This is a genomic window from Micromonospora coxensis, assembly GCF_900090295.1.
In the GTDB taxonomy this organism is placed as follows: domain Bacteria; phylum Actinomycetota; class Actinomycetes; order Mycobacteriales; family Micromonosporaceae; genus Micromonospora; species Micromonospora coxensis.
Window position 1 is genome coordinate 6,296,181 of the sequence record NZ_LT607753.1, and the last position, 57,671, is coordinate 6,353,851.

Sequence of the window (57,671 nt, forward strand, 5' to 3'; positions counted from 1 at the left end):
TGTCGAACCTGACCGGCGCGCTCGCCGACCCGCAGGAGCTGACCCGCCCCGACTACTGGGTGCGGCACGTCCGCGAGGCCGTCCGCTTCGCCGACGGCATCACCGCCCTGCGCGCCGCCGGTGTCGACACGTTCCTGGAGATCGGCCCGCAGAGCGTCCTGACCGCGATGACCGCCGACGTGCTGCCCGGTGCCGGTGTGCTGACCGTGGCCGCCCAGCGTAAGGACCGCACCGAGGTGCAGGCGCTGCTGGCCGCCCTGGCCGAGTTGCACGTCACCGGGGTGCCGGTGACCTGGCAGTCGTGGTTCGCCGACACCGGCGCGCAGCGGGTGGACCTGCCGACGTACGCCTTCCAGCACCAGCGGTACTGGCCCGAGCCGGCCGCCCGCACGCCGGACACCACCGTCGACGGTGGGGACGGCGAGTTCTGGGCCGCGGTGGAGAGCGGCGACCTGAGCACCCTGGCCGGGCAGCTCGGCGAGGACGCCGTGCACGCCCTCACCCCGGCCCTGCCCGCGCTCACCACCTGGCGCCGCGCCCGCACCCGCGACACCACCCTCGACGGCTGGTCGTACCGGATCGGATGGGAACCGGTCCGGCCGGCCCCCGCCTCCGGGCTGACCGGCCGATGGCTGGTGGTCACCGTGGGCGGCGGCGCCGACGCGGGCGTCGCGAAGACCCTCACCGAGGCCGGCGCCCAGGTCGACACCCTCACCGTCCAGCCCACCGTCGGCCGCCCGGAGCTGGGCGAGCGGCTGCGCCGCACCGGCGCCGAGGGCTGGGCGGGCGTGCTCTGCGTCCTGCCCCGCCAGGACCGGCCGCTGCCGCACGCCCCGGGCGTCCCGGCCGGCACGGCGGTGCTGCTCACCCTCACCCAGGCGCTCACCGACACCGGCCTGCCCGGCCGGGTGTGGGCGCTCAGCCGGGCCGCCCAGCCGGTCACCTCCGACGAGCGCACCGGCGACGTCTGGGCCGCGACGGCCTGGGGCCTGGGCCGCGCCGTCGCCCTCGAACAGCCGGACCGCTGGGGCGGCCTGGTCGACCTGCCGGCCCGCGCCGACCGGAGCACCCGCGCCGCGCTCGTCGCCGTCCTCGCCGACGGCACCCTGGACCAGGTGGCCGTCCGCCGCAGCGGCGTCTACGGCCGCCGCCTGCTGACCGCCGCCCCGCCGGCCGGGGCGGGTTGGCGGCCGTCGGGCACGGTGCTGGTCACCGGGGGCACCGGCGCGTTGGGTGGGCACGTGGCCCGGTGGCTGCTGGCCAACGGGGCGGCCGAGGTGGTGCTGGTCTCCCGGCGTGGCCCGGACGCCCCGGGCGCGGCGGAGCTGGTGGAGGAGCTGGGGGCCTCCGCGCGGGTCGTCGGCTGCGACGTCACCGACGCCGAGGCGGTCGCCGCGCTGGTCGCCGGCCTGCCGGCGCTCACCGCCGTCGTGCACACCGCCGGCGCCGCCGGCGGCACCACCCCGGCGTACGAGACGACCGACGCCGAACTGTCGGAGACGATGGCCGGCAAGGTGCTCGGCGCCGTCCACCTCGACGCCGCCTGTCAGGACCGCGCTCTCGACGCCTTCGTCGTCTTCTCCTCCGTGGCCGGCGTCTGGGGTGGCGGCGGGCAGGCCGGCTACGCGGCCGGCAACGCGCTGCTCGACGCCCTCGTCGCCGCCCGCCGGGCCGCCGGCCTGCCCGCCACCGCCCTCGCCTACGGCCCGTGGGCCGAGGACGGCATGGCCGCCGGGGAGACCGCCGAGGGCCTGCGCCGCCGCGGCTTCACCCCGCTCGCGCCGGACGCCGCCGTCGTGGCGCTGGGCCGCTGGGTCAACGCCCCCGAGGCGGCCCCGATCGTCACCGACGTGGACTGGAGCCGGTTCGTCGCGGCGTTCACCGCGGCCCGGCCCAGCCACCTCTTCGACCGGGTCGCCCCGGCCGTCGCCGAAGCGCAGCCGCAGGCCGACGCCGCCACCGACGGGCTGCGCGCCCGACTCGCCGCCCTGCCGGCCACCGGTCAGGAGACCCTCCTGGTCGACCTGGTACGCGCCGAGGCGGCGGCGGTGCTCGGCCACCGCTCCACCGACCAGGTGCCGGCCGGCCGGGCGTTCCGGGAACTCGGCTTCGACTCCCTCGCCGCCGTGCAACTGCGCGACCGGCTGGGCCGCAGCACCGGACTGACCCTGCCGTCCACCGTGGTCTTCGACCACCCGTCGGCGGTGGAACTGGCCCGCTTCCTGCGTACCGGACTGGTGGCCGGCGCGACCGACGACGGCCCGGCGGTCGGCACGACCACGGTCCGGCCGCCGGTCGACGAGCCCATCGCCGTCGTCTCGATGGCCTGCCGCTTCCCCGGCGGGGTGTCCTCCCCGCAGGAGCTGTGGCAGCTGCTGGTCGACGGCGGGGACGCGATCACCCCGATGCCCACCGACCGGGGCTGGGACCTCGACGCCCTCTTCGACACCGACCCGGAGCGGGTCGGCACCAGCTACACCCGCAGCGGCGGCTTCCTCGACGCGGTGGCCGACTTCGACGCCGCGTTCTTCGGCATCAACCCCCGTGAGGCGCTGGCCATGGACCCGCAGCAGCGGCTGCTGCTGCACACCACCTGGGAGGCGTTCGAGCGGGCCGGCCTCGACCCGCAGCGGGTACGCGGCTCCGCCACCGGCGTGTTCATGGGCACCAACGGGCAGGACTACGCGACCCTGCTGCTGGGCGCCCGGTCCGAGGTGGAGGGCTACCAGGCGACCGGCAACAGCGCGTCGGTCGTCTCCGGCCGGCTGGCCTACTCGTTCGGGCTGCACGGGCCGGCGGTCACCGTCGACACCGCGTGCTCCTCGTCGCTGGTCGCGCTGCACCTGGCCGCCCAGGCCCTGCGCTCCGGGGAGTGCGACCTGGCGCTGGCCGGCGGTGTGACCGTGATGTCCACCCCGGGGGCGTTCCTGGAGTTCTCCCGGCAGCGCGGCCTCGCCGCCGACGGGCGGGTCAAGGCGTTCGGCGCGGACGCCGACGGCACCGGCTGGGGCGAGGGCGTCGGCGTCCTGGTGCTGCAACGACTCTCCGACGCCCGACGCGACGGCCGGCGGATCCTCGCCGTCGTCGCCGGCAGCGCGGTCAACCAGGACGGCGCGTCCAACGGGCTGACCGCCCCCAACGGGCCGGCCCAGCAGCGGGTCATCCGGCAGGCCCTGGCCAACGCCGGCCTGACCCCGGCCGACATCGACGCGATCGAGGCGCACGGCACCGGCACCACCCTCGGCGACCCGATCGAGGCGCAGGCGCTGATCGCCGCGTACGGGCCGGACCGCCCCGCCGACCGGCCGCTCTGGCTCGGCTCGGTCAAGTCGAACATCGGCCACACCCAGGCCGCGGCCGGCGTGGCCAGCCTGATCAAGATGATCCTCGCGCTGCGGCACCGGACGCTCCCGGCGACCCTGCACGCCGACGAGCCGTCCCCGCACGTCGACTGGGCGTCCGGCCCGCTGGCGCTGCTCACCCGGGCCCGACCGTGGGACGCCGACGGCCGGCCCCGCCGGGCCGGTGTCTCCTCGTTCGGCATCTCCGGCACCAACGCCCACGTGATCCTCGAACAGGCGCCGGCCGACGATCCCGCCGACCCGCCCGTACCCGCCGTCGCGGCGCTGCCGTGGCCGGTCTCCGCCGCCACGGCCGCCGGGCTGCGCGCCCAGGCGGACCGGCTGGCCCGCCGGCTCGCCGACCCGGCGGACACCGGTGACGAGCCCGCCGGGGCGGTGGCCTGGGTGCTGGCCGAGGGACGGGCACACCTGGCCCACCGGGCGACGGTCGTCGCCGCCGACCCGCAGACCCGGCTCGCGGCGCTGCGCGCCCTCGCCACCCGCGGCACGCACCCGGCGCTCGTACCGGCCCTGCCGGCTGTCGCGGGCGGCACCGCCGTCCTCTTCTCCGGTCAGGGCGCGCAGCGCGCCGGCATGGGCCGGGAGTTGTACGCCACCTTCCCGGTGTTCGCCGCCGCGTTGGACGAGGTGTGCGCGCACCTGGACCCGTTGCTGCCGCAGCCGCTCAAGCCGGTGCTCTTCACCGACGAGACCGGGCGGCTGGATCAGACCGTGTTCACCCAGGCCGGCCTGTTCGCGGTCGAGGTGGCGATGTTCCGCCTCGTCGAGTCGTTCGGTGTGGTGCCGGACTTCGTGGGTGGGCATTCGGTCGGGGAGATCACCGCCGCGCACGTGGCGGGGGTGCTGTCCCTGGCCGACGCGTGCGCGCTGGTCGCGGCGCGGGGCCGGTTGATGCAGGCGTTGCCGGCCGGTGGTGGGATGCTCGCGGTGGCCGCGTCCGAGGCGGACGTGCTGCCGACGCTCGACGGGCTGGCCGACGTCGGTGTCGCCGCCGTCAACGGGCCGACCTCGGTCGTGGTGGCGGGCCCCCTCGACGCGCTCGACGAGGTGGAGCGGGCCTGGCGGGACCGGGGCGCCCGGACCCGCCGGCTGACGGTCAGCCACGCGTTCCACAGCCCGCTGATGACGCCGATCCTCGACGAGTTCCGGGCGGTGCTGGAGCAGTTGACCTTCGCCACGCCGCTGGTGCCGATGGTGTCGAACCTGACCGGCGCGCTCGCCGACCCCGACGAGATCCGCACCCCCGGCTACTGGGTGCGGCACGTCCGCGAGGCCGTCCGGTACGCCGACGGGATCGCCGCCCTGCGCGCCGCCGGCGTCGACACGTACCTCGAGATCGGCCCCGCCGCCGTGCTCACCGCGATGAACGCCGACCTGCTCGGCGACGACGCCGTCGCCACCGCCACCCAGCAGGCCGGCGTGCCGGAGGTGACCGCCCTGCTCACCGCCCTGGCCACCCGGTACGCGGCCGGACGCGACCTCGACTGGGCGGCCCTGCTCACCCCGCTCGCCGGGCCCCGCCCCGCCCCGCGCGACCTGCCGGAACTGCCCACGTACGCGTTCCAGCCGCAGCGGTACTGGCCCACCCTGACCGCCCCGCTCACCGGCGGCGCGGACCGGGCCGACACCGAGTTCTGGCGCGCGGTCACCGACGGCGACCTCGACCGGCTCGGCCTCGACACCAGCCAGCCGCTCAGGGACCTGCTGCCGGAGCTGGAGTCGTGGCGACGCCGGCAGCACCAGGACGGCACCCTCAGCGGCTGGCGGTACCGGGTCACCTGGCGGCCCCAGCGGCTCACCGCCGCCGACCCGGGCAGCTGGCTGCTCGTCGCCCCGCAGCGGGCGGCCGCCACCACGGTCGCCGACGCGCTGCGCGCCGGCGGAGCCACGGTGCACCTGCTGACCGTGGACCCGGCGACCGCCGACCGGGACACCCTCGCCGCCGACCTCGACCGGGCCTGCGCCACGCACCGGCCGACCGGCCTGCTCTCCCTGCTCGCCCTGGACGAGGCGCCGCACCCGGGCCAGGACGCCCTGCCGTCCGGACTCGCGGCGAACCTGCTGCTCCTGCAGGCCCACACCGGCCGGGACAGCGCCACCCCGCTGCCGCTCTGGCTGGCCACCACCGGCGCCGTCGCCACCGACGACGAACCGGCCCTCCGGCCCTGGCAGGCCACCAGCTGGGGCCTCGGCCTGGCCGCCGCCCTGGAACACCCCCGCCACGTCGGCGGCCTCGTCGACCTGCCCGGCACGGTGACCGGGGACCTCGGCGTCGCGCTGGTCACCGCGCTGACCAACACCGAGGGCGAGGACCAGCTCGTCGTCCGTGCCACCGGGACGTACGCACGGCGGCTGGTGCGGGGCGTCGCACCGGCCGAGGGCGTCGGCTGGACCCCGCAGGGCGCCGTCCTGGTCACCGGCGGGACGGGTGCGCTCACCGCACACGCCACCGGCTGGCTCGACCGGGAGGGCGCGTCCGTGGTGCCGCTCGACCAACCGGCCGGCGGCAAGCTCACCGACCGGATGGAACAGCTCGCCGCCGACGGGCGGCCGGTCACCGCGCTGCTGCACGTGCCGGCGGACACCGGCACCGTACCGCTGGCGGAGCTGACCCTCGCCGGCCTCGCCGCCGACCTGCTCGCCACCCTCGGTGACATCCCCCGCTACGCCGACGAGTTGGAGACCCGGTCCCTTCCGGCGCTGCTGCTCTGCTCCTCCACCTCCGGGGTGTGGGGCTCCGGCGGGCGGTCCGGCCAGGCGGCCGGCGACGCCCTGCTCCAGGTCCTCGCCGCGAACCGCCGACAGGCCGGCCTGCCGGCCGCGTCGGTGGCGTTCGGCCCCTGGGCCGACGGCCTCGCCGACGCCGACCTGGACCAGCTCAGCCGGCGCGGGCTGCCCGGCATGGCCCCCGACCTGGCCACCGCCGCGCTGCGGCAGGCCGTCGTCGACGGCGCCCAGGTCGTGGTTGCCGACGTGCGGTGGGACCGGTTCGTGCCGGCGGTCGCCGCCGTCCGGGCCCGGCCGCTGTTCACCGAGATCCCCGAGGCGGCCGAGGCGTTGCGCACCCTGCACGACGCCGAACCGGCCGACGACGGGGCGGCGGACGCGCTGCGCGAACGGCTGCGGCCCCTGCCGGACGCCGAACGCGACGCCGTCCTGGTCGACCTCGTCACCACCCACGCCGCGGCGGTGCTCGGCCTCCCCGGCACCGGGGACCTCGGTCCGGCGCGCGCGTTCCGGGAGGTCGGCTTCGACTCGATGACCGCCGTGCAGCTGCGCAACCGGCTGCGGGCGGCCACCGGGGCCACCCTGCCGGCCAGCGTGGTCTTCGACTACCCGACCCCGCTGGCGCTGGCCCGCCACCTGCGCACCCTCGTGGTGTCCGACGGCGTCGCCACCGCCGGCCTGCTGTCCGAACTGGAGAAGCTCGACGGCCTCTTCGCCGCCAGCGCGCCCGACCCGCTCACCCGGCAGAAACTGCTGGTGCAGATGCAGGCGTTCCTGGCCCGGTGGGGCGACGACCGGCCCGCCGAAGCACCGGTGGCGCCGACCCTCGACGGGGCCAGCGACGCCGAGATATTCGCATTCATCCACCGGGAGCTCGGCGGTCCCGGCGGTGCTGTCGACGGCATTCTCTGAATCGGCCGTCCGACCATTGTCGGACGAGCCGGCGGGGCCGGTGGGTCAGGGCTGTCACGCCCGCCGCCACCGGCCCCGCCGGATCGCCGTACCGGACCGGAGCGGAGCGGCCCCGGCCCAGCCTGCGGCCGGTGGCGTCCATGCCCAGGTAGGGGCGGCCGTAGGGGCACCGTAGGGGTTGTGACCGCCGTCGGCCGACAATTACCTTCCTCCGGTAACCAAGACGCGGTGGGCGCTGCAGAGCTGTTGTCAATGGCAATTCATGGTCGGGTTCGACGGATTGTGGTGTCGCGGCCCGAGGCTGCTGTGGGCGGTATTGGGTCGCCTGGTTGTTCCGGCCCGAAAAGGTGGCGCTAATGGCGACTGAAGACACTCTCCGGGAATACCTGAAATGGGTGACCGCGGACCTCCACCAGACGAAGAGGAAACTCGGCGAGCTGGAGGCGGCGCACCGGGAGCCCATCGCCATCGTCGGCATCGGCTGCCGGTTCCCGGGCGGCGTACGGTCCCCCGAGGACCTGTGGCGGCTGGTCGCCACCGGCGGCGACGCCATCGCCGACTTCCCCGCCGACCGGGGCTGGGACCTGGAACGGCTGGTCCACCCGGACCCCGACCACCCCGGCACCTCGTACGTCGGGCAGGGCGGCTTCCTGGACTCCGCCACCGAGTTCGACGCCGGCTTCTTCGGCATCTCACCCCGCGAGGCGCTGGGCATGGACCCGCAGCAGCGGCTGCTGCTGGAGACCTCCTGGGAGGCGTTCGAACACGCCGGCATCGACCCCGCGACGCTCCGCGGCCACCAGGTCGGCGTCTTCGCCAGCACCACCGGCCAGGACTACGCGGCGCTGTTGCAGGCGCCACCGCCCGGCGTCGAGGGGTACGTCCTCACCGGCACCGCCGCCAGCGTCGTCTCCGGCCGGATCTCGTACGTGCTCGGCGTCGAGGGCCCCGCCGTCTCCGTCGACACCGCCTGCTCGTCGTCGCTGGTCGCCCTGCACCTGGCCTGCCACGCCCTGCGGCAGGGGGAGTGCACCCTGGCGCTGGCCGGTGGCGCCACCGTCATGTCCACCCCGGCCGCCTTCATCGGCTTCTCCCGGCAGCGCGGTCTCGCCGCCGACGGCCGGGTCAAGGCGTTCGCCGGGGCCGCCGACGGCACCGCCTGGGGCGAGGGCGTCGGCGTCCTGCTCGTCGAACGGCTCAGTGACGCCCGCCGCAACGGCCACCCCGTCCTCGCCGTGGTCCGCGGCAGCGCGGTCAACCAGGACGGCGCGTCAAACGGGCTCACCGCCCCCAACGGCCCCTCCCAGCAGCGGGTCGTGCTCCAGGCCCTCGCCAGCGCCCGGCTCTCCCCGGAGCAGGTCGACGCGGTCGAGGCGCACGGCACCGGCACCAGCCTCGGCGACCCGATCGAGGCGACCGCCCTGCTCGCCACGTACGGGCAGGGCCGCCCGGCGGATCGGCCGCTGCGGCTCGGCTCGGTCAAGTCGAACATCGGCCACACCCAGGCTGCGGCCGGCGTCGCCGGGGTGATCAAGATGGTGATGGCGCTGCGGCACCGGACGCTGCCGGCCACCCTGCACGTCGACGAGCCCACCCCGCACGTGGACTGGACGGCCGGCGCGGTGTCGCTGCTCACCGAGGCGCAGCCCTGGCCGGCGGGGGAGCAGCCCCGCCGCGCGGGCGTCTCCTCGTTCGGCATGAGCGGCACCAACGCCCACGTGATCATCGAGGAGGCCCCGGCGGAGACCCCGGACGCCACCACCGCCCCGGTGGCGTCCGGCTCCCCGGCCGTGGGCGCGACGACCGCCACGACCGGCGGCGGCGCGCAGACCGCCACGACCGGCGGCGGCGCGCAGACCGGCACGACCGGCGGCGGCGTGAAGGCCACCACGATCGGCGGCGCTCCGGGCGGCAGCGCGCCGAGCGGCGCGCAGGCCACGACCGGCGGTGTGCCGGACGGCGGCGGCGCGCAGGCCGACGCCCCGGCCCCGGTGACGGCCGCCGGACTGGCGCCCGTGCTGCTCTCCGCCCGCGACGCCGCCGGGCTCACCGCCCAGGCCGCCCGCTGGGCCGACTGGCTCGACACCGACACCGACACCGACACCGACACCGACGCCGCCGAGGCCGGGCCGGTCGATGTCGGCTGGTCGTCGGTCACCACCCGTGGCGCCCTGGAACACCGGGCCGTCGTCCTCGCCACCGACCGCGCCGACCTGCTGCGCGGCCTGCGTACCCTCGCCGACGGGCAGGCCGGGCCGGGCGTCGTCGCCGGGGCCGGGCCGCGCGCCGGGCAGCTCGCCTTCCTCTTCTCCGGCCAGGGCGCCCAACGCGCCGGCATGGGCCGGGAACTGGCCGCCGCCTTCCCCGCCTTCGCCCGCGCGCTGGCCGAGACCTGCGCCGCGCTCGACGCGCACCTGCCCCGGCCGCTGGGGCCGGTGCTCGCCGCCGAGCCGGGCACCGCCGAGGCCGACCTGCTCGACCAGACCCTGTACACCCAGGCCGGGCTCTTCGCCGTCGAGGTGGCGCTGTACCGGCTGCTGGAGTCCTGGCAGGTCGTCCCCGACGTGCTGACCGGCCACTCCATCGGTGAGGTGGTCGCCGCCCACGTCGCCGGGGTGCTCTCCCTGCCCGACGCCGCCGCGCTGGTCGCCGCCCGGGGCCGGCTCATGCAGGCGCTGCCGGCCGGCGGGGCGATGCTCTCCGTCGAGGCCGGGGTGGACGAGGTCGACGCCGTCCTCGCCGCGATCGACGGCCCGCTCGGCGTCGCCGCCGTCAACGGCCCCACCGCCGTGGTCGTCTCCGGCGCCGCCGACGCGGTCGCCGAGGTCGAGCGCGTCTGCACCGACCGGGGGACGCGTACCCGCCGGCTGCGGGTCAGCCACGCCTTCCACAGCCCGCTGATGGAGCCGATGCTCGCCGAGTTCGCCGCCGTGGTGGACCGGCTGGAGCTGCGCGCCCCGACCCTGCCCATCGTCTCCAACCTGACCGGGGCGCTCGTCGACGAGCGGGAGATCCGCAGCACCGCGCACTGGGTGCGGCACGTGCGCGACACCGTGCGTTTCGCCGACGGTGTCGCCCGGCTGCGCGACCTCGGCGTCGGCACGTACCTGGAGGTCGGCCCGAGCGGGGTGCTCACCGCGCTGACCCGGGAGATCCTCGGCCCGGACGCCGACCCGGCGGCCGCCGTGGCGCTGCTGCGCCGGGACCGCCCCGAACCGGCGTCGCTGTTCACCGCCCTGGCCGAACTGCACGTCGCCGGCGTGCCGGTCGGCTGGCGGGACCTCTTCACCGGGGCCGGGCCCCGGCGGGTCCGGCTGCCCGGGTACGCGTTCCACCGCGAGCGCTTCTGGCCCGAGCCGCCCCCGCCCGCCCCGGCCGGCGCGGAGTCCGGCGTGGACGCCGACTTCTGGGCAGCCGTCGAAGAGGCCGACGTCGACGCGCTGCGCGACCAGCTCGGCGGCGACCCGACCGGCGCGGCCGACCCGGTGGACACCCTGCTGCCGGCGCTGCCCGTGCTCGCCTCCTGGCGGCGCAACCGGCACGAGCGGTCCGTGGCCGACGGCTGGTCGTACCAGGTGGTGTGGAAGCCCGTGCCGGTCGCGGAGGGTGACCGGCCGACGGGCCGCTGGCTGCTGGCGCTGCCCGCCGACGCCGCGCCGCACTGGGCGGACGACCTGGCCGCCCTGCTCCGCGCCGGCGGGGACGAGCCGGTGACGCTGCGCGTCGGCGCGGACGACCTGGACCGGGCCGCGCTCGCCGACCGGGTGCGCGCCGTCGTCGCCGACCGGCCGGTCGCCGGGGTGCTGCACCTCGTCGCCGGCCAGGACCGGCTGCTGCCCGCGCATCCCGGGATGAGCGTCGCGGCGGCGACCACCCTCGTGCTGGTGCAGGCGCTGACCGACCTCGACCTCGACGCGCCGCTGTGGTGCGTCACCAGCGGCGCGGTGAAGGCCGGCCCGGCCGACACCGTCGACCATCCGCTGCAGATCCTGGTCTGGGGCCTCGGCCGGGCCGCCGCCGTCGAGCAGCCGCACCGCTGGGGTGGCCTGGTCGACCTGCCGGCCGTCGTCGACGACGGTGTGCTGCGCCGGCTCGCCGCCGTCCTCGCCGGCGGCAGCGGGGAGGACCAGGTGGCCGTCCGCTCCGGCGGTGTCTGGGGCCGCCGGCTCGCCCCGGCCCCCGCACCCGGCCCGGAGCGCAGGGAGTGGTGGGCCGACGGCACCGTCCTGGTCACCGGCGGCACCGGCGCGCTCGGTGGCCACGTCACCCGCTGGCTGCTCGACCGGGGCGCCCGCCGGGTCGTCCTCGTCGGCCGGCGCGGCGCCGCCACCCCCGGCCTGCTCGACGCGTACGCCGACGACGGGCGGGTCACCGCCGCCGCCTGCGACATGACCGACCGGCAGGCCGTCGCGGCGCTGCTGGACTCGCTGCCCGAGCTGACCGCGGTGGTGCACGCCGCCGGCACCGACCAGCTCACCCCGCTCACCGGCACCACCCTCGACGAGTTCTCCCACGTCGTCGCCGGCAAGGTGCTCGGCGCGCTGCACCTCGACGAGTGCCTCGCCGACCGGCCGCTCGCCGCGTTCCTGCTCTTCTCCTCCATCTCCGGGATCTGGGGCAGCGCCGGCCAGTGCGCGTACGGGGCCGGCAACTCGCTGCTCGACGCGCTCGCCGTGCAGCGCCGGGACCGGGGCCTGGCCGCGACCGCCGTCTCCTGGACCGCCTGGGGCGGCGTCGACGGGATGGCCGCCGAGAACGCCGCCACCGAGCAGCTGCACCGGATGGGCCTGCCCACCATCGACCCGCAGCGCGCCCTGGTCGCCCTCGACCGGGCGGTACGGCGACCCACCCCCTGCGTCACCGTCGCCGACGTCGACTGGAGCCGGTTCCACCCGGCGTTCACCCTCACCCGGCCCAGCCCGTTCCTGTCGGAGCTGCCGCAGGTGCGGGCGCTGGTCGAGGCGGAGGCCGACAGCGCCGCCACGCCGGCCGGCGTCGCCGACGCGCTGCGCCACCTGACCGACCTGCCCGAGGCGGAGCAGGAGCGGGAACTGCTGCGCATCGTCAACGCGCAGACCGCCCGGGTGCTCGGCCACGCCACCCCCGACGACCTGCGCGGCCGACCCTTCAAGGACCTCGGCTTCGACTCGCTCACCGCCGTGGACTTCCGCACCCGGCTCAACGAGGCGACCGGGCTGCGGCTGCCGTCCACCGTGGTCTTCGACCACCCCACCCCGGCCGACCTGGCCCGGCACCTGCGCGAGACGGTGTTCGGCGCCGGTGCCGCCGCCCCCGCCGAGCCGGTCGTGGCGGTGGACGCCGACGAGCCGATCGCCATCGTCGCCATGGCCTGCCGGTACCCCGGTGACGTCCGCGCCCCGGAGGCGCTGTGGCGGCTCGTCGCCGACGGCGTCGACGCCATCGGGGACTTCCCGACCGACCGGGGCTGGGACACCCCCACCCCGGACAGCGGCTACGCCCCGGCCGGCGGCTTCCTGTACGACGTCACCGGCTTCGACCCGGCCTTCTTCGGCATCTCGCCCCGCGAGGCCCTGGCCATGGACCCGCAGCAGCGGCTCACCCTGGAGGCGTCCTGGGAGGTGCTGGAACGGGCCGGGCTCGACCCCACCTCGCTCAAGGGCAGCCGCACCGGCGTGTTCGTCGGCGCGTCCACCTCCGGCTACGGCACCGGGCTGACCGAGGTGCCGGAGGGCACCGAGGGGTACCTGATGACCGGCGCCGCGCACAGCATCATCTCCGGCCGGGTGTCGTACACCCTCGGGTTGGAGGGGCCGGCGGTCACCGTCGACACCGCCTGCTCGTCGTCGCTGGTGGCGTTGCACTGGGCCGGTGAGGCGCTGCGTCGGGGCGAGTGCGACCTGGCCCTGGCCGGCGGCGTGACCGTGATGGCCACCCCCGGCACGTTCGCCGAGTTCTCCCGCCAGCAGGGCCTGGCCGCCGACGGCCGGTGCAAGTCGTTCGCGGCGGCGGCGGACGGGACCGGCTGGTCCGAGGGCGTGGGCATGCTCCTGGTCGAGCGGCTCTCCGACGCCCGCCGCCACGGTCACCGGGTCCTCGCGATCGTGCGGGGCAGCGCGGTCAACCAGGACGGCGCGTCGAACGGGCTGACCGCGCCGAACGGTCCGTCGCAGCAGCGGGTGATCCGGCAGGCCCTGGCCTCGGCCCGGTTGTCGACTGCTGACGTGGACGTGGTGGAGGCGCACGGCACCGGCACGACGTTGGGTGATCCGATCGAGGCGCAGGCGTTGTTGGCCACGTACGGGCAGGACCGCGACGGGCACGCGCCGTTGTTGTTGGGGTCGGTGAAGTCGAACATCGGGCATGCGCAGGCGGCGGCGGGTGTGGCCGGTGTGATCAAGATGGTGCAGGCGATGCGGCACGGTGTGGTGCCGGCGACGTTGCACGTGGACGCGCCGTCGCCGCACATCGACTGGTCGGCCGGTGCGGTGGAGTTGGTGACCGAGGCGCGGGCCTGGCCGCAGGTGGACCGGCCGCGTCGGGCGGCGGTGTCGTCGTTCGGCATGTCCGGCACCAACGCCCACCTGATCATCGAGCAGCCCGACGAACCCGACGACGCCACCGACCGCCACGAGCCCACCGTCACCCCCGGGTTGGTCGCCTCCGACACCGTCGCCTGGCCGGTGTCGGCCGGATCGGCCACCAGCCTCGCCACCCAGGCCGCCCGGCTGGCCGCACACCTGCGCGAGCAGACCGAGGTGGACCCCGCCGCCGTCGGCTGGTCCCTGGCCGCCACTCGCGCCACCCTCGACCACCGGGCGGTGGTGGTCGGATCGCGCGTCGAGGAGCTGCTGTCCGGTCTGGACGCTCTGGCGGCCGGTCTGCCGGCGTCCCCTGCGGTGTCGGGGTCGGTGTCGGGTCACGGTGCGGGTCCGGTGTTCGTGTTCCCGGGTCAGGGTGCGCAGTCGGCGCGGATGGCCGCCGGTCTGGTCGGCCGGACGCCGGTGTTCGACGCGCGGCTGGCCGAGTGCCAGCAGGCCCTCGCCCCGTATCTGGACGTGGACCTGGTCTCGGTGCTCACCGGCGAGGACGAGTCGTGGCTCGATCGGGTCGAGGTGGTGCAGCCCGTGCTGTGGGCGGTGGGCGTCGCTCTCGCCGCCGTCTGGCAGCACGTCGGCGTCACCCCGCAGGCGGTCATCGGCCACTCGCAGGGTGAGATTGGTGCCGCGTGTGTCGCGGGCATCCTGAGCCTCGACGACGCGGCGAAGACGGTGGCGTTGCGGTCGCGAGCCCTCGCGGTGCTGCGCGGCACCGGCACCATGGCTTCGATCGACCTCGCTGCTGACGCCGTGGCCGAGCGGCTGCCGGCCTTCGCGGGTGTCGGTGTCGCCGCCGTGAACGGCCCGTCCACGGTGGTCGTCTCGGGTCCGCCGCAGCCGGTGGCCGCGCTGGTGGATGCCTGTCAGGCCGACGGTATCCGCGCCCGCCTGATCCCCGTCGACTACGCCTCGCACTCCGCCGCCGTCCAGGAGGTCGCCGAGCAGTTGCGCGCCGACCTGGCCGACGTGCGCCCGCAGCCCGGCCACGTTCGGCTCGTCTCCACCCTGACCGGTGACTGGGTGGATCCGGCGACGATGAGCGCCGACTACTGGTACGACAACCTGCGTCAGACCGTGCAGTTCGACGCCGCCGTGCGTACCGCGATCGGCGCCGGGCACACCACGTTCGTCGAGATCAGCCCCCACCCGGTACTCACCATGCCGGTCACCGCGATCCTCGACGACACCGACACCCCCGGACACACCCTCGGCAGCCTCCGCCGAGGCGACGACGACCCCACCCGGCTGCTGACCAACCTGGCCACCGCCCACACCATCGGCCTACCCGTCGACCTCACCCGCGTCCTCACCCGTACCCCGACCGTCGACCTGCCCACCTACCCGTTCGCCCGCGACCGGTACTGGTTGCAGAGCACCGGCGTCAGCCGGGCCGGACTGCCGTCGGCCGGCCTGGACGCCGTCGACCACCCGCTGCTCAGCGCCGTGGCCGACCTGCCCGGCGACGACGGGCTGCTGCTCACCGGCAGGATCGGCCTCGCCACCCACCCGTGGCTCGCCGACCACGCCGTCCTCGGCACCGTCCTGCTGCCCGGCACCGCCCTGGTCGAGCTGGCCTCCGCGAGCGGCCGGCACGTCGACGCCGCCCACGTCACCGAACTCGTCCTGGAAGCCCCGCTCGTCGTACCCGACACCGGCGGCGTGGACCTGCGGGTCCGGGTCGGCGCGGCCGACGACGACGGCCTCCGGCCGGTCTCCGTCCACTCGTACGACGACGACGGCGAGCGGCCCGGCACGGCCCGGCAGTGGCGGCGGCACGCCCACGGGCTGCTCGCCCCCACCCGACCGGTCACCGCAGGCCCGGCCGGCGCCTGGCCCCCGGCCGACGCCGAGCCGATCGCCCTCGACGCGCTCTACCCGCACCTGGCGGCCGGCGGCTACCACTACGGCCCGGTCTTCCAGGCGCTGCGCGCCGCCTGGCGGCACGGCGACGACATCCTCGCCGAGGTGTCCCTCGACGCCGACCCGACCACCGACACCGCCGGATTCTCCGTGCACCCCGCGCTGCTCGACGCCGCCCTGCACGCCATCGGCGCCGGCGCCCTCGACCGCGCCGACACCGCCCCGGCGGACGGCGACGCGCGACCCGGGCTGCCGTTCTCCTGGACCGGGCTGGCGATCCAGCCGACCCGGGCCCGGGAACTGCGGGTCCGGCTCACCGTCGGCGACGGCGCGGTCGCCGCCACCGTCACCGACACCGGCGGGGTGCCCGTCGCGTCGCTCGACGCCCTGGTGCTGCGACCGGTCACCGCCGACCAGCTCGGCGCCGCCCGGCGCACCGCGCAGCGGTCGCTGCACCGGCTCGACTGGACCGAGCCGGCCGCCGCGCCCGCCGGGGCGCCGCCGCGCGCCGTCGCGCTCGGCGGCGCCTGGCCGGGCGTCGAGACGTACCCGGACCTGGACGCCCTGGTCGCGGCCGTGACCGGCGGCGCGGCCGTGCCCGACGCGGTGCTCGCCGTCTGCGCCGGGCAGCGCGCCGACGAGCCGAGCCCGGCACGGGCGGCGCACCTGGTCAGCCACGAGACCCTCGCCCTGGTGCAGGACTGGCTCACCCGGCCGGAACTGGAGACGGCCCGGCTCGTCGTGGTCACCCGGGGCGCGGTCGCCGTCGACGCCGATGACCGGCTCACCGACCTGCCCGCCGCCACCGTGTGGGGCCTGGTGCGCGCCGCCCAGTCGGAGAACCCGGACCGGATCGTGCTGCTCGACGTCGACGACGATCCCCGCTCCGCCGCCGCGCTGCCCGCCGCCCTGGCCGGCGGTGAGCCCCAGCTCGCCGTCCGCGCCGGCCGGCTGCGGGCGCCCCGGCTGGCCCGGATCGGCCCGCCGGCCTCGGACGTCCCCGACCTCTCCGCCGGCACCGTCCTGGTCACCGGCGCCACCGGCGCGCTGGGCCGGCTCGTCGCCCGGCACCTGGCCACCCGGCACGGGGTACGCCGACTGCTGCTGCTCAGCCGCAGCGGCCCCGACGCCCCCGGCGCGGACGCCCTCACCGCCGAACTGGCCGGCCTCGGCGCCACCGCCCAGGTGGTGGCCGCCGACGTCACCGACCGCGACGCTCTCGCCGTGCTCCTCGACGAGATCCCCGCCGACCGGCCGCTCGTCGGCGTGGTGCACGCCGCCGGGGTCCTCGACGACGGGGTGCTGCCGGCGCTCACCCCCGCCCGCTTCGACGCCGTCCTCGCGCCGAAGGTCGACGCCGCCTGGCACCTGCACGAGCTGACCGAGAAGCTGGACCTCGCCGCGTTCGTGCTCTTCTCCTCCGCGTCCGGGCTGTTCGGCGGGCCCGGGCAGGCCAACCACGCCGCCGCGAACGCCTTCCTCGACGCCCTCGCCCAGCACCGGCGCGCGCGGGGGCTCACCGTCACCTCCATGGCGTGGGGGCCGTGGGCCAACCCCGACCGGCCCGGCGGGCAGCCCGGCCACGTCGACGAACGCCGGATGAGCCGCGGCGGCTTCCACCCGCTCGACGCCGACGAGGGCATGGCCCTGTTCGACGCCGCGCTGCGCCACCCCGACCCGGTCCTCGTCCCGGTCAGCCTGGACCTCGGGGTGCTCGGCCGGCTCGGGCCCGCGCTGCCCCGCCTGCTGCACGGCCTCGTCCGCCCGGTGACCCCCGTCGCGGCGGCCCCGGCGGCCGACACGGCGGCGGCGCTGCGCGACACCCTCGCCGGCACCCCCGAGCCGGACCGGGACCGGGTGCTGTCCGACCTGGTCCGCACCCACGCGGCGGCGGTCCTCGGGTACGCCTCGATGCGCGCCGTCGCCGAGGACAAGGGCTTCGTCGAACTCGGCTTCGACTCGCTGACCGCGGTGGAGTTCCGCAACCGGCTCACCGCCGCCACCGGGCTGCGCCTGCCCTCCACCCTGATCTACGACCGGCCCACCACCACCGCGCTGGTCGGCTACCTGCGCGGCGCGCTGCTGGCCGAGCGGACCACCTCCGCGCTGTCGGTGCTCGGCGAGCTGAACAAGCTGGAGACCGCGATGCGGGCCGTCGCCGACGACGACACCGACCGCAGCGCCGTCGCCGCCCGGCTGCGGGAGCTGCTGACCCTGTGGACGTACGCCGAGCCCGGCGCGGACGGGGCCGCCACCGCCGACGGCGCCCTCGCCTCCGCCACCGCCGAGGAGATCTTCGGCCTGCTCGACGACGAGCTCGGAACGGCCTGACCGCGGATGCCCCGGACCTCTGATCCCGATACGGAGTGGCCCGATGCCCACTGAGGAAGAGTTCCTCGACTACCTCCGGCGCGCCACGGCCGACCTGCGCGAGGCACGGCGGCGGGTGCGCGAGGTGGAGGCGAAGGACCGCGAGCCGATGGCCGTCGTCGGCATGGCCTGCCGGTTCCCCGGCGGGGTACGCGGCCCCGACGACCTGTGGGACCTCGTCGCCGCCGGCCGCGAAGGGCGGGGCGACTTCCCGACCGACCGGGGCTGGGACCTGGAACGGCTGTTCCACGTCGACCCCGACAACCCGGGCACCTCGTACACCGACCAGGGTGGCTTCCTCTACGACGCCACCGGGTTCGACCCCGGCTTCTTCGGCATCAGCCCGCGCGAGGCGCTGGCCATGGACCCGCAGCAGCGGCTGCTGCTGGAGAGCGCCTGGGAGGCGTTCGAGTCCGCCGACCTGGACCCGCAGCGGCTGCGCGGCAGCCGCACCGGCGTCTTCGCCGGCGTCATGTACCACGACTACGCCTCCCGGGTGCTGGACCTGCCCGAAGGTGTCGAGGGGTACCTGGGCACCGGCAACTCCGGCAGCCTCGTCTCCGGCCGGGTCGCCTACACGTACGGGCTGGAAGGGCCGGCGGTCACCGTCGACACCGCCTGCTCGTCCTCGCTGGTCGCCGTGCACCTGGCCGTGCAGGCGCTGCGCCAGCGCGACTGCGACTTCGCCCTGGCCGGCGGCGTCACCGTGCTGTCCACCCCCGGCGTCTTCGCCGAGTTCTCCCGCCAGCGCGGCCTCGCCCCCGACGGGCGGTGCAAGTCGTTCGCCGCCGCCGCCGACGGCACCGGCTGGGCCGAGGGCGTCGGGGTGCTGCTGCTGCAACGGCTCTCCGACGCCCAACGCGACGGCCGGCGCATCCACGCGGTGATCCGGGGCAGCGCGGTCAACCAGGACGGCGCGAGCAGTGGCCTGACCACCCCGAACGGGCCCAGCCAGGAGCGGGTGATCCGGCAGGCGCTGGCCAACGCCCGGCTCGCCCCCGCCGACGTGGACGCCGTCGAGGCGCACGGCACCGGCACCACCCTCGGCGACCCGATCGAGGCACAGGCGCTGCTGGCGACGTACGGGCAGGACCGCGACGGCACGCAGCCGCTCTGGCTCGGCTCGGTCAAGTCCAACCTCGGGCACACCCAGGCCGCCGCCGGGGTCGCCGGCCTGATCAAGATGGTGATGGCGATCCGGCACGGCGTGCTGCCGGCCACCCTGCACGTCGACGCCCCGTCGCCGCACATCGACTGGTCCGCCGGGGCGGTCGCACTGCTCACCGAGGCCCGGCCCTGGCCGGCCGCCGACCGGGCCCGCCGGGCCGCCGTGTCGTCGTTCGGCATCTCCGGCACCAACGCCCACGTCATCCTCGAACAGGCCCCCGCCGTCGAGGAGGCCGAGCCGCCGTCGTCCGCCGCCGTGCCGCCGCTGGTGCCCGTCCTGCTGTCGGCCCGCAGCCCGCAGTCCCTCGCCGCACAGGCCGGTCGCTGGGCCGCGTTCCTCGCCGCCCACGAGTCCGTCCGTCCGGTCGACGTCGCCGCGTCCTCGCGCAGCCGCGCCGGGCTGGACCGGCGTGCCGTGGTGCTCGCCGCCGACCGCGCCGACCTGCTCGCCGGGCTGCGGTCGCTGGCCGACGGCGAGCCGGCCGCGTCGGTGCTCACCGGCCACGCCACGCCCCGGGGCCGGGTCGCGTTCCTCTTCTCCGGCCAGGGCGCCCAGCGCGCCGGCATGGGCCGCGAGCTGGCCGAGGCGTACCCGGTCTTCGCCGCCGCCCTGGACGAGGTCTGCGCCGCGCTCGATGAGCACCTGCCGCGCCCGCTGCGCGAGGTGATGCACGCCGAGGCCGGCACCGACGACGCCGACCTGCTGCACCAGACCGTCTTCACCCAGGCCGCCCTGTTCGCCGTCGAGGTCGCCCTGTTCCGCCTCGCCGGCTCGTTCGGCCTGCGCCCCGACTTCCTGGTCGGGCACTCCATCGGTGAGCTGGCCGCCGCGCACGTCGCCGGGGTGCTCTCCCTCGCCGACGCGGCCACCCTGGTCGCCGCGCGGGGCCGGCTGATGCAGGCGCTGCCCACCGGCGGCGCGATGCTCGCCGTCGCCACCGACGAGGCGTCCGTGGTGGAGTCGCTGGCCGGCGTCCCCGGCCGGATCGGCGTCGCCGCCGTCAACGGCCCCACCGCCGTCGTCGTCTCCGGCGACGCCGAGGCGGTCGACGAGGTGGAGCGGATCTGGCGCGAGCGGGGCGCCCTCACCCACCGGCTGCGGGTCAGCCACGCCTTCCACAGCGCGCTGATGGACCCGATGCTCGCCGAGTTCGCCGCCGTCGCCGCCGGACTCGACTTCCGGCCGCCCACCGTGCCGATCGTGTCGAACCTGACCGGCCGGATCGCCGAGGCGGAGCAGCTGTGCACCCCCGACTACTGGGTGCGGCACGTGCGGGAGGCGGTCCGCTTCGCCGACGCCGTCGACCGGCTCGCCGAGGCCGGCGTCGGCACGTACGTCGAGCTGGGCCCCAGCGGCGTGCTCACCGCCATGGCGCAGAGCTGCCTGACCGACCCGTCCACCGTGCTGGTGCCGCTGTCGCGCAAGGACCGGCCCGAGTCCCGCGCCCTGCTGGAGGCGCTGGCCCGGCTGCACGCCGACGGTCTGCCCGTCGACTTCGACGCCCTGCTCGACGGCGTCGGCGCCCGCCGGGTCGACCTGCCCACGTACGCGTTCCAGCACGAGCGGTACTGGCTGGAGCCGGTGGGGCGGATCGCCGACGTCACCGGCGCCGGGCTCGGCGCGGCCGGGCACCCGCTGCTCGGCGCGGCGGTCTCCGTGGCCGGCGAGGACATGGTGCTGCTCACCGGCCGGCTGGCCCTGGCCACCCACCCGTGGCTCGCCGACCACGCGGTCGCCGGGGTGGTGGTGCTGCCCGGCACCGCGCTGGTCGAGCTGGTCGTACGGGCCGGCGACGAGATCGGCGCGTCCCGGGTACGGGAGCTGACCGTCGTCGCGCCGCTGGCCCTGCCCGGGACCGGCGGGGTCCGGGTCCAGGTGCGCGTCGGCGCGGCCGACGACGTGGGCCTGCGCGCGGTGACCGTGCACGCCCAGTCCGAGGACGACCCCGACGCCGGCTGGGTCCGGCACGCCGAGGGCGTGCTGGCGCCCGCCGACGGCGACGAGCCCGGCCTCGGCGTCTGGCCGCCCGTCGCGGCCACCGAGGTGGACCTCGCCGAGTGGTACGACACCCTCGCCGGGCGCGGCCTCGGCTACGGTCCCGCGTTCCGGGGCCTGCGTCGGCTCTGGACCGGCGACGGCGAGGTGTACGCCGAGGTCGCCCTGGACGAGGAGGCCGCCGGGCAGGCCGGCACGTTCGGGGTGCACCCCGCGCTGCTGGACGCCGCCCTGCACCCGGTCGGGCTGCTGCTGGCCGGCGCGGACGGCGGCCCCCGGGTGCCGTTCGCGTTCTCCGGCGTGCAGGTGCACGCCGCCGGGGCGGCGGCGCTGCGGGTGCGGCTGACCCGCGACGGCGACACGGTGCGGCTGGTCGCCACCGACCCGGCCGGCGCGCCGGTGGTGTCCGTGGACGCCCTCGTGCTGCGGGAGCTGACCGGCCTGACCGCCCCCGGCGTGGCGACCCGCTCGCTGTTCGAGGTCACCTGGCAGCCGGAGGACGTCGGAGCCGTCGAGGACCTGACCGGGTGGGTGCTGCTCGCCGCGGCGGACCGGCCGAACCCGGCGGAGCTGCCCGCCCACCCGGACGTGGCGGCGGTGCTCGCCGCCGTGGACGCGGGGGAGGAGCCGCCGACCGCCCTGGTGCTGCCGGTGACCGCCCCGGCCGGGACGGAGCTGCCCGAGGCCGTGCCCGCCGTCACCGCCGACGTGCTCGGCGTGCTCCAGGCGTGGCTGGCCGCCGACGCGCTGGCCGACTCCCGGCTGGTGGTGCTCACCCGGGGCGCGGTGCCGGCCCGCGACACCGACCCGGTCACCGACCTGGCCGGCGCCGCCGTCTGGGGGCTGCTGCGTTCGGCGCAGTCCGAGCACCCGGACCGCATCGTCCTGGCCGACCTCGACACGGACCCCGACGCCGCCACGCTGGCCGTGCTGGCCGGCGTCGCCGACGAGGCCGCCGGCACCGGTGGGCAGGTGGCGCTGCGCGACGGCCAGGTGCTCACCCCGCGCCTGGTCCGCGTCCCGGCCCCGGCAGACGGCCCGCCGGGGCTCGGCGACGGCACCGTGCTGGTCACCGGCGGCACCGGCGCGCTCGGCGCGCTGGTGGCCGAGCATCTGGTCACCGGGCACGGGGCGCGGTCGCTGCTGCTGGTGTCCCGGCAGGGCCCCGACGCCCCCGGCGCGGCCGAGCTGACCGGGCGGCTGACCGACCTGGGCGCCCGGGTCGAGGTCGTCGCCGCCGACGTGACCGACCCGGAGCGGGTCGCCGCGCTGGTCGCGGGTGTGCCCGGCCGGCTGGCCGGCGTGGTGCACACCGCCGGCGTGCTCGACGACGGGGTGGTCACGGCGATCAGCGCGGACCGGCTGGCCGGGGTACTCGCCCCGAAGGCGACCGCCGCCTGGTGGCTGCACGAGGCCACCCGGGACCGCGACCTCGACCTGTTCGTCGTCTTCTCCTCGGTCGCCGGGGTGCTCGGCTCACCCGGGCAGGCCGCGTACGCCGCCGCGAACACGTTCCTCGACGCGCTCGCCGCGCACCGCCGGCGGGCCGGCCTGCCGGCGGTCAGCCTGGCCTGGGGGATGTGGGACACCACCGGCATGGCCGCCACGGTCGGCGACACCGACCGGGCCCGGTCCACCCGGGCCGGCATCACCCCGATGAGCGTCGCCACCGGTCTGGCACTCTTCGACGCCGCCCTCGCCACCGGCCGGCCGGCCCCGGTGCCGGCCGCGATCGACGTGGCGACGATGCGCGCCCGGGTGGTCGCCGGCCGGGTGCCGTCGATGCTGCGGGTGCTGCTCGGGCCGGTCTCCACCCGCCGGCAGGCCGGCACGGGCAACTGGGCCGACCGGCTCGCCGGGCTGGACCCGCAGGACGCCCGCGACCAGGTCGACGCTCTGGTCCGGGGCCTGGTCGCGCAGGTGCTCGGGCACGGTGGCGCGGACGCGGTGCCCGCCGACCGGGCGTTCCGGGAGCTGGGTTTCGACTCGTTGACCGCGGTGGACCTGCGTAACCGGATCAACGCGGCGACCGGGCTGCGGCTGGCCTCCACGCTGGTCTTCGACTACCCGACCCCGCAGATCCTCGCCGGTCAGGTGTACGCCGAGCTGACCGGCGCGCGCTCCGCCACCGTCACCCCCACCGACCCGGCCAGCACCACCGGACTCGACGAGCCGATCGCCATCGTCGGCATGGCCTGCCGGTTCCCCGGTGGGGCGGACAACCCCGACCAGCTCTGGGAACTGCTCGCCACCGGCGGGGACGGCATCAGCGAGTTCCCCGCCGACCGGGGCTGGGACCTGGACACCCTCTTCGACCCGGACCCGAACCACAGCGGCACCTCGTACGCCCGCCACGGCGGGTTCCTGTACGGCGCGGCCGAGTTCGACCCCGGTTTCTTCGGCATCAGCCCGCGTGAGGCCCTGGCCATGGACCCGCAGCAGCGGCTGCTGCTGGAGACCTCGTGGGAGACGTTCGAGTCCGCCGGTCTGGACCCGCAGCGGCTGCGCGGCAGCCGCACCGGCGTGTTCGCCGGCGTCATGTACCACGACTACGCCTCCCGGCTGATGGACCTGCCCGCCGAGGTGGAGGGCTACATCGGCACCGGCACCTCCGGCAGCGTGCTCTCCGGGCGGGTCGCCTACACCTTCGGCCTCGAAGGACCGGCGGTCACCGTCGACACGGCGTGCTCGTCGTCGCTGGTGGCGTTGCACCTCGCCGCGCAGGCGCTGCGGTCGGGGGAGTGCGACCTCGCCCTGGCCGGTGGCGTGACGGTGATGGCGACCCCCGGCACGTTCATCGAGTTCTCCCGCCAGCGCGGCCTGTCCCGCGACGGCCGTTGCAAGTCGTTCGCCGCCGCCGCCGACGGCACCGGCTGGGGCGAGGGCGTCGGTATGCTCCTGGTCCAACGCCTCTCCGACGCCCAGCGCGACGGCCGCCGGGTCTACGCCATCGTGCGCGGCAGCGCCGTCAACCAGGACGGCGCGTCCAACGGGCTCACCGCCCCCAACGGGCCGTCCCAGCAGCGGGTCATCCGGCAGGCCCTCGCAAACGCCCGACTGTCCACCGTCGACGTCGACGCCGTCGAGGCGCACGGCACCGGCACGACGCTGGGCGACCCGATCGAGGCGCAGGCGCTGCTCGCCACCTACGGGCAGGACCGCCCCGCCGACCGGCCACTGCTGCTCGGGTCGGTCAAGTCCAACCTCGGGCACACCCAGGCCGCCGCCGGCGTCGCCGGGGTGATCAAGATGGTCCAGGCGCTGCGGCACGGCCTGGTGCCGCCCACCCTGCACGTGGACGAGCCGTCCCCGCACATCGACTGGACCGCCGGCGCGGTCACCCTCGCCACCGAGCCGACCCCGTGGCCCGCCGTCGACCGGCCCCGCCGCGCCGCCGTCTCCTCCTTCGGCATCTCCGGCACCAACGCCCACGTCGTCCTGGAGCAGGCGCCCGAGCCGGCCGTCGCCGCCGAGTCCCGCCCCGGCGCCGCCGCCGACGCCGGGATGGTGCCGCTGGTGCTGTCCGCCACCGACCGCGCCGCCCTGCGGGAGCAGTCCGTCCGGCTGCGCGCCCACCTCGCCGCGCACCCCGAGATCGAACCGGCCGAGGTGTCGTACGCCCTCGCCACCACCCGGGCGGCGTTCGGCCACCGGGCCGTCGTGCTCGGCCAGGACCACGCCGACCTGGCCCAGGGCCTCACCGCGCTCGCCGACGGCGACACCGTCCCCACGGTCGTGACCGGGACGGCGCTGCGCAACACCGCCCCCGTCTTCGTCTTCTCCGGGCACGGCTCCCAGTGGCCCGGCATGGCCGTGGAACTGCTGGACACCGCCCCGGTGTTCGCCGCGTCCATCGCCGAGTGCGAGGCCGTCCTCGCGCCCTGGGTGGACTGGTCCCTCACCGACGTGCTGCGCGGCGCCGAGGACGCCCCGCCGCTGGTCGCCTCCGGCGTGGTGCAGCCCACCCTCTGGGCGGTGATGGTGTCCCTGGCCCGGCTGTGGCGCTCGCTCGGCGTCCGTCCCGGCGCGGTGGTCGGGCACTCGCAGGGCGAGATCGCCGCCGCCTGCGTGGCCGGCGCGCTCTCCCTGGAGGACGCCGCCAAGATCGTCGCGCTGCGCAGTCAGGTGCTCGTCGACATCACCGGTCGCGGTGGCATGGTCTCCGTGGCGCTGCCCGCCGAGCGGGCCCGCGAGCTGCTGACCCGCTGGTCGGGCCGGCTCTGCGTCGCCGTGGTCAACGGCCCCGGCTCGGTGGTGGTCGCCGGCGACCACGACGCCCTCGCCGAACTGCTCGCCGTCTGCGCGGCCGACGACGTGCGGACCCGCCCGATCGACGTCGACTACGCCTCCCACTCGCCGCAGGTCGAGGCCGTCGCCGACCGGCTGCTCGACAGCCTCGCCGGGATCACCGCCCGCCCCGCCGAGCTGCCCTTCTACTCCGCGTTGACCGGCGAGCCGACCGACACCGCCACCCTCGACGCCGGCTACTGGTACCGCAACCTGCGCGAGACGGTGAACTTCGAACGGGCCGTACGCAGCCTGCTCGACGACGGCCACCAGGTCTTCCTGGAGGTCGGCCCGCACCCGGTGCTCAGCTTCGGCATGCAGGAGACGATCGACGCCGGCGAGCACGACGCGGCCGTGGTCAACACGCTGCGCCGGGGCGCCGGCGGCTGGCCCCGGCTGCTCACCGCCCTGGCCGAACTGCACGTGCGGGGCGTCGAGGCCGACTGGAACGCCGTCTGCGGGGTGCGCAGCGGCCCGGCCGTGCCGCTGCCCACGTACGCCTTCCACCGCCAGCGGTACTGGCCGGAGGCGCCCGTACGCACCGGCCCGGCGACCGCCGCCGAGGACCCGGTCGACCGGCAGTTCTGGGACGCCGTCGAACGCGCCGACGCCGAGGCGCTCGCCGCCACGATGCGCGTCGACGAGGCCGAGGCCCGCACGCTCGGCGACGCCCTGCCGGTGCTCTCCTCCTGGCGGCAGCGCCGCCGCGACGAGTCCACCGTGGACGCCTGGCGCTACCGGGTGCGGTGGAAGCCGCTCACCGCCGCCACCGGCACCTCGACCGGCGGGACGTGGCTGCTCGTCGCGCCCGCCGCGTACGCCGGTGACCCGCTGGTCGGGCAGGTCGTGCAGACCCTCGGCGAGGCCGGGGCCGACGTGCTCCCGGTGACCGTCGCCGCACCCGACCGCCGGACGCTGGCCGGGCAGCTCGCCGCCGTCGACGCCGACACCGTCACCGGCGTGCTGTCCCTGCTCGCCCTCGACGAGGCCGCCCACCCGGACCGGCCCGTCGTCCCCGCCGGCCTCGCCGGCACCCTCGCCCTGGTGCAGGCCCTCGGCGACGCCGGGATCACCGCCCCGCTCTGGTGCGCCACCCGGGGCGCCGTCTCCACCGGCCGCGCCGACCCGCTGGACCACCCCCGGCAGGCCCTGGTCTGGGGACTCGGCCGGGTCGCCGCCCTGGAACACGCCGACCGGTGGGGCGGCCTGGTCGACCTGCCGCCCGTCCTGGACCGGCGCTCGCGGGGCCGGCTCGCCGCCGCCCTCACCGGCGCCGACCACGAGGACCAGGTCGCCGTACGCCCCTCCGGCCTGTTCGCCCGCCGGCTGGTCCGCGCCGCCGTGGAGAGCACCCCGGACGACACCGGCTGGCGGCCCACCGGCACCGCCCTGGTCACCGGCGGCCTCGGCTCGCTCGGCGCGCACGTGGCCCGCTGGCTGGCCCGCGCGGGCGCGTCGCACCTGGTGCTGACCAGCCGGCAGGGCCCCGCCGCGGCCGGCGCCGCCGAGCTGGAGGCCGAGCTGACCGGGCTCGGCGCGACCGTCACCATGGCCGCCTGCGACGTGGCCGAAGCCGCCGCGCTGCGGGACCTCGCCGACCGCCTCGCCACCGACGGCGTCCGGGTCGACGCGGTGTTCCACGCCGCCGGCGTCGCCCACGCCGGCCCGCTCGCCGACACCGACCTCGCCGAACTGGCCGACGGACTGCACGCCAAGGTCGCCGGCGCGGTCAACCTCGACGCGGTCTTCGGCGACGCCGCCGCGTTCGTGCTCTTCTCCTCCGGCGCGGGCGTCTGGGGCGGCGGTCTGCAGGGCGGCTACGCCGCCGGCAACGCCTTCCTCGACGCCCTCGCCGAGGACCGCCGCCGTCGTGGCCTCGCCGCCACCGCCGTGGCCTGGGGCGCGTGGGACGGCGGCGGCATGCTGGAGACCGACGGCGCCGCCGACCAGATGTTCCGCTCCGGCGTCCGCCCGATGCGCCCCGAGCTGGCCGTCTCCGTGCTCGCCCAGGCCCTCGCCCACGACGAGGCCACCCTCACCGTCGCCGACATCGCCTGGGACCGGTTCCACCAGACCTTCGCGCTGACCCGCCCCCGGCCGCTGATCGAGGACATCCCCGAGGTGGCCCGGATCGTCGCCGCCGCCCGGACCCGCGACGACGACGAGCCCGCCGAGGCGTCCCCGCTGCGCGGCCGGCTCGCCGGGCTCGCCGAGCCGGAGCGCCGCCGCACCCTGCTGGAACTGGTCCGGGTGCACGCCGCCGCGGTGCTCGGGCACGCCTCCGCCGAGGCCGTCGGCGCCGACCGACCGTTCCGGGAGATCGGCTTCGACTCGCTCAGCGCCGTCGAGATGCGCAACCGCCTCGGTGAGGCCGTCGGGCTGCGGCTGCCCGCCACCCTCGTCTTCGACCGGCCCACCCCGGCGCTGCTCGCCGCCTGGCTGGCAGACCGCATCCTCGGCGTCACCGAGCAGAGCGCCGCGCCCACCCGGGCCGCCGCCGCCCTCGACGAACCCGTCGCCATCGTCGCGATGAGCTGCCGCTACCCGGGCGGGGTCGGCACCCCCGAGGAGCTGTGGCGGCTGGTCGCCGAGGGCCGCGACGCGATCGCCGGGTTCCCGGCCGACCGGGGCTGGGACCTCGACGCCATCTACGACCCCGACCCCGACACCCCCGGCACCTCGTACGTGCGCGAGGGCGGCTTCGTCACCGACGTCGGCGGCTTCGACGCCGGCCTGTTCGGCATCTCCCCACGCGAGGCGCTGGTCATGGACCCGCAGCAGCGGCTGCTGCTGGAGACCGGCTGGGAGCTGTTCGAACGCGCCGGCATCGCCCCCGCCGACATGCGGGAGAGCAGCACCGGCGTCTTCGTCGGCACCAACGGCCAGGACTACGCCACCCTGCTGATGGCCGCGAAGGCCGAGACCGAGGGCTACCAGGCGACCGGCAACGCGGCGGCGGTGGTCTCCGGCCGGCTCTCCTACACCTTCGGCCTGCAGGGCCCCGCCGTCACCGTCGACACCGCGTGCTCGTCGTCGCTGGTCGCGCTGCACCTGGCCGTGCAGTCGCTGCGCTCCGGCGAGTGCGACATGGCCGTCGCCGGCGGGGTGACCGTGATGGCCACCCCCGGCCCGTTCCTGGAGTTCGCCCGACAGCGCGGCCTCGCCGCCGACGGCCGGTGCAAGTCGTTCGCCGGGGCGGCCGACGGCACCGGCTGGGGCGAGGGGGCCGGCCTGGTGCTCCTGCAACGGCTCTCCGACGCCCGCCGCGACGGCCGGCGGGTGCTCGCCGTGGTCCGCGGCTCCGCCACCAACCAGGACGGCGCGTCCAACGGCCTCACCGCCCCGAACGGACCAGCCCAGCAGCGGGTCATCCGGCAGGCCCTCGCGAACGCCGGGCTCACCCCCGCCGACGTCGACGCCGTCGACGGGCACGGCACCGGCACCCGCCTCGGCGACCCGATCGAGGCGCAGGCCCTGCTCGCCACGTACGGGCAGGACCGGCCCGCCGACCGGCCGCTGCTGCTCGGCTCGATCAAGTCCAACATCGGCCACACCCAGGCCGCCGCCGGCGTCTCCGGCGTGATCAAGATGGTGATGGCGCTCCAGCACGACGTGCTGCCGCCCACCCTGCACGTCGACGAGCCGACCCCGCACGTCGACTGGGCCGAGGGCGCCGTGGCGCTGCTCGCCGAACCGACCCCGTGGCCCGAGGCGGGCCGCCCGCGCCGGGCCGCGGTGTCCGCGTTCGGGGTCAGCGGCACCAACGCCCACGTCATCCTCGAACAGGCCCCCGACGACACCGACGAGCCCGAGGACCCGCCGCACCCGGTCGCGGCGCTGCCCGTGCTGCCCTGGGCGGTCTCCGGTCACGACGAGGACGGGCTGCGCGCCCAGGCCGCCCGGCTCGCCGACTGGGCGTCGGGCGCACCCGACACCGACACCGCCGTCGCCCGGGCGCTGGCCACCGCACGCTCACCGCTGCGGCAGCGGGCCGTGCTGCTCGCCGCCGACCGTCAGACGTACGTGGCCGGGCTGCGGGCGCTCGCCGCCGGGCAGAGCCACCCCGCCCTCACCCGGGACGTCGCCGAACCCGGCACCCTCGCCGTGCTCTTCTCCGGGCAGGGCGCCCAGCACGCCGGGATGGGTCGGGAGCTGTACCGGACCTTCCCCGCGTTCGCCGAGGCGCTCGACGAGTGCTGCCAGCACCTCGACGCCCACCTGCCCCGGCCGCTCAAGGAGGTGCTCTTCGCCGAGGCCGGCACCGACGACGCCGCCCTGCTGGACCACACCGTCTTCACCCAGGCCGGCCTCTTCGCCGTCGAGGTGGCGCTGCACCGGCTCCTGGAGAGCTGGGGGATCGTCCCCGACCTGGTCGCCGGGCACTCCGTCGGGGAGATCACCGCCGCCCACGTGGCCGGCGTGCTCACCCTGCCGGACGCGTGCACGCTGGTCGGCAACCGGGGCCGGCTCATGCAGGCGCTGCCGGCCGGCGGCGGGATGCTCGCCGTCGCCGCCGGCGAGGCCGAGGTCACCGACACCCTCACCCCGTACGCCGACCGGGTCGCCGTCGCCGCCGTCAACGGGCCCACCGCCGTGGTCGTCTCCGGCGCCGCCGACGCGCTCGCCGAGCTGGCCGCGCACTTCACCGCCCTCGGCGTACGCACCAAGCGGCTCAACGTCAGCCACGCCTTCCACAGCCCGCTGATGGAGCCGATGCTGGCCGAGTTCGCCGCCGTCGCCGCCGGCCTGGACTACGCGCCGCCGACCGTCGCGGTGGTGTCCAACCTGACCGGCCGGGTCGCCGACCCCGAGCTGCTCTGCACCCCCGACTACTGGGTGCGGCACGTCCGGGAGGCCGTCCGGTTCGCCGACACCGTCACCCAGCTGCACTCGCTCGGCGTGTCCACGCTGCTGGAGGTGGGGCCCGACACCGTGCTCACCGCGCTGGCCGCCGACGCGCTGCCGCCCGGCGGGCGCACCCTGGTCACCGGCGTGCAACGGCCCGGCCGGGGCGAGGCCGCGGCCCTGCTCGGCGCGCTGGCCCGGCTGCACTGCCACGGCGTACGCCTCGACTGGGCGGCGCTGCTGCCCGCCGCCGAGCCGGTCGCCCTGCCCACGTACGCCTTCCGGCGCCAGCGGTTCTGGCCGGTCGGCGACGGCGACGTGGTACGCACCGCCGAGCCGGCCGCCCCGGTCGCCGGCCCCGCCGACGAGGCGTTCTGGCAGGCGGTGGCCGACGAGGACGGCGACGGGCTGGCCGCCCGCTTCGGTGTCGACCCGGACCGGCCGCTGCGCGGCCAACTGTCCACCCTGGCGACGTGGCACCGGCAGCGGCAGACCGACACGCTGGTCGACGGCTGGCGCTACCGGATCACCTGGCCGCAGCGGCAGCTCACCGCCGGTCCCGCCACCGGCGACTGGCTGCTCGTCGTCCCCACCGACAGCTCCGCCACGACCGGCCTCGCCGCCGCGACCGCCAGCCCCGGCCCCGACACCGCGACCGCCAGCCCCGGCCCCGACACCGCCGACCGCGTGGGCCACCCGGCCACCGACCGCCCCGCCACCGAGGTCGGGGAGTGGCTCGCCGGGCTGCTCGGCGCGCACGGCGGCACGGTCCGCACCCTCGCCGTCGACCCGGCGACGGTCACCCGCGCCGGGCTGGCCGGACAGCTCGCCGCCGACCCCGGCACCCGGATCGTCTCGTTGCTCGCCCTCGACGAGGGGCCGCACCCCGCGCACCCGGCCGTGCCGGCCGGCCTCACCGGCAACCTCGCCCTGATCCAGGCGGTCACCGACGCCGCCCCGGCCGGGCCGCTCTGGCTGCTCACCCGGCAGGCCGTCAGCACCGGCGCCGGTGACCCGGTCGCCCACCCCGCGCAGGCCACCACCTGGGGCCTCGGCCTGGTCACCGCCCTCGAACACCCGGCCCACTGGGGTGGCCTGCTCGACCTGCCGGCCGTCCTCGACCCGGCCGCCGGGGAGCACCTGCTGCGGGCGCTGACCAACACCGACGCCGAGGACCAGCTCGCCGTCCGTCCGCCCGGGGTGCACCTGCGCCGTCTCGCCCGCGCCGCGCGCGGCGCGCTGCCCGACACCCCGGCCTGGCAGCCACCGGACACCGTGCTGGTCACCGGCGGCACCGGCGCGATCGGCCGGTACGCCGCCGCCTGGCTCGCTCGGCACGGCGCCCGCCGGCTCATCCTGGTCAGCCGGCGCGGCCCGGACGCCCCCGGCGTCGCCGACACCCTGGCCGAGCTGGCCGACCTCGGCGCGCAGGCCCGCGTCGTCGGCTGCGACCTGGCCGACCGGGACGCCGTCGCCGCCCTCGTCGACGGGCTGCGCCGCGACGGCGAGACCGTCCGGGCGGTGGTGCACGCCGCCGGCGTGGGCCGGCTCAACCCGGTGCGCGTGGTCGACCCCGACGAACTCGCCGACGTGGTCGCCGGCAAGACCGCCGGGGCCCGCCACCTCGACGAGTTCCTCGACCCGGAGGCGCTGGAGCTGGTCGTCTACTTCTCCTCCATCGCCGCCGCGTGGGGCGTCGGCGACCACGGCGCGTACGCCGCCGGCAACGCCTTCCTCGACGCGTGGGCGCAGTCCCGGCCCGCCGGCCGGGCCCGGGTGGTCTCGGTCAACTGGGGGCCGTGGGCCGGCGGCGGCATGGTCAGCGACGAGCACGCGGTGGCGATGAGCCGCCGCGGCGTCTCCCTGCTGGACCGGGAGCCCGCGATGGCCGCGCTGCGCGCCGCCGTGACGGGCGACGGCACGGTGCTCACCGTCGCCGACGTCGACTGGGCCCGCTTCGCCCCGGTCTTCGCCTCCGCCCGGCCGCGCCCGCTGATCAGCGACCTGCCCGAGGTGGCGGCGCTGCGCACCGGCCCCGACCCGGCCGCCGACGGCGGCGACGAGGTCCGCACCGGCCTGCGCAAGCGGCTGGCCGACCTCACCGCCGCCGAGCAGAACCGGCTCCTGGTCGACCTGGTCCGCACCGCCGCCGCGGAGGTCATCGGCCACGACAGCCCGTACGCCCTGGAGGCCGACCGGCCGTTCCGTGACCTCGGCTTCGACTCGCTGACCGCCGTGGAGCTGCGCGGCCGGCTGGCGGCGGCGACCGGCCTGCACCCGGCCAGCTCGGTGGTGTTCGACTACCCGACCCCGCAGGCCCTCGCCGAGCACCTGCGCGCCGAACTGGTCAGCGAGGCGTCGGTGCAGACGCTGCCGACGGTCGAGGAGCTGGACCAGCTGGAGGCCGCCCTCGTCCGGCGCGAGCAGGACGACCTGGGCCGGGTGCGGGTCACCATGCGGCTGCACCGGCTGCTGGAACGCCTCGGTGCCGCCGAGCGGGGGGAGACCGAGCGGCCCGAGGAGGCCGCCGAGGTCGCCGACCGGTTGCGGGTGGCCAGCAACCAGGAGCTTTTCGATCTTGTGGACAGGGACCTCGGGCTTTCCTGAGTCACGCGCGTCACGTACCGGTGGAGAACGAGGGAGCGAGATCAACCATGGCGGACGAAGAAAGGCTGCGCGAGTACCTGACGCGGGTCATCGCCGAGCTGCACCAGACCCGCCAACGGCTGCGCGAGGTCACCGCCGAGGAGTCCGAGCCGGTCGCCATCGTCGCGATGAGCTGCCGCTACCCGGGCGGCATCGCCTCGCCCGAGGACCTGTGGTCGTTCGTGTCGGCCGGCGGGGACGCCGTCGGCGAGTTCCCCACCGACCGGGGCTGGGACCTCGACCGGCTGCACCACCCCGACCCCGACAACCCCGGCACCTCGTACACCGCCGCCGGCGGGTTCCTCTACGACGCCGGCCGCTTCGACGCCGCCCTGTTCGGCATCTCGCCGCGGGAGGCCGTGGCCATGGACCCGCAGCAGCGGCTGCTGCTGGAGGTCACCTGGGAGGCGTTCGAACGCGCCGGCATCGCCCCGCTGTCGCTGCGCGGCAGCCGCTCCGGCGTCTTCGTCGGCACCTCCGGGCAGGACTACGCCGCCGTGCTGCACCGCGCCCCCGGCGTCGAGGGCTACGTGCTCACCGGCACCGCCGCCAGCGTCGTCTCCGGCCGGCTCGCCTACACCTTCGGCCTCGAAGGGCCCACGGTCACCGTGGACACCGCCTGCTCGTCGTCGTCGGTCGCCGTCCACCTCGCCTGCCAGGCGCTGCGCCAGCGCGAATGCTCCCTCGCCCTGGCCGGCGGGGCCACCGTGCTGGCCACTCCCGGCCCGTTCGTCGAGTTCTCCCGGCAGCGCGGCCTCGCCGCCGACGGGCGGTGCAAGTCGTTCGCCGCCGCCGCCGACGGCACCGGCTGGTCCGAGGGCGTCGGCATGCTGCTGCTCGAACGGCTCAGCGACGCCCGCCGCAACGGTCACCCCGTCCTCGGGATCATCCGCAGCTCCGCCGTCAACCAGGACGGCGCCTCCAACGGGCTGACCGCCCCCAACGGCCCCGCCCAGCAACGGGTGATCCGGCAGGCGCTGGCCGGCGCGAAGCTCACCCCCGACCTGGTCGACGTGGTCGAGGCGCACGGCACCGGCACCACGCTCGGCGACCCGATCGAGGCGCAGGCGCTGCTGGCCACGTACGGGCAGGACCGTGGGGACGCCGCGCCGCTGCTGCTCGGTTCGATCAAGTCCAACATCGGGCACAGCCAGGCCGCCGCCGGCATCGCCGGGATCATCAAGATGGTCATGGCGATGCGGCACGGCACCGTGCCCGCCACCCTGCACGTCGACGCGCCCACCCCGCACGTCGACTGGACCACCGGCGCGGTCACCCTGGTCACCGAGCCCACCGCGTGGCCGGCCGTGGAGCGCCCGCGCCGCGCCGCCGTCTCCTCGTTCGGCATGAGCGGCACCAACACCCACCTCATCCTCGAACAGCCCGAGCCGGTCCCCGCCGAGGCCGACCGGCCGGAGTCGTCCGCGCCGGTGCCGGTGCTGCTCACCGGCCGTACCCGGGCCGCGCTGCGCCGCCAGGCCGAACGCTGGTCCGCGCACCTGGCCGCCGACCCCGGCCTGCGTACCGCCGACGTCGCCTGGACCTCCGCGACCTCCCGGTCGCCGCTGGAGCACCGCGCCGTCGTCCTCGCCGACGACCGCGACGCCGCGCTGGCCGCGCTGACCGCCCTCGCCGACGACCGGCCCGCCGCCGGACTGGTCACCGGCGTCGCCGCCGACCGGGGCGCCGTCGCCTTCCTGTACTCCGGGCAGGGCGCGCAGCGCGCCGGCATGGGCCGCGAGCTGGCCGCCGCGTACCCCGTCTTCGCGCAGGCCCTCGACGAGGTCTGCGCCCACCTCGACCACCGGCTGCCGAAGCCGCTGCGGACGGTGCTCTTCGCCGAGGCCGGCACCGACGACGCCGCGCTGCTGGACCAGACCCTGTTCACCCAGGCCGGCCTCTTCGCCGTCGAGGTCGCCCTGCACCGGCTCCTCGACTGCTGGGGCATCACGCCCGACCTCGTCGCCGGGCACTCCATCGGCGAGATCACCGCCGCCCACGTGGCCGGCGTGCTCACTCTCGACGACGCCTGCGCGCTCGTCGCCGCCCGGGGCCGGCTCATGCAGGCGCTGCCCACCGGCGGGGCGATGCTCGCGATCGCCGCGACCGAGGCCGAGGTGGCCGCGTCGCTGGCCGGGCGGACCGACCGGGTCGCCGTCGCCGCCGTCAACGGCCCCACCGCCGTGGTCGTCTCCGGCGCCGCCGACACCGTCGACGAGCTGGCCGAACTCTGGACCGGACGGGGGGTGAAGGTCCGCCGGCTGCGGGTCAGCCACGCCTTCCACAGCCCGCTGATGGAGCCGATGCTGGCCGAGTTCGCCGCCGTCGCCGACGGGCTCGACCTGCGCGCGCCCACCCTGCCGGTGGTGTCCAACCTGACCGGCGCGCTCGCCGACCCCGACGAGATCCGCACGGCCGGCTACTGGGTGCGGCACGTGCGCGAGGCCGTCCGCTTCGCCGACGGCGTCCGTACCCTGCGCGCCCACGGTGTCGGCACCTTCGTCGAGGTCGGCCCCGACGCCGTCCTCACCGCGCCCACCGAGGAGACCCTCGCCACCGTCGGCGCCGCGCCGGACGTCGCCCCCGCCGTCGTGGTGCCGGTGCTGCGCCGCGACCGCCCCGACCGTCGCGTCCTGCTCACCGCGCTGGCCCAGCTGCACGTCGCTGGGACCCCGGTCCGCTGGGCGGAGCTCTTCGCCGACCGGCCCGGCCGCCTCGTCGACCTGCCCACCTACCCGTTCGAGCGGCAGCACTACTGGGTGCCCGCCGAGGCCCCCGCCGACCCGGCCGCCACCACCGCCGCCCCGGGCCTGCTCGACCGGCGGTTCTGGGAGGCCGTCGAACGCGCCGACCTCGACGCGCTGCGCGACACCCTCGCCGTCGACGACGAGGCCGCCGCCGAGTCGCTGCGTACCCTGCTGCCCGTCCTCGCCGACTGGCGCCGGCAGCGGCAGGCGCACTCCCTGCTCGACGGCTGGCGGTACCGGGCCGAGTGGCAGGTCGCCGCGGAACCCGCCGCCGGCCGCCTCACCGGGGCCTGGCTGCTGGCCGTCCCCGCCGGTCTCGACGACGACCCCGCCGTGCGCGCCGTGCGTGCTGCCCTCACCGCCGCCGGCGCCGACGTGACGGCGTTGCCCGTCGCCCCCGACGTCGACCGGGCCGCCCTTGCCGCCGTCCTCACCGGCACCGACACCGCCGGGATCGTCTCCCTGCTCGCCTGGGAGCCGGCCGCCGCCGACAGCGCCGCGCTGCCCGGCCTCACCGCCACCCTCGCCCTCGCCCAGGCCGCCGGCGACGCCGACCTCGCCGCGCCGCTGTGGCTGGTCACCCGGGGCGCGGTCGCCGCCGCGGCCTACGACCGGCTCACCGACCCCGCGCAGGCCGCGCACTGGGGCCTCGGCCGGGTGGTCGGCGTCGAGGCCCCGCACCGCTGGGGCGGGCTCGTCGACCTGCCGGCCCACCCCGACGCCCGCGCCGCCGGCCGGCTCGCCGCGATCCTCACCGCCACCGACGGCGAGGACCAGTTCGCGGTACGCGGACCCGGCGTCTTCGTCCGCCGCCTGGTCCGCGCCGGCCTCGGCGACCGCCCCCCGGTACGCCGCTTCGCGCCCGCCGGGACCGCCCTGGTCACCGGCGGCACCGGTGGTCTCGGCGCCCGCGCCGCCCGCTGGCTCGCCGCCGCCGGGGCCGCCCACGTCGTGCTGGTCAGCCGGCGCGGCCCCGACGCCCCCGGGGCGGCGGAGCTGGAGGCCGAGCTGACCGGCCTCGGCGCCCGGGTCACCGTCGCCGCCTGCGACATCGCCGACCGGGCCGCCCTCGCCGCCCTGCTCGACCGGGTCGAGGCCGACGGCCCGCCCGTACGCGTCGTCGTGCACACCGCCGGCGTCGCCCAGACCACCCCGCTGGCGCAGGTCACCCCCGCCGAACTGGCCGAGGTGACCGCCGGCAAGACCGCCGGCGCCGCGCACCTGCACGACCTGCTCGCCGACCGGGAGCTGGACGCCTTCGTCGTCTACTCGTCCATCGCCGCCACCTGGGGCAGCGCCGGGCAGGCCGGGTACGCCGCCGGCAACGCGTACCTCGACGCGCTCGTGCAGCAGCGCCGCGCCGACGGGCGGGCCGGCACCGCGATCGCCTGGGGCCCCTGGTCCGACGGCGGCATGCACGGCGCGGACTCCGACCGGCAGCTGCGTCGTCGGGGCGTGCCCGCGATGGACCCCGCCGTGGCGATGGACGCGCTGCGGCAGGCCCTCGACCACGACGACGTCACCCTCACCGTCGCCGACGTCGACTGGAGCCGGTTCGCCCCCGCGTACGCCTCCGCCCGGCGGCGGCCGCTGCTGGACGGCGTACCCGAGGCGAAGGCCGCCCTCGACGGCGGTGTGCCCGCCGACGACGATGACGACGGGCCCGCCGCGACCCTGCGCCGCCGGCTGGCCGAGCTGACCCCGGCCCGGCGGGAGGAGCACGTCACCGAGCTGATCCGGGACCTCGCCGCCGACGTGCTCGGCCACGACGGCGGGGCCGCCGCCGTTCCGGCCGGCACCGCGTTCCGGGACCTCGGCTTCGACTCGCTGACCGCCGTGGAGCTGCGCAACCGGCTCGTCGCCGCGACCGGGCGGGCCCTACCCACCACGCTGGTCTTCGACCACCCCAGCCCGGTCGTGCTGGCCCGCTTCCTGCTCGCCGCGCTGGTCGGCGACGCCACCGGGGACGCCCCGGCGGCCGTCGTGTCCACCGTCGACTCCGACGAGCCGGTCGCCGTCGTCGCCATGTCGTGCCGCTACCCGGGCGGCGTCGACGACCCCGAGCAGCTGTGGCGGCTCGTCGCCGACGGGGTCGACGCCGTCGGTGACTTCCCCACCAACCGGGGCTGGGACCTCGACCGCCTCTTCGACCCCGACCCCGACCACCCCGGCACCAGCTACGCCGACCAGGGCGGATTCCTGCACCGTGCCCCCGACTTCGATGCCGGGTTCTTCGGCATCAGCCCCCGTGAGGCCCAGGCGATGGACCCGCAGCAGCGGTTGCTGCTGGAGACGTCGTGGGAGGCGGTGGAGCGGGCAGGGGTCGACCCGGCGGGGTTGCGGGGTTCACGAACAGGGGTGTTCGTGGGCACCAACGGCCAGGACTATGGGGCCCTGTTGATGCTCGCCACCGACGAGGTGGAGGGCTTCGCCGGTACGGGCAACGCCGCGAGCGTCGTGTCCGGTCGGGTGGCGTACGCGTTGGGGTTGGAGGGGCCGGCGGTGTCGGTGGACACGGCGTGTTCGTCGTCGCTCGTGGCGTTGCACCTGGCGGTGCAGGCGCTCCGGCGCGGCGAGTGCGACCTGGCCCTGGCCGGCGGCGTCACCGTGATGGCCACCCCCGGCACCTTCGCCGAGTTCTCCCGCCAGCGTGCCCTCGCCGCGGACGGCCGCTGCAAGCCCTTCGCCGCCGCCGCCGACGGCACCGGCTGGGGCGAAGGCGTCGGTGTGCTCCTCGTCGAGCGGCTCTCCGACGCCCGCCGCAACGGCCACCCGGTCCTCGCGATCGTGCGGGGCAGCGCGGTCAACTCCGACGGCGCGTCCAACGGGCTGACCGCCCCGAACGGCCCGTCGCAGCAGCGGGTGATCCGGCAGGCGCTCGCCTCGGCCCGGCTGTCGACGGTGGACGTGGACGTGGTGGAGGCGCACGGCACCGGCACCACCCTCGGTGACCCGATCGAGGCGCAGGCGTTGCTGGCCACGTACGGGCAGGACCGCGACGGGCACGCGCCGCTGCTGCTCGGCTCGATCAAGTCCAACATCGGGCACACCCAGGCCGCCGCCGGGGTCGCCGGTGTGATCAAGATGGTGCAGGCGATGCGGCACGGCCTGGTGCCGGCGACGCTGCACGTCGACGCGCCGTCGCACCACATCGACTGGACCGCCGGGGCGGTGGAACTCGCCACCGAGGCGCGGCCGTGGCCGGCGGTGGACCGCCCACGCCGGGCGGCGGTGTCGTCGTTCGGCATGTCCGGCACCAACGCCCACGTGATCATCGAGGCGGCCGACGAACCCGCCGACCCGGCCGTCGTCGCGACCGCCCCGGGGCTGGTCGACGCGGCGGTGTCGGTGTGGCCGGTGTCGGCGCGGTCGAAGGCGGCGCTGGCGGGTCAGGCCGCCCGGCTGGCCGGGCACGTGCGCGGGCAGGCCGAGGGTGTGGATCCTGCTGCGGTGGGGTGGTCCCTGGCGACGACGCGGTCGGTGTTCGACCAGCGGGCGGTGGTGGTCGGGTCGCGCGTGGAGGAGCTGCTGTCGGGTCTGGACGCCGTCGCGGCCGGTCTGCCGGCGTCCCCTGTGGTGTCGGGGACGGTGTCGGGTCACGGCGCGGGTCCGGTGTTCGTGTTCCCGGGTCAGGGGGCGCAGTCGGCGCGGATGGCCGCCGGTCTGGTCGGCCGGACGCCGGTGTTCGACGCGAAGCTCGCCGAGTGCCAGCAGGCCCTCGCCCCGTACTTGGACGTGGACCTGGTCTCGGTGCTCACGGGCGAGGACGAGTCGTGGCTGGAGCGGGTCGAGGTGGTGCAGCCCGTGCTGTGGGCCGTCGGCATCGCCTTGGCGGCGGTGTGGCAGCACGTCGGTGTGACGCCGCAAGCCGTGATCGGGCACTCGCAGGGGGAAATCGGTGCGGCCTGTGTGGCCGGGATCCTCACCCTCGACGACGCGGCGAAGACCGTGGCGCTGCGCTCGCGCGCGCTCGCGGTGCTGCGCGGCACGGGCACGATGGCCTCGATCGACCTGCCCGCTGACGCAGTGGCCGAGCGGCTGCCGGCCTTCGAGGGAGTCGGGATCGCTGCCGTGAACGGCCCGTCGACGGTGGTGGTGTCGGGTCCGCCGCAGCCGGTGGCGGATCTGGTCGACGCCTGTCAGGCCGACGGTATCCGCGCGAGGCTGATCCCCGTCGACTACGCCTCCCACTCGGCGGCCGTGCAGGAGGTCGCCGAACAACTCCGCGCCGACCTCGCCGACATCACCCCGCAGCCCGGCCACGTCCGGCTCGTCTCCACCCTGACCGGCGACTGGGTCGACCCGGCCACCATGACGGCCGACTACTGGTACGACAACCTGCGTCAGACCGTGCAGTTCGACCCCGCCGTGCGTACCGCGATCGGCGCCGGGCACACCACGTTCGTCGAGATCAGCCCTCACCCGGTGCTCACCATGCCGGTCACCGCGATCCTCGACGACACCGACACCCCCGGACACACCCTCGGCAGCCTCCGCCGAGGCGACGACGATGCGACCCGGCTACTGACCAACCTCGCCACCGCCCACACCATCGGCCTACCCGTCGACCTCACCCGCGTCCTCGCCGGCACCGACACCGTGCCACTGCCCACCTACGCCTTCGACCGGGGCAGCTACTGGCTGCGGCCGTCGGCGCACCGGGGCGGCGACGTCGGCTCCGCCGGCCTCCAGGACGCCGGGCACCCCCTGCTCAGCGCCGCCATCGCCGTCGCCGACGACCAGACGGTGGTGCTCACCGGGCGGCTGTCGGCGCGTACCCACCCGTGGCTCGCCGACCACGCGGTCGGTGGGGCGGTGATCGTCCCCGGGACCGGCCTGGTCGACATGGTCATCCGGGCCGGCGACGAGGTCGACGCCGGCCAGCTCGGCGACCTCACCCTGATCAGCCCGCTCGTCCTGCCCGCCGGTGGGGCCGTGCAGGTGCAGGTACGCGTCGGCGCGCCCGACGACACCGGCGAGCGGACCGTCACCGTGCACTCCCGCCCCGAGGCCGCCGGCGACACCTGGACCCGCCACGCCGAAGGGCTGCTCCTGCCGCACCTGCCCACCCCGCTCGTCGTACCCGGACAGTGGCCGCCCGCCGACGCCGTCGAGGTCGACGCCGACCTGGACGCCTGGTACGCCGAGATGGCCGCCGGGGGCCTCGCCTACGGCCCCGCCTTCCGGGGCCTGCGCCGGGTCTGGCGCGGCGCCGACGAGGTGTACGCCGAGGTGGCCCTGCCCGACGAGGTGGCCGCCGACGCGCCCCGGTTCGGGCTGCACCCGGCGCTCTTCGACGCGGCACTGCAGGCCTGCGGCCTGACCGACCTGCTGGGCGACGGTGACGCCACCGGGACGGGCTGGATGCCGTTCGCGTTCCGCACCGTCGGCCTGCACGCCCACGGCGCCACCCGGCTGCGGGTGCGGCTGCGGTCGCTCGGCCCGGACACCGTCGCGGTCACCCTCGCCGACACCGCCGGGCAGCCCGTCGCCACCGTGGAGTCGCTGACCTTCCGCCCGGTCGCCGCCGGCCGCGCCGATGAGGCAGCCGCCCTGCGCCGCACCGCACTGTTCCACCTGGACTGGACGCCGCTGCCGCAGCCGGCCGACCCGGCGGCGTCGACCACCGGCTGGGCGGTGCTCGGCGACGACCCTCTCGGCCTCGCCGCCGCGCTGACCGCCGCCGGCCACCCGGTGACCAGCCACCGCGATTTGGCGGCGCTGGTCGCCGCGATCGGGCCCACCGGGGACGTACCCGACGTGGTCGTCGCGGCACGTAGCGACGCGGACCCGGCGCGGATCCACGAGGCCGCCACGACCGGGACCGGGAGTGCCCCGACGGACCCGGCGCGGACCGACGAGGCCGCGCACGACGCCGCCCGCGACGCCCTCGCGCTCGTGCAGGGCTGGCTCGGCGAGCCCCGGCTGGACCGCGCCCGCCTGGTCCTGCACACCACCGGTGCGGTCGGCGCGGCCCCCGGCGAAGCCCCCCGCGACCTCGCCCGGGCCGCCGTGTGGGGGCTGGTCCGGTCGGCGCAGGCCGAACATCCCGGCCGGTTCACGCTGCTCGACACCGACGCCGCCGCCATCTCCCTGGCGGCCGTCCCTGAGGCCGTCGCCGCCGGCGAGCCGCAGGTCGCGGTCCGCGACGGCGCGCTGCTCGCCCCCCGGCTGGTCCGGGCCCGGGACGCCGGGGTGCTGCCGCTGCCCGGCGACGACGTGCCGTGGCGGCTCGACGTCACCGAGAAGGGCACCCTGGAGAACCTGGCCGTGCTGCCCTGCCCGGAGGTCACCGAGGCGCTGCCGGCGGGGCAGGTCCGGGTCGCGATGCGCGCCTCCGGGCTCAACTTCCGCGACGTGGTGCTGACCCTCGGCATGGTCCCCGACCAGGAGGTGCTGGGCAACGAGGGCGCCGGCGTGGTGCTCGAGGTCGGCCCCGGCGTCACCGGCGTCGCGCCCGGCGACCGGGTGACGGGCCTCTTCTCCGGCTCCTTCGCCACGGTCGCGGTCACCGACCACCGGCTGGTCACGCGCATCCCCGACGACTGGTCGTACGCGGAGGCCGCCACCGTGCCCGTGGTGTTCCTGACCGCCTGGTACGGGCTGGTCGAGCTGGCCCGGCTCGGCGCGGGGGAGTCGGTGCTGGTGCACGCGGCGGCCGGCGGCGTCGGCATGGCCGCCGTGCAGATCGCCCGCCACCTCGGCGCCGAGGTCTACGGCACCGCCAGCCCCGGCAAGTGGCCGGCGCTGCGGGCCACCGGCTTCGACGACGCGCACGTCGCCTCCTCCCGCACCCTCGACTTCGTCGACGAGTTTCGCGACCGCACCGGCGGGCGCGGCGTCGACGTGGTGCTCAACGCCCTCAGCGGCGAGTACGTCGACGCGTCGCTGCGGCTGCTGGCCCCCGGCGGACGGTTCGTCGAGATGGGCAAGACCGACAAGCGCGACCCGCAGCGGGTCGCCGCCGAGCACCCCGGGGTCAGCTACCAGGTCTTCGACCTCATCGAGGCCGGCCAGGACGCCATCGGCCGGATGCTCGCCGAGCTGATGGCGCTCTTCGCCACGGGCGCGTTGCGTCCGCTGCCCCGCCGCGACTGGGACGTGCGGCGGGCCCCCGAGGCGTTCCGCTTCCTCAGCCAGGCCCGGCACGTCGGCAAGCTCGCCCTGAGCATCCCGCAGCCGCCCCGGCTCGACGGCACCGTGCTGGTCTCCGGCGCCACCGGCACCCTCGGCGCGCTGCTCTGCCGGCACCTGGTCACCGCGCACGACGCCCGGCACCTGCTGCTGGTCAGCCGGCGCGGCCCGGACGCCGAGGGCGCCGACGCGCTGCTGGCCGACCTGAAGGCGCTCGGGGCGGAGGTGTCGATCGTCGCCGCCGACCTGACCGACCCGGACGCCGTCGCCGACGTGCTGTCCATGGTGGACGCCCGACACCCGCTGCGGGCGGTCGTGCACGCCGCCGGGGTCCTCGACGACGCCACCGTCGAGTCGCTCACCCCCGACCGCCTCGACGCGGTGCTGCGGCCGAAGATCGACGCGGCCTGGCACCTGCACCGCGCCACGCTCGACCACGAGCTGACCGCGTTCGTGCTCTTCTCCGCCGCCGCCGGCGTGTTCGGCGGCCCCGGGCAGGGCAACTACGCCGCCGGCAACGCGTTCCTCGACGCCCTCGCCGAGCAGCGGCGGGCCCTCGGCCTGCCGGCGGTCTCCCTCGCCTGGGGCCGGTGGGCGCAGGCCAGCGGTATGACCGGGCACCTCGACGCCGCCGACATCCGCCGCCTCGACCGGGGCGGCATGGCCGCCCTCTCCACCGACGAGGCGCTGGCCCTGTTCGACGCGGCCTGGCGGTCCGAGCGGGCGGTGCTGGTGCCGGCGAAGATCAGCACCGGGCCGGCGGCGGCCGGCGCGCCGGTGCACCCGCTGCTGTCCGGGCTGGTCCGCGCCGCCGGCCGCCGGGCCGCCGCCGGTGAGGCCGCCGACGGGCAGGCGTTCGCCGAGACGCTGCGCGGCCTGAGCGACGACAAGCGGGTACGCGCCCTGCGCGACCTGGTGCTGTCGCACGTGGCCGTCGTCCTCGGCCACGGCGCCCCGGCGGCCGTCGAACCGACCCGGGCGTTCCGGGAACTCGGCTTCGACTCGCTCACCGCGGTCGAGCTGCGCAACCGGCTCGGCGCGGCCACCGGGCTGCGGCTGCCGGCCACGCTGGTCTTCGACAACCCGACGCCGACCGCGCTCGCCACGCACCTGGCCGGGCAGTTCGGCCCGGCCGACGGGGCGGACCCGTCGGCGGCGGCCGGGCGGGAACTCGACCGGCTGGAGGCGGCGCTGGCCGGCCTCGACCCGGCCGACGAGGCGTTCCGCCGGATCACCGATCGGCTGCACGGCCTGCTCGACCGGCTGGACGAGCGGCAGTCCGACGCCGGCGGCGACGACGACCTCGAGTCGGCCACCGCCGAGAACATCTTCGACCTGATCGACCGCGAGCTGGAGACGTCGTGACCGCCAGCCGCAACGACCACGGCATGCCGAGTGAGGTGGGTCCACGGTGAGCAACGAGGACGAGAAGTACGTCGAGTACCTGAAGCGTACGACCTCGGAGCTGCGGCGCACCCGGCGGCGGCTGCGGGAGCTGGAGGCCCGGGACGCCGAGCCCGTCGCCATCGTCGCGATGAGCTGCCGCTACCCGGGCGGGGTGTCCTCACCCGAGCAGCTGTGGGAGCTGGTGCGCGACGGTGGGGACGGCATCGGCCCGTTCCCCGCCGACCGGGGCTGGGACCTCGACCGGCTGTTCCACCCCGACCCCGACCACCCCGGCACCAGCTACGTGCGCGAGGGCGGCTTCGTCTACGACGCCGCCGACTTCGACCCCGACCTGTTCGGGATCAGCCCCCGCGAGGCACTGGCCATGGACCCGCAGCAGCGGCTGCTGCTGGAGACGTCCTGGGAGGCGTTCGAGCGGGCCGGCCTGCCGCTGGCGACCGTGCGGGGCAGCCGTACCGGGGTGTTCGTCGGGGCGGCGTCGCACGGCTACGACGGTGTCATGGCCCAGGCCGAGAACGGCGAGGGTCACCTGCTCACCGGCAACGCCACCAGCGTCATCTCCGGCCGGGTCGCCTACACCCTGGGACTGGAGGGGCCGGCGGTCACCGTGGACACCGCCTGCTCGTCGTCGCTGGTCGCGATCCACCTCGCCGCGCAGGCGCTGCGCAACGGCGACTGCGAACTGGCCCTCGCCGGGGGCGTGACGGTGATGCCCACCCCGGCGGTCTTCGTCGGCTTCAGCCGCCAGCGGGGCCTCGCCGCCGACGGCCGGTGCAAGGCGTTCGCCGCCGCCGCCGACGGCACCTCCTGGTCCGAGGGGATCGGGATGCTGCTGCTCACCCGCCTCTCCGACGCCCACCGCCACGGCTACCCGGTCCTCGCCGTGGTGCGTGGCAGCGCCGTCAACCAGGACGGCGCGTCCAACGGGCTCAGTGCCCCGCACGGCCCCTCCCAGGTCCGGGTCATCCGGCAGGCACTCGCGAACGCCCGGCTCACCGCCGAGCAGGTCGACGTGGTGGAGGCGCACGGCACCGGCACCCGGCTCGGCGACCCGATCGAGGCGCAGGCGCTGCTGGCCACGTACGGGCAGGAGCGGGGCGAGGCCGCGCCGCTGCTGCTCGGCTCGGTCAAGTCGAACATCGGCCACACCCAGGCCGCCGCCGGGGTCGCCGGGGTGATCAAGATGGTGCAGGCGATCCGGCACGGGGTCGTCCCGCCCACTCTGCACGTGGACCAGCCGTCCCCGCACATCGACTGGAACGCCGGCGCGGTCCGTCTCGCCACCGGGGCCACGCCGTGGCCGGCCGTGGACCGGCCCCGCCGGGCGGCCGTGTCGTCGTTCGGCGTCTCCGGCACCAACGCGCACACCATCATCGAACAGGCGCCCAGCCCCGAGGAGACGGAGGCCGCGCCGGCCCCCACCGCCGACCGTCCGGTCGTGCCGGTGCTGCTCTCCGCCCGTACCGACGCCGCGCTCGCCGCGCAGGCCGGCCGCTGGGCGGCCTGGCTGGACGCCGACGCCGACCTGCGTCCGCTCGACGTGGCGTACTCGTCGGTGGCCTCCCGCGCCGTCCTGGACAGCCGGGCCGTGGTGCCGGCCGCCGACCGTGACGACCTGCTGGCCGGGCTGCGTGCCCTGGCCGCCGGCACCCCGGCGGGCAACCTCCACACGGGTACGGGAGCGACGCGCGGCCAGCTCGCCGTGCTCTTCTCCGGTCAGGGCGCGCAGCGCGCCGGCATGGGCCGGGAGCTGTACGCCACCTTCCCGGTGTTCGCCGCCGCGCTGGACGAGGTGTGCGGTCATCTGGACCGGGCGTTGCCGCAGCCGTTGCAGTCGGTGTTGTTCGCCGACGAGACCGGGCTGCTGGATCAGACCGTGTTCACCCAGGCCGGTCTGTTCGCGGTCGAGGTGGCGTTGTTCCGGCTCGTCGAGTCGTTCGGTGTGGTGCCGGACTTCGTGGGTGGGCATTCGGTCGGGGAGATCACCGCCGCGCACGTGGCGGGGGTGCTGTCCCTGGAGCACGCGTGCGCCCTGGTGGCGGCGCGGGGCCGGCTGATGCAGGCGTTGCCGGCCGGTGGCGGGATGCTCGCCGTCGCCGCGCCGGAGGCCGAGGTGGCGGCGTCGCTGGACGGTTTGGCCGAGGTGGGTATCGCCGCCGTGAACGGCCCGACCTCCGTGGTGGTCTCCGGTGCGCTGGACGCCCTCGACCAGGTGGAGCGGATCTGGCGGGAGAAGGGGGCGCGCACCCGTCGGCTGGCGGTCAGTCACGCGTTCCACAGTCCGTTGATGGAGCCGATGCTGGCGCGGTTCCGGGCGGTGGTGGAGAAGCTGACCTTCGCCGCGCCGGTGCTGCCGATCGTGTCGAACCTGACCGGTGCCCTGGCCGACGCGGACGAGATCCGCACCGCGGACTACTGGGTGCGGCACGTGCGAGAGGCGGTGCGGTTCGCCGACGGTGTCACCGCGCTGCGGGCGGCCGGTGTCGACACGTTCCTGGAGATCGGGCCGCAGAGCGTCCTGACCGCGATGACCGCCGACGCGCTGCCCGCCGACGCGGGTGTGCTGGCGGTGGCCGCCCAGCGCAAGGACCGCACCGAGGTCGCCGGGCTGCTCGCCGGCCTGGCCGAACTGCACGTCGCCGGGGTGCCCGTCGCGTGGCACACCTGGTTCACCGACACCGGCGCGACCCGGGTCGACCTGCCCACGTACGCCTTCCAGCACCAGCGGTACTGGCCCGACGGTCCCACCCCGGCCAGCGCGCAACCGGACGGCGTCGAGGGCGACTTCTGGGCCGCCGTGGAACGCGGCGACCTGACCGAGGTCGCCGCCCACCTCGCCGTGCAGGACGATCCGGCCGCCGTCGAGGCGCTCGCGCCCGCCGTGCCCGTGCTGTCGTCGTGGCGGCGGGCCCGGCTGCGCGACGCCGTGGTGGACGGCTGGTCGTACCGGATCGACTGGGAGCCGGTCCGCCCCGCCCCCGCCCCGCAGCTCACCGGCCGGTGGCTGGTCGTCACCACCGACGCCGACACCACCGACGCGGCGGACGCGTTGACCCGCGCGGGCGTGCCGGTCGACCACCTCGCCGTCCGCCCCGACACCGGGCGGTCCGAACTGGCCGAGGCGCTGCGGCAGCACGGCGAACAGGGCTGGGCAGGCGTGCTCTGCGTCCTGCCCGAGCGGGACCGGCCGCTGCCGGACGCCCCCGCGGTGCCCGCCGGCACGGCGCTGCTGCTCACCCTCACCCAGGCGCTGGCCGACACCGGCCTGCCCGGCCGGCTCTGGTGCCTCACCCGGGGCGCCGTCGGCGTCGGCGGCGGGGAGAGCGTCAGCGCTCCCTCGTCGGCCGCGGCCTGGGGCCTCGGCCGGGTGATCGCCCTCGAACAGCCCGACCGCTGGGGCGGCCTGATCGACCTGCCCACCCGCACCGCCGACGCCTCCCGCACCGGCGACGCCTCCCGCACCGGCGACGCCGTCCGCACCGGCGACGCCGTCCGCACCGGCGATGCGACCGGCACCGGCGACGCGACCGGCACCGGCGACGCCGCCGGCACCGGATCGGTCACCACCCCCGACGCGGCCACGGAGCGGGTCGATCCGGACGCCGCGCCGGTCGTGGCCGGCGGGGCCGCCCCGCTCGACCGGGTCACCGGGGACGCGCTGCTCGCCGTCCTCGCCGACGGCGGCCACGACCAGGTGGCGATCCGCCCGCAGGGCGTCTTCGGCCGCCGCCTGGTGGCCGCCGCCCCGCCGGCCGGGGCGGGTTGGCGGCCGTCGGGCACCGTGCTGGTCACCGGGGGCACCGGCGCGTTGGGTGGGCACGTGGCCCGGTGGCTGCTGGCCAACGGGGCGGCCGAGGTGGTGCTGGCCTCCCGGCGTGGCCCGGACGCCCCGGGCGCGGCGGAGCTGGTGGAGGAGCTGGGCGGCTCCGCCCGGGTCGTCGGCTGCGACGTCACCGACGCCGACGCGGTCGCCGCGCTGGTCGCCGGGCTGCCGGCGCTCACCGCCGTCGTGCACACCGCCGGGATCGTCGACGACGGCGTGCTCGACCGCCTCGACCTCACCCGGATGCAGACCGTCCTGGACGGCAAGGTCCGCGCCGCCCGGGTGCTGCACGAGGCCACCGCCGGCCGGGACCTCGACGCGTTCGTGCTCTTCTCCTCCCTCGCCGGCGTCGTCGGCAGCGCCGGGCAGGGCAACTACGCGGCGGCCAACGCCTACCTCGACGCGTTCGCCGACTGGCGGCGCGGCCAGGGACTGCCCGCCACCGCCGTCGCCTGGGGCGCCTGGGCCGCCGACGGGATGGCCGCCGCCACCGCCGCGCTGACCGCCCGGCTGATCCGCGGCGGCGTCAATCCGCTGCCCGCCGCCGAAGCGGTCACCGCCCTCGGCCGGCTCGTCAACACCGCCGCGCCGGCGGTCACCGTCGCCGATGTCGACTGGGGACGCCTCGCCGCGTCCTGGGGCCGCACCGACCCGCTCATCGCCGCCCTGCCCGGGGTGCCCGCCGTCCCGTCCGGCACCGCCCGCGCCGTGGTCGTCGGCCGGACCCTGCCGCAGCTCACCGAGCTGGTCCGGACCCAGGCCGCCGTGGTGCTCGGCTACCCGGCCGGGCAGCCGCTGCCCGAGCGGACCTTCCGCGACCTCGGCTTCGACTCGCTCACCGCCGTCGAGCTGCGCAACCGGCTGGCCGCCGAGACGGGCATGGCCCTGCCGGCCACCCTCGCCTTCGACCACCCCACGGTCGCCGAACTCGCCGCCCACCTGCACGGCCTCACCGCCGGCCAGACCACCGGCGAGGTGGTCGCCGACGGCGCCGACCTGCGCCGCGAACCCGTCGCCATCGTTGCGATGAGCTGCCGCTTCCCCGGTGGCGTCGGCTCACCGGAGCAGCTGTGGGACCTCGTCGCCGCGGGCGCCGACGCGATGACCCTGATGCCCGGCGAACGCGGCTGGAACATCGCCGAGCTGTACCACCCCGACCCCGACCACCTCGGCACCAGCTACGTGCGCGAAGGCGGATTCGTCGCCGGGGCCGGCGAGTTCGACCCCGCCCACTTCGGCATCAGCCCTCGCGAGGCCCTCGCCATGGACCCGCAGCAGCGACTGCTGCTGGAGGCCACCTGGGAGGCGTTCGAGCGGGCCCGGATCGACCCGACCGCGCTGCGCGGCAGCCGCACCGGCGTGTACGTCGGCACCAACGGCCAGGACTACGGCTCGCTGCTGATGGCCGCCGGGGACGTCGACGAGAACTACCTCGCCACCGGCACCTCCGCCAGCGTCATCTCCGGGCGGCTGGCGTACACCTTCGGGCTGCACGGCCCGGCCGTCACCGTCGACACCGCCTGCTCGTCGTCGCTGGTCGCCCTGCACCTCGCCGCGCAGGCCCTGCAGGCGGGGGAGTGCGACCTCGCCCTCGCCGGCGGCGCCACCGTCATGGCCACCCCCGGCATCTTCGTCGGCTTCTCCCGCCAGCGTGGCCTCGCCGCCGACGGCCGGTGCAAGCCGTTCGCCGGGTCCGCCGACGGCACCGGCTGGGGCGAGGGCGTCGGCCTGCTGGTCCTGCAACGGCTCTCCGACGCCCGTCGCGACGGCAACCCCGTGCTCGCCGTCGTCCGCGGCAGCGCCGTCAACCAGGACGGCGCGTCCAACGGGCTCACCGCCCCCAACGGACCCGCCCAGCAGCGCGTCATCCGGCAGGCGCTGGCCAACGCCCGGCTCACCCCCGCCGACGTGGACGCCGTCGAGGCGCACGGCACCGGCACCACCCTCGGCGACCCGATCGAGGCGCAGGCGCTGATCGCCACGTACGGGCAGGACCGGCCCGCCGACCGTCCGCTCTGGCTCGGCTCGATCAAGTCGAACATCGGCCACACCCAGGCCGCCGCCGGCGTCGCCGGGGTGATCAAGATGGTGCTCGCCATGCGGCACGGGGTGCTGCCGCCGACCCTGCACGTCGACGCGCCCACCCCGCACGTCGACTGGTCCGCCGGCAGCGTCGCGTTGCTCACCGAGGCCCGCCCCTGGGAGCCGGTCGACGGCGTCCGCCGCGCCGGGATCTCCTCCTTCGGCATCAGCGGCACCAACGTGCACACCATCCTGGAACACGCGCCCGAGCCGGAGCCGGCCGCCGACGATCCGGTCGACGGTCCGGTGCGCGAGCTGCCCTGGGTGCTCTCCGGCCGTACCGCCGGGGCGCTGGCCGCCCGCGCCCGCGACCTGCGCGCGCACCTGGACACCGTCACCGACGCCGCGCTGCCCGACGTCGGCTGGTCCCTGGTCGCCACCCGGGCGGCGCACGACCACCGGGCCGTCGTCCTCGCCGCCGACCGCGCCGGGCTGACCGCCGCGCTGGACGCGCTCGCCGACGGCCGGCCCGCCGCCGACACCGTCACCGGCGCCGCCGGCACCGCCGGCGAGGTCGCATTCGTCTTCCCCGGGCAGGGCTCCCAGTGGGCCGGCATGGCCGCCGAACTCCTCGACACCGCCCCGGTCTTCGCCGACACCTTCGCCGCCTGCGCCGAGGCGCTGCGCCCGTACGTCGACTGGTCGCCGGTCGACGTGGTGCGCGGCGCGGCCGACGCGCCCTCCCTGGAGCGGGTCGACGTCGTGCAGCCCACCCTGTTCGCGGTCGGGGTCTCCCTCGCCGCGCTCTGGCAGTCCTACGGGGTGCGCCCGGCCGCCGTCATCGGCCACTCCCAGGGCGAGATCGCCGCCGCGTACGTCGCCGGGGCGCTCGACCTCGACGATGCGGCGGCCGTGGTCGCCCTGCGCAGCCGGATCATCGCCGGCATCGCCGGGGACGGCGGCATGGTCTCCGTCGCCACCACCGCCGACGAGGCGAGCGCCACCATCGTCCGCTGGGACGGCCGGGTGGCCCTCGCCGCCGTCAACGGCCCCACCTCCGTGGTCGTCTCCGGTGACAGCGCCGCCCTCGACGAGCTGGTCGCCCACTACGAGTCCCGTGACGTGCGGGTACGCCGGGTCCCCGTCGACTACGCCTCGCACTCCGCGCACGTCGAGCCGCTGCGCGAGCAGCTGCGGGAACTGCTCGCCGGGCTCCGCCCACGCACCGCCGAGATCCGCTTCCGGTCCACGGTGGAGGGCGACTGGCTCGACACCGCCGGCCTGGACGCCGACTACTGGTACCGCAACCTGCGGCAGACGGTCCGCTTCGACGACGCCGTACGCAGCCTCGTCACCGCCGGCTACCAGACGTTCGTCGAGGTCAGCGCCCACCCGGTGCTCACCATGGCGGTGCAGGAGAGCGTCGAGATGGCCGCCGCCGACCCGGGCGCGGTCACCGTCACCGGCACGCTGCGCCGCGACGACGGCGGCCTCGGCCGGTTCCACCGCGCCGTCGCCGAGGTGCACACCGGGGGTACGCCCGTCGACTGGCGGCCCGCGTTCGCCGGGCTCACCACGCAGCGTCGGGACCTGCCCACGTACCCGTTCCAGCGGCAGCTCTACTGGCCGCAGCCGGCCGCCGCGCCGGCCGCCGCGCCGGCCGCCCCGGGCGCCGTGCCCACCGCCGACGACGAGGTCGACGCCCGGTTCTGGGCCGCCGTCGAGGCCGGGGACCTGACCGCGCTCACCACCGAACTCGCCGACGCGGCCGACGCCGTGCCCGAGTCCGCGTTCGCCGACGTGCTGCCCGCCCTCACCGCCTGGCGACGCCGGCACCGCGACCAGGTCACCGTCGACTCGTGGCGCTACCGCGACGGCTGGCTGCCGGTCGCGCCCGACAGCACCGGCGAACCCACCGTCACCGGCGCCTGGTGGCTGGTCACCGGGCCCGACGACACCGGCGCCGCCCAGGCCGCGTTCACCCGGGCCGCCCTCGAACGGCACGGCGCCACCGTCGTACCCGTGGCGCTCGACGCCGAGCGGACCGACCGGGACGCCCTCGCGGCCCGGCTGCGCGACCTCGCCGCGACCGCACCGGCCGCCGGGATCGTGTCCCTGCTGGCCCTCGACGAGACGCCGACGCCCGCGCACCGGCACGTGCCGGTCGGCTTCGCCGGCACCGTCACCCTCGTGCAGGCCCTCGGTGACGCCGGGCTGCGCGCCCCCCTGTGGACGCTGACCCGGGGCGCCGTCTCCACCGACCCCGCCGACCCGCTGCCGCACCCGATGCAGCAGCTCGCCTGGGGCTTCGGCCGGGTCGCCGCCCTGGAACACCCGGACCGCTGGGGTGGCCTGGTCGACCTGCCCGACGCGCTGGACGACGCCACCGGCCGCCGCCTGGTGCGCGTCCTCGCCGGCGCCGACGCCGAGGACCAGGTTGCGCTGCGCCCGGCCGGTGTGTTCGGCCGGCGGCTGCTGCGCGCCCCGCTCGGCGACGCCCCCGCCACCCGCACCTGGCGGCCCTCCGGCAGCGTCCTGGTCACCGGCGGCACCGGCGCCCTCGGCGGGCACATGGCCCGCTGGCTCGCCGCCAACGGCGCGGCACACCTGGTGCTGCTCAGCCGGCGGGGCCGGCAGGCCGACGGGATCACCGAACTGGAGGCCGAACTGGTCGGGCTCGGCGCGCGGGTCACCGTGGCCGCCTGCGACGCCGCCGACCGGGACGCCCTGGCCGCCGTCCTCGCCGACCTGCCCGCCGCGCACCCGCTCACCGCCGTGGTGCACACCGCCGCGGTCCTCGACGACTCCGTGATCAACTCGCTCACCCTCGACCAGGTCGACTACGCCCTCGGCGCCAAGGTCACCGCCGCGCGGCACCTGCACGAGCTGACCCTCGACCACGACCTGGACGCGTTCGTCCTGTTCTCCTCCATGGCCGGCACCGTCGGCAGCTCCGGCGTCGGCAACTACGCCCCCGGCAACGCGTACCTCAACGCGCTGGCCGAGCACCGCCGCGACCTGGGCCTGCCGGCCACCTCCATCGGCTGGGGCGCGTGGGGCGGCGGCGGCATGGCCGAGGGCGACTTCGGGCGGATGCTGCACCGGCACGGCGCGCCCGAGATGCACCCGAGGCTCGCCGTCGCCGCGCTGCACCAGGCCGTCGAGCACGACGAGACGTTCCTGACCATCTCCCACATCGCCTGGGACCGGTTCTACGTCGCGTTCACCGCCACCCGCCCCGGGCCGCTGATCGCCGAGATCCCCGAGGCGCAACGGCTCGCCGCCACCAAGGGCCTCGACCGGGCGGCCGAGACCGACGAGTCGGGCCCGGCCGCCGGGTTCGCCCGGATGAGCGCCGCCGAGCGGCAGCAGGCGCTGCTCGACCTGGTCCGCGACCAGGCGGCCACCGTCCTCAAGTACGCCGGCGGGCAGGCCGTCGACCCGCACCACGCGTTCCGGGACCTCGGCTTCGACTCGGTGACCGCCGTGGAGCTGCGCAACCGGCTCGCCACCGCCACCGGGCTGCGGCTGCCGGTGACCCTGGTCTTCGACTACCCCACCCCGACCGTCCTCGCCCGACACCTGCACCAGGAGCTGGGCGGCGGGGCCGAGACGGCGACGCAGGCCGCCCCGGTCACCGTCGGCGACGACGAGCCCGTCGCCATCGTCGCCATGGCCTGCCGGTTCCCCGGCGGCGCCACCGACCCCGAACGGTTCTGGCAGATGCTCGCCGCCGGCCGGGACGCCGTGTCGGACCTTCCGGGTGACCGGGGCTGGGACATCGACCGGTTGTACGACCCCGACCCCTATTCCTCCGGCACCTCCTACGTGCGCAGCGGCGCCTTCCTCTACGAGGCCGCCGACTTCGACGCCGGATTCTTCGGAATTTCCCCCCGTGAGGCCCTCGCCATGGACCCTCAGCAGCGGCTGTTGCTGGAGACGTCGTGGGAGGCGGTGGAGCGGGCAGGGGTTGACCCGGCGGGGTTGCGGGGTTCGCGAACAGGGGTGTTCGTGGGCACGAACGGCCAGGACTATGGGGCCTTGTTGATGGTCTCGGGCGACGAGGTGGAGGGCTTCGCCGGGACGGGGAACGCGGCGAGCGTGGTGTCGGGTCGGGTGGCGTATGCGTTGGGGTTGGAGGGGCCTGCGGTGTCGGTGGACACGGCCTGTTCGTCTTCCCTCGTCGCGTTGCACCTGGCGGTGCAGTCGCTGCGGCGGGGCGAGTGCGACCTCGCCCTCGCCGGTGGGGTGACGGTGATGGCGACACCCGGACTGTTCGTGGAGTTCTCCCGGCAGCGGGGACTGGCCGCCGACGGCCGGTGCAAGGCGTTCGCGGCCGGCGCCGACGGCACCGGCTGGGGCGAGGGCGCCGGTGTGCTCCTCGTCGAGCGGCTCTCCGACGCCCGCCGCAACGGACACCGGGTCCTCGCGATCGTGCGGGGCTCGGCGGTCAACCAGGACGGCGCGTCCAACGGGCTGACCGCGCCGAACGGTCCGTCGCAGCAGCGGGTGATCCGGCAGGCCCTCGCGTCGGCCCGCCTGTCGACGGTGGACGTGGACGTGGTCGAGGCGCACGGCACCGGCACCACCCTCGGTGATCCGATCGAGGCGCAGGCGTTGCTGGCCACGTACGGGCAGGACCGCGACGGGCACGCGCCGCTGCTGCTCGGCTCGGTGAAGTCCAACATCGGGCACACCCAGGCCGCCGCTGGTGTCGCCGGTGTGATCAAGATGGTGCTCGCGATGCGGGAGGGTGTCGTCCCCGCGACGTTGCACGTGGACGCGCCGTCACCGCACATCGACTGGTCGGCCGGGGCGGTGGAACTGGCCACCGAGGCGCGGCCCTGGCCCGGCGTCGAGCGGACCCGGCGCGCGGCCGTCTCCTCGTTCGGCATTTCCGGCACCAACGCGCACATCATCATCGAGCAGCCCGGGGAGGTCGACGACGCCCCCGCCGAGGCACGGTCCCCGGGGCTCATCGACGCGGCGGTGTCGGTGTGGCCCGTCTCGGCCCGGTCGAGGGCCGCCCTCGCCGGCCAGACCGCCCGGCTGGCCCGGCACCTGCGCGCGCACGGCGACCCGGAGCCGAGCGTCATCGCCTGGTCGTTGCTGACCACCCGCTCGACGTTCGACCACCGGGCCGCCGTGATCGGATCGAGCGTCGAGGAGCTGCTGTCCGGCCTGGACGCCGTCGCGGCCGGCGCGCCCACGGGCGCCGCCGTGTCGGGGACGGTGTCGGGTCACGGCGCGGGTCCGGTGTTCGTGTTCCCGGGTCAGGGCGCCCAGTCGGCGCGGATGGCCGCCGGTCTTATCGGCCGGACGCCGGTGTTCGACGCGAAGCTCGCCGAGTGCCAGCAGGCCCTCGCCCCGTACTTGGACGTGGACCTGGTCTCGGTGCTCACGGGCGAGGACGAGTCGTGGCTGGAGCGGGTCGAGGTGGTGCAGCCCGTGCTGTGGGCGGTCGGCATCGCTCTGGCGGCCGTGTGGCAGCACGTGGGTGTGACGCCGCAGGCGGTGATCGGGCACTCGCAGGGTGAGATCGGCGCGGCCTGTGTCGCGGGCATCCTGAGCCTCGATGACGCGGCCAGGACCGTGGCGTTGCGGTCGCGGGCCCTCGCGGTGCTGCGCGGCACGGGCACGATGGCTTCGATCGACCTCGCCGCTGACGCGGTCACCGAGCGGCTGTCCGCCTTCGAGGGCGTCGGTATCGCTGCCGTGAACGGCCCGTCCACGGTGGTCGTCTCGGGTCCGCCGCAGCCGGTGGCCGCGCTGGTGGACGCCTGTCAGGCCGACGGTATCCGCGCGAGGCTGATCCCGGTCGACTACGCCTCGCACTCCGCCGCTGTGCAGGAGGTCGCCGAACAACTCCGCGCCGACCTCGCGGACGTGCGACCGCAGCCCGGCCACACCCGGCTCGTCTCCACCCTGACGGGCGACTGGGTCGACCCGGCCACCATGAGCGCCGACTACTGGTACGACAACCTGCGCCGCACCGTGCAGTTCGACGCCGCCGTGCGTACCGCGATCGGCGCCGGGCACACCACGTTCGTCGAGATCAGCCCGCACCCGGTGCTGACCATGCCGGTCACCGCGATCCTCGACGACACCGACACCCCCGGACACACCCTCGGCAGCCTGCGCCGAGGCGACGACGATGCGACCCGGCTGCTGACCAACCTCGCCGCCGCCCACACCATCGGCCTACCCGTCGACCTCACCCGCGTACTGACCCGCACCCCGACGGTCGACCTGCCCACCTACGCCTTCGACCGGGACCGGTACTGGCCCACCACGGCCGCCGGACAGGCCGGCGCGGCGGAGGGCACCGCCGAGGACGCCGCGTTCTGGGCGGCCGTCGAGCGGGAGGACCTGGCCGCGCTGGCCGAACTCACCGCGCAGCACGCCACCGACTCGCTCGAGCGGCTGGGCGCGGCGCTGCCCCTGCTCGCCTCCTGGCGACGGCAGCAACGCGACCGCTCCACCCTGGACGACCTGCGCTACCGGGCCGTCTGGCAGCCGTACACCGGCACGCCCGTCAGCTTCCTCCCCGGTGCCTGGTGGGTCGTCGCCGACGACCGGCACACCGACGAGGGCGAGCAGGCGGTCGCCGAACTGACCCGCCGGGGCGCCGACGTCCGGCTGGTGCTGCTGCCCGAGAAGGCCACCGACCGGGCCGCCGTCGCCACGCACCTGGGCGCCGCCGCCACCGAGGGCACACCGGCCGGCGTGCTGTCGCTGCTCGCCCTCGCCGACGGCGCGGTCGACGACACCCAACCGGTGCCGCCCTTCCTCGCCCGGTCCCTCGCCCTGGTCCAGGCCCTCGGCGACCTCGACGTGGCCGCGCCCCTGTGGTGCGTCACCCGGGGCGCCGCCGGCACCACCCGGGGCGGGACGACCGACCGGCCCGAACAGTGCCTGCTCTGGGGCCTCGGCCGGGTCGTCGCCCTGGAACACCCCGAACGCTGGGGTGGCCTCGTCGACGTGCCGGCGACCCTCGACGAGCACGGCTGGGACCTGCTCTGCGCCGCCCTCGCCGGCCTCGACGGCGAGGACCAGTTGGCCATCGACGGCGCCACCGTCCTCGTCCGCCGGCTCGTCCGGGCCCCCGGCGGCGACGTCACCGCCGACGAGACCGACCACTCGGGCACCACGCTGGTCACCGGCGGCACCGGGGCGCTCGGCGCGGAGGTGGCCCGCTGGCTGGCCGCCCGCGGCGCCGAGCACCTGCTGCTGGTGAGCCGCCGGGGCGCGGACGCGCCGGGCGCCGCCGAACTGGCCCGGGAGCTGACCGACGCGGGCAGCCGGGTCACCGTCGCGGCCTGCGACGTGGCCGACCGGGCGGCGCTGGCGAAGCTGCTCGACGAGGTGCCGGCCGACCTGCCGCTGACCGCCGTGGTGCACGCGGCGGGCGTGCTGGACGACGGCGTCCTCGACGGGCTCACCGCCGACCGGATCGCCGGCGTCCTGCGGCCCAAGGTGCTCGGCGCGCTGCACCTGCACGAGCTGACCGTCGGCCGGGAACTGCGCGCGTTCGTGCTGTTCTCCGCGATGGCCGGTCAGCTCGGCGCCGCCGGCCAGGGCAGCTACGCCGCCGCCAACGCGTACCTCGACGCACTGGCCGAACAGCGGTGCCGGCAGGGCCTGCCCGCCACCTCGGTCGCCTGGGGGCCGTGGGCCGCCGGCGGGATGGCCTCGGCCGACCAGGCCGTGGAGGAGCGCCGCCGCCGTACCGGCGTGGACCGCCTCGACACCGGGGCGGCGTTCGCCGCGCTGGCCCGGTCGATGGCG

General features: G+C 76.7%; 4 protein-coding genes and 1 pseudogene (2 of these 5 cut by a window edge). All 5 read left to right on the forward strand.

Features of this window, described 5'->3' with window-relative positions; translation table 11 throughout:
- Nucleotides 1-7,001: the 3' end of a type I polyketide synthase gene (locus tag GA0070614_RS28375; protein ID WP_088978818.1), read on the forward strand. The gene continues 22,633 nt to the left of window position 1, outside the view; 7,001 of the gene's 29,634 nt are visible here — the last part of the coding sequence; the start codon falls outside the window, past its left edge; it ends in the stop codon at nt 6,999-7,001.
- A gap of 395 nt (nt 7,002-7,396) precedes the next feature.
- A complete protein-coding gene (locus GA0070614_RS28380) occupies nt 7,397-17,770 on the forward strand; it encodes an SDR family NAD(P)-dependent oxidoreductase (RefSeq protein WP_408630720.1) in 10,374 nt (3,457 codons plus the stop codon).
- 43 nt (nt 17,771-17,813) lie between these two features.
- The gene (locus GA0070614_RS28385) at nt 17,814-32,711 is read left to right on the forward strand and encodes a type I polyketide synthase (protein WP_088978820.1); all 14,898 of its coding nucleotides are present in this window, start codon (nt 17,814-17,816) and stop codon (nt 32,709-32,711) included.
- Nucleotides 32,712-32,797: 86 nt separating this feature from the next.
- Nucleotides 32,798-43,996: pseudogene (locus GA0070614_RS28390) on the forward strand (type I polyketide synthase); the annotation flags it as partial.
- Between the two features lie 46 nt (nt 43,997-44,042).
- On the forward strand, nt 44,043-57,671 hold the 5' portion of the coding sequence (locus GA0070614_RS28400; protein ID WP_197701358.1) for a type I polyketide synthase. The gene runs 678 nt beyond the window's last position; only the first 13,629 of its 14,307 coding nucleotides appear in the window; the start codon lies at nt 44,043-44,045; the stop codon falls past the right edge of the window.

What these genes read in the sequence shown, in the direction of transcription:
- GA0070614_RS28385 (WP_088978820.1), top strand. Translation starts at nt 17,814, where the DNA reads ATGCCCACTGAGGAAGAGTTCCTCGACTACCTCCGGCGCGCCACGGCC.